We start from the raw sequence: 55,471 nt of genomic DNA on the forward strand, positions 1-55,471 counted from the left end.
AAATGTTTATCTTTAATTATCAATCACTGTAAACCTTTTTCAGGACGGGACAGAGGGCTTTCATCTTCTCGATGTGCTCGTCGTATTTCTTATTGAGCTTGTCGAGTTCTTCGCCTTGTTTTTTCAGATTCTCTTTCGCTTTTTCGGTCGACGAATTGAACCAACTAAACGCCTTGACGAGGGCATAAACGGCCGCGATTGCCGCGATAATTGCCGCGACGATAACCCCGATTGGGTTTGCAAAAAGCGCCGCCGTGAATTTCCATACTGCGGCGGTTCCGGCGTTTGTGGCAACCGTCCCGGCGGCCATCGCCGACGTCCGGGCGGTTTCCGCTTTCGTCTGTGCCCATGTTGCAACCGCTTGTGCTTTTTGCATGACGATAGACTGTTTCTGCAACATGTTCTGCACGGATTGGATGGCCACGAGTGCGCCGAGCGTCTGCGTTATAATGCCGATAGCTTTGTCGAGGTCTTTATTTTCGACCCCTAACTGCTTTGAAAGTATCGACCATTGTGCCCATAGCTGCAAAAGATTTTGCGTCCCCTTGATGAGCACGTCGAGTTGCGCCGTGTCGGATGCCCCGGCATTGATGCCAGCCTCGACGTCAGCAAGGGCGTCTTTCATATTTGCGGCGACGCCCAGCAGGTCTTGATACTCTTGCGTCGTTTCTTTGCCCTCGTATTTCATCTGCGCGAGTTGCTGACGAATTACACCTAATTGCGTTTCGAGCGGCTTGATGTCGGGATAGTTACCCACGTTCCGGTAAAACCTTTGCGTACCCTCTTCCGATTCGAGCAGCGCATCGGTTATTTCGTTGATCTGTTTTTTGAGTGCCTCGCCCTCTGCGCTTTTCTGCATGGCTGCACTCATTGAATCGTACTGTTTTGTGAGGTTCGACAGTTCGGCGCGCAGTTTTCGGTTCGACCCCTCTTCCTCGCGGGCCGCCTTGATGTTGTTCTGCACCTCCTTTTCAACCTCGCGCAACTCGCGCTTGTAGGCGGTCTGTTCGGCGCGTAGCTTCGCCAGTTCCTCGCGGTCGGCGGCGGTGGCTTCTCCCTTTTTCTTGATCGCCTCGCGCAGGGCCTTTTCCTTTGCCGTCGATTCCTCGATCTTGGCGTTGTAGTCGGCTATCAACTTGATAGCTTCCGCGTTGTCGACTTGCACCTCGACGACGCGGGTTGTTGTGTTTTCTGCCATTTGTTATGCGTTTTTCGTGGTTTGTTCTGCGATGATGTAGCTATACGTGTCGTCATATTCCGGGGTGATGGAGTTTATTTCGATTCCGCCGACTATTCGCGTAATCGTCGGGCCGATCACTTTCATTTGCCCGGCAGGAAAGATGATCGTTTGCTGTACGAGGGCAACACCGTCGTACGTGTAGGGGGTTATCACGACATCGAGGTCTGACGCAGGCGCAGCGCTGGCTGTTATGTAAATAGCGACGTCTTCCCATTGCCAGCCGATAGATACCGCCTGCGATGGGCGTTCCGGTTCTTGGACAACCGTTTCCGGCAACTGCACGGCCTTGACCTCGCAGGCTTTATTCGCTGTCGACTGGATGCTGACGATGCCGTAGAATTTCCCATATTGGCGCAGGTAGAACGGGATTGAATAGTCCAGCGATTTCAAATCGTATTCGTCCAACATGATCTGCTCCGTAATGGTTATTGCGCTGTTGAGCAGACGTGATAGGGTGGAATAGTATTTCGATAGCAAGGTCGTGAAATCGAGGTCGTCGAATGCAAGCATAGCCAGCCCGGAACCGTCGCTGATAAGGCGCATAATCCGGTCTTTGACTTGTACGGTGTCGACGGCTGTTCCGTCATCGTTCAGTTCGTAGTGCCGTATCGTCGAGCCGTCCGATGGAGCGAAAGGCAATGTTATAACGGTCTTTTCGGCGTCTAAAATCTCGCTGTCGATTTTCAGATTGCCGTCGGCATTCGTGAAAACCGTATCGTCTTCTTTGTACTTGAAATAGTTGTTGCGGCAGTAGTCGTTGATTTTGTATTCCGTGGTCTTCGGCTCGTCGTCATTGCTTCGGACGAATTTATCCGACCAATCGCACGCCTGCGCTTTGTTCTCCTGTAAGGTGTCGAGCGATACGAATTTCAGATTATTGACGTTTGTGGGGTCGGGTACGGCAAAGATGCCGAACATTCCGCAGATCGCCTTGATGAAGTCGATTTGCGAGATTTCGGGCAGGTTTTGAGGTATCGGAAATAAACTCGGATAGATGATATTTTCGAAGTCTTCCGTAATCGTAAGTTTGGTATTTCCCAATCTCGAACCGGAAATTACCGATGTCCCGTTATGTGGAAACAGGCGCAGGTAGTCATATTCTCCCCACGTGATTTCCTCTTCAATGTCGGCGAAATAATACGTTTTTTGATACGCATACGTTCCTGTTGACGACGATACCGACGATGACCCGATACTGACGGCTATTTGCGTCGTTGTTTCGTCGCGGTCGCTGTATCGTGTCGCTCGGATATATACGCGGCTGGGGAATCCGTTGGAGCTATTGGAATATAGAACCATTCCCAACTGTGCCCCCGATCGGTTTACAATGGATATAATCACCTTTGTTGCGTTGTCGACCTTACGGATTTTGGTATTATCATCCGGGTCGAAAACACCGTGTCTATCTGTCCCGTTATTGCCCGCGATAGAATATCCCCAAAAGCCGTTGCTGTACGTTATGAATGGATATATAGATACCGTGGCCTCCGCCTCATTGCTTGCGTCTGATGCGTTTCGACTCAAGCATGGAATCGCTATCGCTCGCAATGCGCTGGCGTACTTGCTCGGCATTTCGAACGTGAATCCGGCCTGCTTGGTTATCTTGTCGAGAATCCACCACGTGGTAGCGCTGGGGTGGAAATTGGCAAGACTGGCATTCGACACGCCGCAGTCGTATTTCGCAAATCCGTATCCGGTGGATTTCATTTGCGACAGGGTCGTCGCTGTGGTATTTGCATTCCACGTCAGCGCTTCGGTTCCGGTCAACTCGTTCAACTTGGCCGCTTTGTCGACCCACGTTTGAAAGTTTGCCATCACGCCCCAATAAAGCGCGATTTCGTAGGTTTCAGACGAAGATAGCAGCACGGCATATCCGACGCGGACGACCTCGATTCCATTCCGAACAAGGCGGGCCGAATATCGGTTGTATCGCTTATCGGATACATAGGCGGGCGCCCCCGGATTGTCGAATATCTTTCGGTTGCGTGTTGTCTTCGGGCATTGAATCGTCTGCGAATTCGACGACGTAATTTTCGATATGTCGCCGAGCAGGTTAGACTTGTAGTTGAGGGTCGTCGCCGCATCCGGTTTAAGGTCGACGGCCTCGCCGTTGATATATAATTCCTCCGTCATGGTTACAGCATTTGTGCGCTCAGCGCAGGCTCCTCGATTGAGAAAATAAAATCTTGGTAATGCTTCGTCGTCTTCTCGTAGCTGCCAGCAACGATATTGACGCGGTGCCACAGCGGCGCGTCGTTGGCGTCGTATCCGTCGAAAACATCCACGACGACCGACTGCGCGAGTGTGAGCAGGAAATCATACGTTTCGGAATCGACCAACTTTGCTCCCAGCGAACGGGTCTTTTTCCGGGATAGGCTTTGCCGGACTGACGTTTCGATATTCACGCCGTCTATGTAAGCGGTCGGGACATTCATATCGTCACGCTCCCATGTCGAGGATGTCGAAACGGTCGACGCGCTGCCGATCTCCTTGAACAGGTAGTAACAATAGCGCCCCTGTTGGTCTATCCAGCGCAGATAGACACCGTTTGCGCTCCGGTCTATGTCGAGTGTATAGCCAACCATGCCGACAGCCTCCTCGTCGTTTTTCAGCACGAGGCTATGCGGTACGGCGATATGCACCGAACGGGCGACGGTCGAGGGGTCGATCACTCTTGCCGGATTCAGCAGGTAGCGGTGGTATGGGGTCGCACCTTCCGCGTCCTCGTTGTGGTTGTAAAACATGATGTCGGACTGTTTACCGTCGATCAGCACGTCGAACGATGTTCCGTTCTTGGCGAAGACATCAACCGTAAACGGATAGCGGACGAACCATTTGCGACGCATGATGCCGCCGGATGATTCGCGGGCGGATATTGTGCCCCAAATAGCGTCTATCCCAAACGTGCCGAGATAGAATTGACTGCCGTTGCGATACCAGTATATCGTAGCGTAGATATTCTTTTTCAGCGGGGAATCGACGAACGCCTTGCTGTAATCAATCACTCCCTGCGCAACGTTATTGAACAACAGTTGCAGATACCGCCGTACATCGAAATATGCGGCCCCATTGAACGGCTCGCGCTCTTCGCTGTACGATTGCTGCGCTTGGCGGTCGGTTAAGACCATTTCTAATTTGTCATACGTTGTGGGAATTTTCGTGATTTTGAAAATCGCCGGGACGAATGCGAAATGCGTTGCATTGGGATATTCGACTACTGTTCCCGTGCTGCTGTGTGTAAATGTTCTGCTCATGGTCTATTGTCTTAAAATTGATTCGACGATCTGTGCATCGAAAAGCCCCGCCAGCCTATCGGCGATGCGGTCGGATAGGGCCGCTATTTCGGGCGTGAAGATGTCTTCGCGGCCGCCGTTACGGAATAGGGCCGACCCCTCCGTCATTATTTTGGTCGCTGCTCCCCACGCTGAAATATCTACACCCTTTGCTGCGGCCCAGTCCGCGATGATGTCGATAAACCATTTCGGGGCGGACGGATAGACCGACCCGTCGCGGCGTCGGCGAAAATGCTGTGACAGCCACGGTTGCGTGCCGGTTTCGAGTGCTGCAAAATATGGGCGGGCGTCCATCGTTCCCGTGGTTACGCCGCCATTGGTCGTTACGGCTATTGTGATGCTGTCGGCGGTTGTGCCCGTCGTCCGTTGTCCCGCGGCGACGTGGTGCTCGATAATTTTCTGCCGTGCCCGGTCGAGTTCTTCGGCGACGATTCGGTCGGCTTCGAGTTCTATTCTTTGTACGTCCATAGCTACAAGCCGTAATCGAAGCAGACGCCCGCCTGTTCTTGGAGTGTCAGCGACAGCGTTACGATACATAGGTTTGCGTCCATCTTGTCGAACGCGACGCGGTAATTGATTTGCCCGGCGACCGGAACGAAAAAGCCGCTTTCGTTTACGGCGACGATGAATCGCACGGCAAGACCTTTCAGCCGCTCGGCGATCTCCTGCGCCTCGGCTCCTTTGTAGTCGAGCGGCATAGCGTCGGCAAAGGAGATAAGGCAGGACGGAGCGTCGCGCACGAAGCCCTGCGACGTGAAATTCAGAAAACCCGCCACGGGTTGCACGTAGAGGCAGGCGGGCAGCGTGAGGCCGTCGGGGTGCGTAACCTCGCGGCGATCTCCTTGACGCCGGAATCGGTCGAACGCTTGATTGGCGCGGAACCACGATTCGCACAGATAGGTAAGGCCCATCGCCTCGGCGATCTCCTTGACTTTGTTTTCGACTGTCGGTTTTTCCATAGGTCTATTTGTTTTTGTTGGCCATTATTTCGCGCAGTCGCCGTTCAAAGGCGATCCGCTCGTTGTCGATTCGCATACACTCGCAGACGCGCACCCATGCCACCTTTGCGGCGTCGTCTTGGTCTTGGTAGCCCTGTCGGTGGGCGTACCAGTCGATGATGCCGAACGGCCCGAAATCAAGGTCGTTTATTCCGGCTTTGATCTCTTCGGGCGTCGGCTGGTTGCTTGTGCTTGCGAACAACGCTGCGATGCGCTCCAATTCTCGCCCGACCCAAAAGACGAAACCGAGCATTTTGTCTGCCCGTTCGTTGTAGCAGCGCCGGGGATGTACTTTCAGAATGACGGACGCGATTTGCTCTATAAGAGCGTGCACCCCGTCTGCCTGCAAGCTGAACAGGTCGCCGATAGTTAGATCGTTGAGGTTTAGAGGCGTGCGCACGCCGCATACTTTGTTTGGCTTCGGCAGGGTTTGCAATGCTGTACGCGATTCGGGCGTCAGCACTCGTTCGATAGCGAGCACCTGCCGGGTCGTCCGTTTCTTGATTGTTATTTTCATCAGTTTTCCTGTTTAATCCACTTTTGCCGCCGGGGCGGTAGTTTATTCGTCTTTCAAATTTTACCAGCAGAAACAGCCCGAAAACAGCTTTTCACGAAAGCCGCCCGACGCGGGCGCGCATACCTTTCGGCTGCGGGACGATTTCGTAGTACATGCGCATCATCAGCGGGTCGAAATAGTCGGGCGACCGACCGAGTACGGCTTTCATCTCTCGTTTGTCGATGATCCGTTTCTTGCTCGTGTCGGCGTCGACGTCGCGGGCGACAAGGCAGGCTTCCAGCTCTTCGGCAATGGTCGATTGCAGTTCTTCCGGGCAGTCGATGCAGAGCAGCCCCGCATTGATAACCTCCGCCAGTTTGAACGCGCATTGCGATTTGAGGTTGAAATACGTGTTATCTGGCGCGGGCGCTCCTCCGTGGAACGTCTTGATGCCCTCCAAATACGAATCGAGGTACTGCCCCAGTCCGTCAGAATCGGCGATGATGTTGGAGCGCCGGACGCCGTGCCGCCTCGATTCGTCGCGCAGGTCGGTTTCGATCTCCTTGCCCGTGCTGTATGGTTTGTCGATAGCGAGTTTAGCGGCCATTCCCGTCCAGTTGAACGCGACGAAGCGGTCACGGCCTTTCATGGCAAGGTCGGCACTGATACGCCGCACGCCGTCGCCCGTCTGCCGCTCGTTCGTGAAGCAGTCGAGGATGGCGTCGTAGTCGGCGAGTTGGTTTGCGTTGCTCTCGTATTCCCATTTGCCGAGCAGTAGACGTAGCCGAATCGACTTGACGCCGATTGATTCGAGCGTTCGAATGTAATCGGGCGTGATAAACGGGTTGTCGTAGACCAACGCCTGAACGAATGCGCAGTCTTTCGGTAACGTTCCGTCGATATGCGGTTTGTAGAAATGCTTATACAGCCAATTCTTTTTCGGATTGCAGGTTATGAGCATCTTCGCTTCCAGTCCGTATTCCTCGTTGAGATGCCGCCCGATTCGGGATTTCAGCACCTCGTAGGCCATATAATGAACCTCTCCGGCCTCCTCTATCCAACCACCTGTAAACTCTTTCGACCCCAGCCGCTCGAACATCGGGTCTTTCTGCGGATAGAATGTCAAGTCGAGCAGTACGATTTCCGACCCGTTCGTAAACTTGATGCCGTCGTCCGTTATCCGGTAGTCTGTGAATCCGTAGGAATCGGCGACCTTGCCGAACGTGACCAGCACGGATTCGCGGCTATCCTTGATGTTGTTTCGGCCGACGAACCAGCGCGTTTTCGGGAACGCCCAGCAGCAACGCATAAGCCAGTCGCACCCCAACCACGATTTGCCGCCGCCTGCTGCGCCGCCATAGACGACGTATCGGATTCGCGGGTCGGCCAAGTGGCGGTAGGCAAGCAACTGTTTGTAGTTGACGCGCTGCTGTTCTTCGCGCTGTTGTAGTCCGTCGGTAAACATGTGTTATTCGTCTTCTTCCGATAGTTTCCGTTCGCGCTCCTCGTCGATACGGCGGACGATTTCGTCGATGCCCGGCACGACGGGCAGCACCGACGAAAACCCCTTGAATTCCTTTCCGCCCGATGTGATGTCGACCTGTACCTTGTCGAGGCCGAGCAGTTTGTCGCGGCGTTCCTCCCATTTGCGGATTTCGGCGAGGATTCGCACGTCGCCGACGGGTTCCTCCGTGACACTCGACGTTTCCGATTCGAGCGGAACGGGGGCGTCGAGAGGCTTGCCGACGACAGGATTTCCGAACGTGTTTATATCGACGAGTGTCGTGCGAACCTTTGCCCGCTTGACAACTCGTTTCTGCTTGCTGGCTTCGTACAGCCGCCACAGTTCCGCGATGGCGCGGTCGCACTCCATCAGCGCCTCGTCGCACGCCTGCTGTGTGTTGCTCGCGGCTTCGGCTCGCCATTCGCTGACGAGCAAATCCCAATCGGTCTTGATCGTCTTCGGCGTTACCGAATACCCTAACTGCCGTTCGACCTCTGCGGCGATCTGACGAAACGGCATCCGCCGTTCGAGGCGCAGATGCGACACGAGCGGCAGACGGGCATTCCGGCGGTCTTTCGCCGATTTGTTGTTGCTTGGGTGTGATGCCATTGGTCGTTACTTTTTAACCGATTCGCGCAGTATCTTCGGCACGGCGTACCGCCATTTGATGTGATGATGCAGCCGCCGATGGGCGGTTCCCATTGCCGAAACAACCACGCATGACGGGCAATACATGACCGTGTAGAAACTCTTTACATACGTGCCCGCGTCCAAGTACAATTCCGTCATGCCGCCGCTGTTGCTCTGCGTTTCGAGTTGGTCGAGGCCGATTTGTAGGATGGACAGAAATACCCCCCCCCGCGACCCCAGCAGGACGTAGGTATTGACGTCTTCGTTGATACGGCCGACGAATTGAAACGGTCGGTCGACGGAGCAGATAAACGAATTCATGGCCTTGCGCATCGGCTGTATTCCGTCGTTGAATCTCGTCGCCTTTTCGCCGCCGATATAATCGCCGCCTTGTCCGATTGCAAGGGTCAGCATTGGGGCGGAATTGAAATAGTCGAGCAGCATGTCGAATACCGCGTCGAGGTCTTGGACGTCTGCGCCGTGCCAGCGTAGCTGGTCGTCGAACCGGAATTTGAAATACGTGTAGTCGTCGTCCAGTTCGATGAAATGTGTCGCCCCGATCTGCTGGGCCAGCTCGAAACAGGCGTTGCGGGCGTAGATGATTGCCCGGCGGTCGCCGAAATTGTCGCCCTCGTCGAATGTCTTTGCGATCTCCGATTTGGAAAAGACGAGCACGTCGCCGAAACGTTTGCGATATTCCGGCAGCGTCTTGTCTTCGTCGTCGCAGACGATGTATATTTTCCCCGTGTACCCGTGTTTGCGCAGTTTCTCGTAGGTCAACACCCGGTCGGGGCGTCCGTGCGTCAGAATGAACGCGACGAACCCGTTATGCCTCATTGCCATACTCCCGTGTGTATTCGTTTCGTATTTCGTCCGACAATCGGATGTAGCCCTTTTCGATGGCTTTGCCGAAGTCGATAATGACCAGCGCCGAATCTTCCATAAGCTCCTGCATTTCTTTCGAGGCGTGTGCGTAGTAGTCGGCAATCTTGGCGTAGTCGAACACCGTATGCCGTGCGGCAGCCTGCCGCAGGAACTCTTTTTCGTCGGGCGATACGTTCGACGCCTCGATCTTTGCCAGCAGTTCGTCGGTTCGGCCGCTGTCGGTCAGCGTCGATAAGTCCGGTTTTTCGTTCTTCGGCTCGTAGACGGGCGACGTGATTTTGTGCGTGTAGTGCTCGTCGGCTTCCCCGTCGCCGCCACAGCGTCGCCCCGTTATATCGTTAGGGTCGATGCCATTTGCCGCGGCCAACGCCTCGATGGCCGATTTCGGGAGTAGGTCGATGTCGAAACCATCGTCGATGATCGCCGCGATGTCGTACTCGTTCGCCAACATGTCAATATCGAACGTGCCGAACGATAGGTTGTCTTTGATGATGAACTGCTGCTGCTCGTCTTCGTCGAGTTCCGAGGCGTAAAGCGTCGGCACGGTCGGGTGCATCTGCCATTCGCGCCAGTAGTTCAGCAGCGCGGATTGTTTCGCCTCGTCGAAATGCCGGAACCGATACGACGCCCGCAAGATTTCTGCGAGGTCGTCGAATCCGAGTTCGTGAATGTATTTCAGCGCCCGCAAGCGCATATTTCCGGCAAGGGCGATATTCCGGTCGTCCACGACGACGGGGCGGTAATACAAGCCTTTCGGCAGCAGTAGCAGGGATTTGACCAGTTCGGCGAAATCGTCTTCGGTGATTTGTCGCGGGTTGTGCTCGCTGGTATTGAGCGCGCCGACCTGCATTTCGATAGTTTGCGGAATTTTCATAGGCCCGGTATGCGTTTACTCTGTATTGGTTACCAGCACAAAGATATGTAAAAAGCGTGTAAATAATACACGCTTCGATTAAGATTTTATCAACGGTCAGCCTTTCGAAATCCGGTCGCTGCATTTATCAATGAAGCACACGGATTCCTGATGCAGTTCGCACCAACCCTGCCCCTCGTCGTCTTCGTCAGCGAAAAGGGCGCAACTGCCGCAACCGATGGCGCGCATCTTGTCGCAATCCTCTTTGCAGGCGGCGGCACATTCCGGGCACAGAATCACGTCGTCGCGGGTAACTACAAATCCGTCGCAATCGGGGCAGCCCGTATTCTCGCAGTTTTCGCACTGCACAATTTCTTCCCCACATTTGGGGCAAGTCGCGGTCGTTTGTTTTTTGTCCATCTTTATTTTGGTTTTGAGTTATTAAGGGCGGCATTCATTTGCCGCAACATTTCTTGTATTTCAAACCACTACCGCATGGGCACGGTTCGTTGCGGCCAATCTTCTCTCCGCTTCGAACGTATGTCCTGCCACCTCCGTTGGCGCATCGTTCGCAGATGGGACGACAATAACCGTCGTATTTGTAAATCCTCGGTCGGCCGCAGATGGCACACCGTTCCTGTACGGTAGTTTCCGGGGCAATAGCTTTGTTATTCATTGTAATAAGAATTCAAGTTCGGCGATTTGCGTGTGTTTGAACTGCGCGCCTGCGCGTGTCAGATACTCTTTTTTCTGCTCTTTCAATTTGTAGCGGTCGGCAGATGCGGTGATTCGATCTACCTGCCCGCGCAGTTGGTCGAGCATCATTCGCACACCCTCTTCCGGGGTTGCCTCGACAAAGCGGATAAGGCGGCGCAAGTGGGCGATCTCGTTGTTGTGGTCGCCGATCATGCGGCGGATCTTCTTGCTGCGTTTTGCATCGGCCTCTGTTACCCCCCCCCGAACCGACCATATTTTTTCGTCTTCGCTTCGGAGCGCTTCGATAGTCGCGATTTCGTCGCGGATAAGCCTGTTAAGGTCTTCAGCTGTTTTCATGGCTACCGTAATTTTTCGATTATTGATGTAAGGTTCTGCATATAGTCTGTATTGGGATTTTCGCCGTGAGTGCCGACCAGTCGGACGTACAGCCATTCGAGGAATTCGGCGTCGTTTGAGGGCGATTCGTTGGTTGTGCGGTTTCGCTCGTCCACTCCGTAGATGTATCCGATGATCTTTTTCGCTGCATTTACCGTTTCGCGCATAGACCAATATGGGGTCAGTTTGTGCGGTTCAAATATCCCGACGAGGGATTCGAGCACGGCGAGCAGGTCGGGCGCGGCTGCCAATAGTCGGGCGTTGGCCTCGATGCGTTGTTCCGGCATCGGGCGCGGGTTATTGCGCAGTACCTCTGCGACGGGAGCGCAGCCGACAGCGTCGCCGGAAATCGAAACGATGGTATATTCTACGACGCCGTTTTTGTGTTCGTGTCCGTCAACCCGCCACGGGCCGGGCGTCCCTCTGAATTTCGGGTTGTGTGTTGTCATTGTTTCTCGGTTTTTGTTGGTTGATGATTGATTTTGTGTCGTCTGATTTTCCCAAATGCTCGCTCGATCTCTTCGACGGACGGCGGAACTATCGGGCGGGCACAGGTGATTTCGTCCCGTGGTTCGTTATTCGCCGGGCGTGCCATGTACCAGCGTATTTCCGACTGGAATTCCTCTAACGTTCGGCAGACGACGTGTCTGCTTCCGTTCGTGATTGCGAGCGAACGCCATTCGATTTGTGCGTCCGATAGGGCGGAATGTCGGTCGGTAGTTTTCATTTCGATACATAGGGCGTTGAAGCCCCCGCGTCCGAGCAACAGGATAAGGTCGGTAACGCCTGCGGTTACGCCCTCCGCTTTCATTATCGCGGCTTCCGTGCGGCTCCGTGCGCCGCCGTTCGGAACGGCGAACAGGAGTTTGCCGACGGCGGGGTATTGGAGCCGGAACCAACCGACGCACATTCGTTGCATGTGCGATTCAACGTGTCGTGTCATAATCAAAATAGGGTTAGTTGTTTGAACGCCGTTGCACGGCGCTGATCGTCGATTTGCTTGATGATGTTCCGAATGTATCGGGCCAGCGTGCTGTCTTTGATGAATCCGTCTTCGTCGTCCTCGTTGTCGAGATTCGACTGGGAGCGACCGGAACAGTTCGCCAGTTCACGTTCGGCTGATTTGCGGGCATCGAGCAGGGCGGCAAGAATCGCGGCGGCCTCCGTTGGGTATCCCTTTTGCACATCATCAACGAATCCGGCCCCGACGTGATGGCCCGAATTGTGCAAGTTGACGTCCAGCCCGTAATCCCAGCGTCCTGTCGGCGACTGCGCCGTTTTAACCTCCACGATACAATGGTGGTTGAATAATCGGACAGGTCTGTTAGGCGTTAGACATACGTCGTGAATGTTGAAATCGAAACCGTTGTACGATAACGCCACGAATTTACCGCTATCCTGTCCGGCTTTTTCGTGGTTATCAAGCCACGCGCACCACTCTTTGAACGTAAACTGTTGCCCGGTGCATCGGCAGGTATGATGAATGTCTTTCATTTCCGGTAGGGTTTTAACGATTTGAGTTCCGTCGGGAACCAGTAGCAGTCGTAGTCGAGGTAGACGCACCGGCCCGAAAGCTCCGGTTTGCAGAATCCCATTATTATGTGCGGTTCGAACCGCACGCCGTATTCATTCGTGAACGACACCTGCTGCCCGACCCGGAAATCCGTTTCGATACCCGCGTCGGCCGGGTTGTCGTAGATAGGCGGCAACCCTTTTTCGTCGCGCCATTTTCGCCATTCGGCGAAATCTTTACTGTAATCTCTCATCGTTCAGGCGGTTTCCAAGTTTGATGATAAATGTTTCGTGATCGGGTGCACCCCATTCCGGGCGACCTCGGCCAAAATCAACGCCTTTGCACTCCCATAGCATCCGGCGGCGGGTGTAGCCGTAGGAAAAACAAACTGCGTCGTAGTCTTTGAAGAATATAAATACCGGGCTTTCGGTCTCCTCGTCCCCCTCGTCGTATATTACCGTGTCGATAAGCCGCGTTTTCCAGTAACGGGTATTTTCGCGGTACTCTTCGCGCTTATCGCCCCGCTCGATCATTTCGTACCACTCCTTTTTGAGTGGCAAATACAGAATTTTCATCGTCTTGAATCTTTTGCGGGTTCGCCGTTTCGTTCGATCTCGCCGAGCGCTTCGTCGAGGTGGTAGGCCAGCTCTGCGGCCTGTGCAGCCACGCGCCGCGCCCAGTCTGAACGAAGCCTGCCGCCTCCGACGGGTGGGGTTGTTATGATGGCGTGCGCAAGGCTTGCCATTGCGACGGTGGCATACAGTTCGCGTTTCGTGATTCCTGCTGCCGAGAATGTTTCGGGCGAAACTCCCTCGGCCTCGACTGTGATCGTCTGCGGAATAGCCGCCTTACCGAGCATTTCAGCGATTCTGTCGTAGAAATTTGCCGGGGACTTGCCCCGCTTGTCGTTTTTGTTTTTCATCGTGCGTTGTGGTTTTAGATTCGCGGGGTTTGGTAGTGTAGCGTCCAGCCCGCGAAATGTTTGTCGAAAAAGTTATCCCGAAAGAACCGGACATTGGCTTCGACGGCTTCGGCCATCTGCCGCGTGCAGCGGAATGTCAGCCGCTTGCGTTCGGTGTCGATAAATATCAATTCCAGATCGTGAATGAATATCGGCGCAAGCGCCGGATTCATTTGCTTTGCGAGGCCGTAGAAACGTCGGTATTTCGCAAGGAAATCGGCATTGAAGCGTGGCGCGGCGTTTTTATCTTCCTGCGTCCATGTACGCGCAAGCGCCGGGCGGTCGGTAGCGGCTTGTCCGTTTTTACGAATCCAGCCCGACGCCTCGTAATTAGCGCAGAATCGTTCGACCTCGTAATCGGGATTTTGGAAATTCTTGAAAAAAAAGATTTCAAAAAATGTCTCTCTCTCTGCCTCTGCCGCGCGTGCGCGCGAAGAGAGAGATTCTTTTAATTCTTTATATTCTTCTTTATTCCAATCAGCAGTTGAACTGCTGTGATTTATAAGTTTAACCGAGGTCATTTAAGCCTCGGAATTAGTTGTAAATATTTGAAAATTAAGGGATGGAAATACTTGTAAAATCCTTGGAAATCAGTAACTTAAAGTAAAAAATACCCCTATTTTTTGCTTGTTATGATTCCCAAGGACAAAGAGTATAGACTAATAAAAATCTATATGTATATCTGCGATATGTACGAACAAAGCCTCAAATACCATTGCCAAAGATACAGCAATAATTCGAAACCGTTGTTCTCCGACGAGGAAATCCTCACGATTTATTTCTTTGTCGGTCATGAGCAGAAGTACACCCTCATCAAGGATATTCACAACTTCGCTAAAGAGTACTTGCGCGACTGGTTCCCGAACCTGGTGTCCTATCAGACATTCAATTACCGTCTCAACAGGATGGCCGGTGCTGTTAGGGAACTGTCCTCGCAGTTATTAAGGATGTTCAGGCCTTCTGACTGTCAGGATGATACCGTGATTGTTGACTCGATGCCGATAATCACATGCTGCGGAAGAAACCGTACAGGCAAGGTCGCCAGAGATATCGCAGACAAAGGATACTGTTCCACCAAGAACCTGTACTATCATGGACTAAAGCTTCACATGGTAGGATATCGCAGGAAAGGGCATCTTCCTCATCCGTGCCAGATAGCGCTCTCTCCTGCCTCCGAGAATGACCTGAAGGTCTTCCAGAGCGAATGCATGCCGGATCTTTTCAACAAGAAGATCTTCGCTGACAAGATATACCGAAGCAATGACTACTGGGAGCAGGAAAGACGCGATAAGGCCAATGAGTTCTACGCTCCCGTCAAGTCAATCAAAGGGGCTCCTGAAGAAGAGAAGCAGAGAAGCAAGGCCGCTGATGACATTTATTCTCAAGCCGTTTCATCTGTCAGGGAACCCATTGAAGCGCTATTCAGTTGGCTGAACGAAAAAACAAATATTCAAAGAGCTTCAAAGTGCCGCTCTACTTGCGGACTGCTAATTCATACGATGGGAAAGGTAGCCATCGCATTTTTATACCTTATTTTCAACTACTGATTCAAATTCTTTATATATTCTTATACTGTTGTCGCTTGAAAACAGTTGCGTTTGTCGCTCGTTTGTCGATTGATTGTCGTTCTGTTTGTCGTTTTGTTTGGTGTCGTCGCTATAATCATCTGTATTACTGTTAATTATATGTGTTTTCGGTTTGTCGTTTGGTTTGTCGATTTTGGCGACTTTCTTTCCCGCTACCCTCCGCAAACCCTCGTAACTGTTTGTCGGTCGTTTGTCGTTTTTATTTTCTAATGGCTGGTAAGTGTCGAATTTACAAACTGTTATAATGCTTTTGTAGTTTGTCGCACGGACGGATATTTCGCCGGACGCCTGCAAACGAGCTAAACGGGTTCTAATCTGTCGTGTCGTCTGTCCTGTTTCTGCGCACAAACTATCGACGGAGGTAACGAAAGCTCCGCGTTCAATCTCCACTCCTCGCCATCTCGTAGGCAGGTAATTCGCCTTGAGCAGACAAACGACCCACAGTTGCAGCGTGAGCGGGTCGTCGAACCACTCCCATCCGAGCGTGCTGCGATACAACCGCACCCAACCAGTATTTGTTTCGTTTGCCATTGATGCTGATTTGGCCCGTTAAATTTCGCTTTTATTCAGTTCGACGATTAAACCCTTGTCCGCGACGAAAACACGCGCAAAACGGGCTGTTTTGCGCATTTGCGCGGCAAAAGCATCGGCAAGACTGTTTGCGTTCGAAAGGTGCAACAGAACGACTGTCGAAAGTTCCGCCGTTTCGTTCGCCTTGACCATATCGCACGCTGCGTCGATTGATAGATGCGACGTTCGCACGCGCGCTGCCTGTGCCGGGTTCATTGCCCCGCGGGCGATATTATCGTCCAGCTCCTCTTGTGAATAGTTCGCCTCGATCAGAATATGATTCAGCCGCAGGGATTTGAAATTGTACCGGATAAAATGCGTGTCGGTAGCAAATAGCACTTTTCCGCATTCCTCGTGTTCGATGATATATCCGAACGGCTCTGCCGCGTCGTGCTTCACGTCGAACGCCCGGACGACGAAATCGCCGACCGTGACGGACTGCATCGGCCGCAAAGCGTGCGCCCGGTACGCTTTGTCGATATGGCACGCCGCGAGCGTTCCCCGCGAAGCGTAGACGTCGATTGCCCGGTCGGCGTATTTACCGATGTGGGCCGCGTGGTCGCCGTGCTCGTGCGTTACTACTGCACCGACGAACTTTCGGGCGTCGATACCGGTTCGGGCGAACATCGTTTCGGGCGATGCGCCGCACTCGATAACGAGCGCAGACGCTTCGCTCTCCAAAACGTAGCAGTTGCCAGCCGACGACGAGGATATAACGTGCAGCTTCATCGGGTTACACGTTGAACGGGTCGTCTTCAATGGCAGCGGGGGCTGCCTCTTCGGTTGCCTCCTCGCGTGGAACGGGCGTCGGCGTAGGGATCGGCGGCATCGTTTCGGCGGGTACGGCCGATTGTGCTGTGATTGCGGCCGGAGCAACCTCCTCGAATTTTGCTTCTTCGATATTTGCCCCGGCGGGCGCGGCCGCCGTTTCGTTCGTTACGCGGCGTTCTTTCTCGTCTTCGCTCAACAGCCATGCGTCAGACGACGAGTTGATGATGTGCTTCATGGCGGAACGCTCGACTGTTCGCCCGGCCATTTCGCTGGTGAAATTTCGGTGCGCAGGCGAGTTGCCCCGCGTCGCGCCTTGCATCCACGCCTGCCGGATTTCGGTCATCGTCTTGATCGTCGTCGAGTGCGAGCCGTCGGCCATAGTCGTTACGGCGTAGGCGGCGACGATCTTGTCTTTGTCGATTCTCGACAGGCTCGGAACGTGTTTCGTTATCTTGATTTCGCCGTCCTCCGTATACATGTATTCGAATTCGTCACCCTCGTAGACGACGACCGAACGGACTTTCTTCATGCCTTGTGCGCGGGCCAGTTTCTCATCGCCGAAATACGACCGCCAGAACGTCAGTTCGAGCTGCCCCGACGCCTTGTTTTTGATCGGGATAAAATACCCTTGCTTCTTCTGAATATCCATGCCTTGCAGCACCATGTCGAGCAGCGAATTTGCCACCGACGCTTTGGTTACGACCTCCAAAACCGGGTGTTGTACTTTGTTGGAATCCTCCCAAAGCATTTCGGAGATACGAAGCCATGCAAGGTTCATTTGGTTAGTTACGGCGTAGTCTTTCGGGACGACCAGTCCGCCGTTTGCTTGCAGCTCCTCGATGCGTCGCAGGACGCTGTTCGCAAGTTCATCTTTCATTGCGGCAATCGCTTTCGATTGCGTCGTTGGGGCGGTCTGCGCTCCGTTCTGATTGTTATTCTGTGCCATAGTTATTTGAAATAAAAGATTTGACGATACGTGTTGTAGTTGCGGTCTTCGATAGGGGCGTCCTGCGGGTGGCGGCACGCCTCGGAAAGCCAGCGTTTATAGCATTGCGGGCAGTATATCTTATTCAGTACGGCGATGTAATAGCCACCGTCGGGGGTCGCCATATCCGCCGTGCAGTAGTCGCATTTCGCGGGGCTTCCGATGGCCCACATGTCGAGCGTTTCGACGTGGATAACCTTGAATCCTTTTTCGTTGCTGACGATCTGCGCCATGTCGTTACGCTGTTTTAAGTTCGAGCGCAGCACCCTCGACCACTTGCAGGCGAATGACCTGCGAATCAAGCGCAAAATCGGTCTGCGATATGCTTTCGGCATTGTCGATGAAGACGGGCGCGGTTGCGCCGTAGTAGCGGCAGAACGTACGGATGATGTCAAGCCCGGCGAGTACCTGCCCGGCGCTGTTCAACGAGTTGAACGGCACGCCGTCGATGGTGGCGACGCATGTTTCGACGTCCGCGCCCTCGATGGTCTGTTCGTACATTCGCCAGCGCACGAGGTCGAACCGCGAATTTATCGCCGCTTCGACGGCTTCGATGTCCGCTTTCGTGTAGGCCGCCGCCGCAAATTCGAGGCGTTCGAGTTCGGCAATGCGTTCGGCGATCTTCTTTTCGGCGGCTTTGGTTTCGTCTATCAATCGTTGAATTTCCGCCGTGCGCTCCTTGTTTGCAAGGCGGCGGCGTAGGTCGGCGGTTGCGGTTGCGAGGTTCTGACGCACCATGTCGATCTGTGCGGATATATCCCGGCGGCGTGTCGTGAGCGTAGCGGCCGTGATTTTCGTGGTCGCCGAGGCTTCGAGGGCGGTTTGCGCGCGGGTAAGCTCGTCGGTGAGTTTTCGGTATTCGGGGGATAATTTCGCCTGTTCTTCCTCCGTTTCGAGGTCGATTGCGAGAACGTCTTTCGCGGTTGTGATAGCCAGCGTCGCAGCGTGATGTTCCGCGCGCAGTTGCGATAGGCGTTGATCGAGCATTGCGATTTCCTGTTCGGTGGTCGAAACCAGCTTTGTTAACTTGCTGTAAGTATCCTTTTCGAGATTGGCGTCGGCGATCAACTTGTCGAGTATTTCGCGCTGGTGCTTCTCGAAGCTCTCGCGGGCCGCGCGGCGGGCTTCTTCGATGGTTGCGGCGGGTAACGGCTGGCCGCAAGCGTAGCAGGTGGTCGCGTCGACGTATTCAAATGCCGCCTTTTTCTCGGCCTCGTATTTCGCACGCATGCTATCGAGTGCCGATTTGATATTCGCCTGCTTCTTTACGCAGGCTTCGAGGGTGTCCCGTTTCGAGTTTGCCGTCGTTTCGGTTTTCTCGATTTCGCGCAGAATTGAATCCGCTTTCGCCTGTGCGTCCATGATGGCCGCGTCGCGGTCGGAGTTATACCGACGGGCCGCGGTCAGTCGAGCGTCGATATGATCGGACAACGACTTTTTGATGTCGAGCACCTTTTTCAGTCTTCGGTCGTGGGCGGCCTGCGTTTCCTCGTCTATTTTCGATGCGTCGGCGATCTGCGTGTCGAGTGCGTCGATTTGCCGTTGGTAGGCAGCGATCTCGTTTGCGGCCACAGATTCGCGTTGCACGATTTCCTGTTCCAGCGCTGTGTAGTCTTCCGTCGGCGGCATCGTGTTTTGATATGCTTCGATCTTCGGGGCGAACGTGTCGAGTTCCTTTTTGTTCTTGCGCTTTTCGGCCGCCAGCCGTGCTTTGAAATCCGCGAGGGGTTCACCGTTCATTTCCGCGAGCAGGTCGGCAAATCGGGCCTGTATTTCCGTGCGGTCGATGTTATCCCCGACGAGGGCTAAAAGGGCAGCGCGACGGCCTTTCCAATCGACGCGAGTATTGAAATACATCGGGTCGGTCAGCATTCGGAATACGTCGTCGTTTATCCATTCCGAAATGATTTTGTCGTATGCCGCCTTGGTTCCGACCTCCACGCCATTGACGGCAAACGCACTTTCGTGTCCGACGAATCGCAGGTCGGACGATCCGCGCGGTTTGCTCCATATCTCGCGATATGTGCGTCGTAGCGTCTGTGTGGAGCCGTCCACGTCCAATGCCACCTCGACGAAATGCTCGGCGCGGTGCATCGGTTCGCCCGTGGCGTCTATTGTCTTGATGTCGATGTCGGTACTGTTGTGCGAATCCTTGCCGAACAGTACCCACGTCAAGGCGTCGAAAATGGTTGTCTTTCCCGTACCGTTGTCGCCTATGATCGTGGCGTTACGGCCGTCGAAATCGAACGATACGTCGCGCAGTCCTTTGAAATTGCGCAGGGTAATTGATTTGATCTTGATGTTCATAGCATCGTGCGTTTTGTGATGATTGGTTATTATGCGGTTTTCCTTTGTTCTCTGATTATGGCTGCGGAAAGTGTTACGAACGCGGCGAATGTTACGGCGACGGCGACCCATGAAATCGGGTCTGCATCCATCGCTCCGCCGAGCGCGACCAACGACAGCCACCACGGGATAGCTAAAATTTTGGTTTTCATGTCTACTTGTAGTAAAAGGTTATTTTCAAGCCGCGTCGCAGTTTGCATTCTACCTTGTCCGCCCTGCTTCGGAATGCTCGGTCAAGCAGGTTGTTTGCGAGTTCACTCCCCACCAATCCGACGAACCCTGTGAAGCCTTTGAGTTCGTGGATACCGAGGCCCGAAACCTTGATGCGGAAATTCCGGTTTACCTCCCTTGATGTGTATTTGAGTGCTTGCATGTTATTTTTATCGAATTTGCTGTTTTTTCGACTTTCGTGCTGTTGCCGTGTGTTCGGTCGTCCGGTACGGTAAAGGCTGCGAAACGGCTTATTTTGGCTGCTCCTGCTGTCCGTATTTGCCAATGATTTCTGCGCGTTGCAAACGTTCGGCTTCGAGCAGGGCGACGAATTCCGTGCGGCTGTATTTGATCGGTGAATTCGGGGCCGTTCCGAATCGCTTGCCCTCGATCTTCCCACGCGGGGCGATATGCTTATCGACCCAGCCCCGACCGAATTCCCGATACAGCGCGCGTTTCGTTACGAGGTCGGCGGCGGGTTGCTGGCGCTTGATGATTGCGCAAGCAACGACATCGGCGACGTGGACGAGGCAATGCTGTAATTCGTATAATTCGGGGAGCGACATATTACGAAAGGCGTTTAATTACGATGGTGGATGCGGAAGCGGTGCGGGCTTCGAATTTCGCCTTGCCGTTCTTGTTGAAACGGCTGACGGCGTTCATATACGATGCGTAGTCGCGCCCCGTCAGCGTGAATTCGTGTTCTTCTCCGACGGGAATAGCGAGCATCGTCGCCACGTAGTCGGTGCGTTTGATGATCGTGCCTTTTTTCATTTCTGTTTGGTCTTTGGGGTTAACCCCGCGCCCCGTAAAGGGCGCGGGAATGATTGAACTGTGAAACTATTTCTTGAAAGCGGAAACCGGACGCACGGCGAGCGTGTTACACTTGCCGTTGTTGCTCACGTTGCCCGTGCCACCGCTGTAGATGAACGCGTAGTAGGAATTGTACTCCGGGTCGGGGTCGGCTTCGCTCGTCCAGCCGATAGTCGTTGCGGGTTCGCCGCCGATCTTCTTGAACGCTTCGTCGAGGCCACGGAACCGGGCGTCGTACATTTCAATTGCTTCATGCCGGGTCGGGCAGCGGAAGCCCTTGCGGTATTCGGCGGCAGCTTTCTGTGCGCCCTCGAAATTGAATCCGCCCGGTAGGTCTTCTTTGGCGATTTCGAGCATTCCGAAATCGGTTACAAGTACAACGGTCTGCGCTGTGGTCGGATCTTCGCGCTTCACCCATTCGTCGACGGGGATAAGGTTGCGCTGTTCCTCGGGGATGTAAATCCCATTTTCGATGTTGTTTTTCATAGTGCGTTGTGCGTTAGTTGTTTAATAATATGTAAAATAGCTATGCCGAAAGGCCGTTGGATAACCGACAGAATGGTCGAAAAATCGTCGACGTCTGCCGATGTGAAATTCAATACCTGTTCGCCGCGGTCAGTAAGTCGAAATGCCGTTCCTTTGTTCGATGATTCGCTCGTTATCAGTCCTGCGGCGCATAGGTGGCCGATAAGAGTGCGCATTTTACCGTGGCTTATTCCGATAAGTTCGGCAAGTCCGAGCACGCTGCCCGTCGCGCTGTTAAGGCTCGTTGTGTTCATCGTGCGTTGTGCTTTATGCGATAATAATGTATTGCATTAAACAATTTTTGTTATATTTGTGCGTAATTCATGCGTAATCCCTGTGAATTATGATGCAAATATAAAGCAAAGCATCATATTATGCAAACTTTGTAAAGCATTTTGTGAAATTTTTGTGAAATTTTTTTATATATGACTATAAAAGAAAGGCTTGTCAAGTTCGCTAAATCGAAAGAGCGTTCTGTGCGTGCTTTTGAGCGCGAAGCAGGGCTGACGATTGGTTATGTGAACACAATCCGCGTATCTGTTCAGCCGGATAAACTACAACGCATTGCATCACGTTATCCTGACCTTAATACAGAATGGTTGATGACGGGCGTTGGGCCTATGACCCGCGGCGGCTCTGTGAAGACCTCGACGGCGACAAACAAAGCCGAAACGCCGAATGTATTTACTGCTCCGCTGTTGCCTCTCGCAGCGCAAGGTGGGACACTCAACGACTTTGTTGTGTCAATTAAAGTTGCCGAGTGTGAGCGCGTTGTCACGCCGATTCGTGACGTTGATTTCGTTATGACGGTAACGGGCGATAGTATGGCCCCGGACTATCCGAACGGGGCGCAGGTGCTTATTAAAAAAGTCGACGAAAAGGCGTTCATCGAATGGGGACGGGTTTATGTCCTCGATACCTGTAACGGTAGTGTTATAAAGGAGGTGCGAAAGGGGGACGATGACGATTCCGTACAGTGCTATTCTTTGAATCCCGACCCGAAATATCAGCCTTTTGCCGTGCGATTCGCCGATATTTACGGAATGTATCGCGTATTGATGTGCATGTCCTTAAAATAGTTAATATAAACACTTTAACCCTTATATTTTATGAAAAAACTTGCTTCGGGCTTCGCCTCTGTCGGGGCTTGCGTTTTACGACGCGTAGGGATTATAAAATTCCCCCCCCCCCTCGAAGATTCTGAAAGGGCCGATACTCCATCTTGGGATTGGTAGAATTGTCGCACTTTGCGCCGTTTGGTGTTTGACGTGTTGCACATACCAAGCCTATACGGTAAGGTATTCTGTTGACTATGCAGATTACATCAACAGCGGTTTTTGGATTTTTCCGTCAGAGGCTCAACCTACATATAAATACCTCCCTATTGCCTCGATTGCGATGGAGTACGGAGAGGAGTTCGGCCCCGGCGCAGCGGATGATATAACCCCTAATAAAATACTTGATATGCTTGTCGAAAGAGCTAAAACGCGAGGGGCGAACGGCTTGATCGGTGTAAGAATCTACCGGGAACTGGATGCAAACAAACGCCCTGTGTGGCAAGCGTCCGGGGTTGCCGTTAAGTTTGAAGATGTACCCCTCGAATCGGGTTTCCAATCTGCCAATAACCAGTAAAAACATATCAAAATGGATTTCAAAGATCAAATCAAGCTGTTGAGTGAACGGGTTATCAAACTTAAAGAGAATACCCAAACCGAAGAGGCGACCAAAACGGCGTTCATTATGCCGTTTCTTCAAACCCTCGGATACGATGTATTTGACCCGACGGAAGTTGTCCCCGAATACACTTGCGATTTAGGGATTAAAAAAGGGGAAAAGATCGACTATGCCATTCATAAAGACGGCCAGCCGATTATTCTGATTGAGTGCAAACATTGGAAAGAAGACCTTACATCGCATAACGGGCAACTGTTTCGTTATTTCCATGTATCCAACGCCCGCTTCGGCATTCTGACCAACGGCATTATCTATCGTTTTTATACCGACTTGGTAGAGAAAAACAAGATGGATGAAAAACCGTTCTTCGAATTCAATATGGAGAAATACCGGGAATCGCAGGTCGATAAATTGCGTGAGTTCCACAAGAGTTATTTCGATGTAGACACGATTCTCAACACCGCCAGTGAATTGAAGTTTACAAATGAAATTCGAAATGCCATTGACCGGGAAATCAACAATCCCAGCGACGAGTTCGTCAAATACTTTGCCCGGCCGATTTATCCCGGCCGTTTCAACGACGTTGTAATGGGGCAATTCCGCGCGATTGTGAAACAGGCATTTGTACAATACACCAACGATTACATAAATGAACGCCTTAAATCGGCGATCTCTGCCGATACGGTAGTAGAAAACAAGGTCGATAAGACCGAACAGGGGGCGGATGTGGCCGCAACTTCGGATGAGGCAGAAAAAATAGAGGATAACCGAATCGTAACTACGGAAGAGGAATTGCAGGGATTTTATATCGTTCGGTCAATTCTTTATCCGGAGGTCGACGATATTAACCGCGTGCAGTACCGTGATACGATGTCGTATTTCGGAATCCTGCTTGACGACAATAACCGAAAACCGATCTGTCGCCTGTATTTCAATAGTTCAAATAAGTATCTCGAAACTTGCAACGTGGAGAAATGGGGGCAGAAACACCTGCTTGAATCATTGGACGATATTTACAAGTATAAGGATGAAATCATAGCTGCTTGCAAAATGTATTGATCTATGCAAACCGTTGCGGACAGATTTTTCGAGGCGTTCGATGCCTTGCTTGCGATGGGCGAAACGAAGATACAGACGTTTTGCCGCGAGGGTGGCATCGACAAGCGCAATTTTTACAAAAAGCGCGATAACACGGATAGCCGCCGGGAGATTCCGACGGCGTGGCTGACGTTTATCGTCGAGCATTACGGCGTTTCGCCTCGTTGGCTGTTGACAGGCCGCGGGCAGATGTTTACAAAATAGCCCGAAAATATGTAAAAAATTATGTACGCAGGGGTTAATTTTCCCCGTGAAAATATGTACAGAAAACGCCCCGACCGTTTGGCCGGGGCGTCGCGTTTCGCTTCTGCGAGATTGTCAATAAAGCAAAGGCTATGAAACGCGAATTTCTGCAAGTTTTTCCGAAAGGTCTTTCAACGCATAATCGAGCGTGCGTAGCTCCTCCTGCGAGAATTTGGCCTGCATTCCGTTAACCGTGTTGCCGTTAATACGCTGATTCAGCCAACTGCGGCTTTTATTGAAATAAGTCTTGGCAATGTAGGACAACGAAATTGCCGGAAGCACAGATTTAAGGCGATTGCGCACTAATTCGTCCTGTGCGCGCTCGTTCGTTTCCTTGATCTGCGAAAGGGTGATCGCGGCGACCTCCTCGGCGTTTTGTTCGATTGCTGCGGAAATCTCTTTGCCGATTTCGTTACGTTCTTCTTCCGTTTCTGCGCTTATAAAACGACGTTTCAAATCGTCCATTTCTTTCTTGGTTGCCATAGTCTATTTTGTTTATGCTCCCCGCCCCGCAAGGCGGGGAGCTGTGTTTTACAATTCTTTGAGGATTTCGACCAGCTTGTTGATTTCCTCCTCAATGGAAGCGAGGATTTTTGCGGCTCCCTCTCTTCCTTTTAGTTCGCTGTAAAGCCTTAAATAGTAAATTAGCTCTGCTTCGAACTCCTTTTGTTCCTTGCTTGGTTTTTTCATATCCTTTTGGCTTTATTGACAATGCAAATATAATAAACATTTGTTTATTATGCAAAATTCCCGCCGATTATTTCCGATTTTCTTCTCTTTTTTTGAGTTCCGACCAATCGAGCAGGCCAAGTACTTTTGCATTTGCCTGCCAAATGACCGACCAATCGCGGTCGATATATCGGTCGGTTATTTTCATATCTGCGTCGACGTGGTTCAGTGCCTCGTGTACGGTGTATTTGTCGATTTTGAGCGCGGCCGAACGGGCTATCGTTGCCCAGCTGTGCCGGGCGGCATAGAATGTGATATGTTCCGGCAGGGGGCGATCTTCGCCTGTGGCGTCGTTCTGACGTTGGTCGGCGTCGCGGATCGCCCGCAGGGCCGCGTCTATTCGCTTCAAACCTTGATTCAGCGCGCAGTTGAACGTGTTTCCCGTGCTGTAATGCAAATGGAACCGGAACAACCGCTTTCCCATGGGGTCTTTGTATTTCTCGACGAGTGGCGCGATCTGCGGTTCGATGCGGATGTGCATTTCGGCCTCGTCCTCGCGGCGGCTCGCGGTCTTCTGCCGATTGTAGATAATAACGTCGCCGTCGAGCGGCTGCGCCGGACACGACAGCAGGTCGGCTGCGTTCATGCCTGCAAGGCCGAACGATAGGAGGAAACAATCACGGGCAAGATCGCGGCGCGTGAAATCAGAGATCGACCCAGCGCGGCGTGGTTCATCGCCGAGGTTGATTATTTGTTGGAGTATATCGGGGCTGACGGCTCGTTTTTTGACCTTTGGCGGTTGCTTGACCTTGTAGGTTTTGAACGGTGATTGCGGTATGCGGATGACGCCCAATTCTTCGTCGTTAAACTCTTGTTTTGCGAGATTATGGATGTGGCGGACACAGGCAAGATAGGATGATATGGCGCGGCCGCCTTTCTTGGTCTTGTGTAGTTGGCGGATTGCGCCCTTTCTGCTGTGCGTCAGAACGGGTTCGGCCTCGATGAACTGTTCGAAGCCCGTAAGGAATCGGGCATTTATCCGGCTGATGTCAAGTGTTTCCGTGCCGATATACCGCACCAACGCATTTAAGGCGATCTGATACCCGATGCCCGTTCCGGGGCGCATCGTTTCGGCCTTTTTGCGTCCGTAGGCGATAAAATCGAGTTCGAAAGCCATGTTGTTCTGCTCCGTCTGCTTGATGTAGTCGACTACCTGCCGGACGGTCATAACGTCGGCCGCAGCTCCGAGCCGTCCGACGATGGCGCGCCAGTTGTCGATGATTCGTTTCGCCTCGTCGATTATGCTTTGGTCTTTGAGTTTAAGCGCGCGCGTCATTTGGTGTGCGGCGACGTACATATTCGTCGACAGCTTCAATGTCTGCCGTCGATGGGTCACTCGTATCTTTACGTTGTAGGTTCCGTCCTGCCGTTTATTGTCGGCGTAGACAACAGGTTTGAATGTGGTCGGCATGGTGCAGGTTTTTGACAACTATTTGACAACATTTGCGAGCAAATATACAAACGAAGCGTGCAAAAATGAACGAAGCGACGGAAAATTCCGTCGCTTCTTGTACCCTCGCCGGGAATCGAACCCGGATTTGCGGTTTAGGAAACCGCCGTTCTATCCGTTGAACTACAAGGGCTTACGTCTGTTATAGATAATCCGGCGAAAAAGTTGTGTGTAATTTCGCTCGGATGTCGTGTTCCGCTCTGCCCCAATGTTTAGGAAACCCTCGTTCTATCCCTTGAACTATGGAGCCGTTAAAAACAATGCGGCGCGTCTATTGCCAAACGCACCGCAAAGATAGTAAATTTTTCTGTTTTTAGAAACTGAACCCCACGCCGATGGAGAACGTGTGGGCGCGTGCGGTGTAATTGCCTGAAAAGTCGGTGATCGCGCTGGTCGTCGGATACTCGGGGGCAACGTTCTTGATCTGCTCGTTGGCCAGCGCCAGCACGGAGTTGACGTAGGGATAGGAACCCGTGCGCTCCGGATCGGCCGAATTCACATAGCCGTAGGCCAGGTCGACGTGCATCCATTTGCAAGGACGGAACGTGACGCCGGCGGTGTAGGCGAGTTTGGTCATCGAAGGCGTTTCGGGATTGAGGTAGTCGCTGCTTACGGGGCTTTCGTCGACATACATACCCATGCGGGCCGTCAGCCAGTCGAGTGCGTGGTATTCGCCGCCGAAGCGGAATGCCAGCGTGTTGGAGTAGTTTTTGTCGCTGGCGGGGATCGTCAGGACCGGAAGATTCGTCGACGGATTGAGGATCTGGACATCGAGTTGGTCGTATGCGCTCCACAGCACGTATTGCAGATCGACGGCAAACTCCCATTTCGGCACGGGGCGGAAGCTGACGCCCCAGGTCAGCGATGCCGGGAGCGGAAGTTCGGTTTTCACGATTGCCGAGGAGATTGCCGAGGGATTGATGTCGAATTTCGGAAGAAGCTGTCCCAGGACGGCCTGAATCGTCGGATCGTCGATGGTCGACATGTCGATCGAGCCGGAATTCACCTTCATCTTGAGTTTCGAACGATAGGTCATGCCGAGCGACCATTGTTCGTTGATGTCCCACATGATGCCGAGATTCACCCCGACGGCCATTTTGGCCTTGCCTTCGAGATCCAGCGACATGATGTTGCGGTCGCCTGCCAGCTCGAAGATGTTCGGAGTGCCCGGAGCTACGATCTGTATGATGTTGTTCAGCGCGACGTTTTGGGCATTCGCCGCTCCGACGGGCAGCATCGAACGCGAAAGGTCGAATTTACCCCACGTCATCATCAGGCCGGCGCCGACGGAGAGGTGTTCGCAGATTTTGAACGACACCGTAGGCTGGAGATTGTAGGCCTTGAGGTTGATGGACTGCACGAGCTGCGCTCCGGCCCAATTGTCGCCCCAGTTCATCGAAGAGCCGAAGGGGGTGTTGAAAGCCAGGCCGACCGACATCCAGTCCAGCGGCTTGTAGTTGAAATAGGCGTAGAGCGGGGTTGCGATCTTGTTGTCCGACGTGAAGTGCCGGGACTGGGTCTTGCCCGTGTAGTCGGGCAGGGTGGTATAAGTGGCTTTCGAGTCTATTCCCGTGACGCCGACCGAAAAGTCGAACTGCGTGCTTTGGAATGATGCGGCTGCGGGGTTGAACCAAATGGACTCCGAGTTGAGTTTCATGGCCGTACCTACGTGGCCCATACCGTTCTGTTTCGAGGAGAGGTTGTTTACCTGATAGCCCTCGGCGTAAGCGCCGGAGGCGATGGCTGCGGCGGCCAGAACGAGGAAAAGTTTTTTCATAACGAATTGGTTTGGTTTATACTCGGCATGCCTCCCGGCATGCAAAATCGGGGCAAAAGTAGGAAAACTATCCCCTCGGCCCAAATTTTTTGGTCTAAAATTCCCGAAAATTGTACTAAATGGTATAGGATTGGCCGAATTGGCGGGTTCCGCTCCGAGGTCTCTCCGGGAATGGATACCGATTTATAATAAGCGCCGCCGGGGGAGGCGGGGTGTGACTGCCGGAGAGGCGGGGATTGCCGGGGTTGAGGGGCCGGGGATTGCCGGGTTGTCAGGCCGGCCGGGGTTGTCGGGGGCGGCAGGATGTTCGGGGACAGCAGGGTATTCGAGGCTACACCGCAGCGGGCCGTGGACTTCCGCGGCCGAGACTTCCGCGGCCGGGGGCCGGAGATTGCCGGGGCGGCAGGATGTGGTTGCCGGGCCTCCCGTCGGGTCGTCAGGGTCTCCGGGGTTGTCGGGTCGTCGGGTCTCCGGAAATGAGCAAGACCCGCTCGCTGGCGGGTCTTGTCTTTATTTTCTGGCGTTGTAGGCTTCGAGCGCCTTGCCCAGGATCAGCAAGGCCCGTTCGAGGTCCTCCTTCTTGAGGACGTAGGCGATGCGGACCTCGTTGCGGCCGCATTCGGGATCGGAGTAGAAGCCCGACGCAGGCGCCATCATAACGGTTTCGCCTTCGTATTCGAAATCCGAGAGACACCAGGCGCAGAACTTGTCGCTGTCGTCGACCGGGAGCCGTGCCACCGTGTAGAAAGCCCCCATCGGGATCGGCGAGTAGACGCCCGGGATGCGGTTCAGTCCGTCGATCAGGCATTTGCGGCGTTCGATGTACTCCTCGTAGACCTCGGTGCTGTACGACCGCGGCGCGTCGATCGACGCTTCGGCGATGATCTGCCCGATGAGCGGCGGCGAGAGGCGCGCCTGGCAGAATTTCATCACCGCATTGCGCAGCGTCTTGTTCTTGGTGATCAGCGCGCCGATGCGGATGCCGCACTCGGAGTAGCGTTTCGACACCGAGTCGATCAGCACGACGTTCTGCTCGATGCCTTCGAGGTGGCAGGCCGAAATGTAGGGCGAACCGGTGTAGATGAATTCGCGGTAGACCTCGTCCGAAAAGAGGAACAGGTCGTATTTCTTCACCATGTCGCGGATGCGGTTCATCTCGCGGCGGGTGTAGAGGTAACCCGTGGGGTTGTTGGGGTTGCAGATCAGGATGCCGCGCGTGCGGTCGTTGATCAGCTTCTCGAACTCCTCGATCGGGGGCAGCGCGAATCCGTTCTCGATGGAGGCCACCACCGGGCGGATCACGGCGCCCGCCGAAATGGCGAAGGCCATGTAGTTGGCGTAGGCCGGTTCGGGAACGATGATTTCGTCGCCCGGGTTGAGGCACGACATGAAGGCGAAGAGCACGGCCTCGGAGCCGCCCGTGGTGACGATGATCTCCTCGGGCGAGAGCTTGATCTGATACTGCTCGTAATAGGTCACCAGCTTTTCGCGCAGCGAGCGGTAGCCGTCGCTGGGGCTGTATTCCAGCACCTTGCGGTCGATGTGTTTGAGGGATTCGAGACCCTCCTTGGGCGAGGGGAGGTCGGGCTGGCCGATGTTCAGGTGGTAGATCTTCGTTCCCCGGGCGCGGGCCGCGTCGGCCAGCGGGACGAGTTTGCGTATCGGGGAGGCCGGCATCTGCTCGGCGCGGAGTGAAATTTCGGGCATGTTACGGTGTTTTTGCGGACGGGGTGTTATTCCACCTCGGCCGTAGGACGGAACTTGATGACCTTGCGGGGCGGGATCTTCACGGCGGCGCCCGTGCGGGGATTGCGGCCCACGCGTTCGGATTTCTGCTGCACGCTGAACGTACCCAGCCCCGTCAGGGTCAGCCGTTCGCCCTCGCGGAGCGACTGCACCGTGACCCGGATCATGGCGTCGACGGCCTTGCGGGCGTCTATCTTCGAGATGTTCGCGTCGAGGGCGATGGCCTCGACAAACTGCGCTTTGTTCATGGTGTCGTGCGTGAAGAAACTAACCTCTCGGTCCTAACTTACTGACAAAGATATGCAATTTTCGGATAAAGAAGAAAATTATCGTCTGATTTTGATTTTCGGACCGCCGTTGCGGACGATAAATCGCGGTAAAGATTTGGCGGAATGGAAAAACGGTGCTACTTTTGTCCCCGGAAAGTTGGCGGAGTGGTCGATCGCGGCGGTCTTGAAAACCGTTGAACCGCAAGGTTCCGGGGGTTCGAATCCCTCACTTTCCGCCAAGAAAAAGAAACGGGTTGCAAATCGAATTTGCAACCCGTTTTGTATTTGGGCCGGGCTGAATATATTCGGGACCGGATCGAATACAAAACGAAATGCGGCAGGGCCGCCGTTTCTTGGGCTTGCAGGGACGCCCCCGGCAGGGCAGGGAAAGACGAGCGGCACGAAGCCGTCGGGCGGAGTGCAGCGAAGTCAATTCCTCAATCAAGGAATCCCGGGGATCACGGAGCGACGGCGACGTAATTCCGCGATTCTCAATTCCCGCTCGTGGCCCCGCAGCCTGCCGCATTGGGGCGCAAGAGCGTTCGTTTGAGGCCGATTGGCGGGCCAATTCAAAAATAAGTGTTATATTTGTCCGAATTTTTAAACTGAATTACGATGTCATACAATTTATTGAAAGGAAAGAAAGGTCTGATTTTCGGAGCGCTCAACGAGCAGTCGATTGCCTGGAAAGTGGCGGAACGCGCCGTGGAGGAGGGCGCCGAAATCGTCCTCACCAATACCGCCGTATCAATCCGCATGGGAACCATCTCGAAGCTGGCCGAGAAGTGCAATACGATCGTCGTTCCGGCCGACGCCACGAGCGTCGGGGATCTGGAGAACCTGATCGACAAGACGATGGAGCACTTCGGGGGCAAATTCGATTTCATGCTCCACTCGATCGGCATGTCGCCCAACGTCCGCAAGGGACGCACCTATGACGATCTGGATTACGATTTCCTCTCGAAGACGCTCGACATCTCGGCCATTTCGTTCCACAAGGCCATTCAGGTGGCCCGCAAGAAGGACGCCATCAACGACTGGGGTTCGATCGTCGCCCTTTCGTACATCGCCGCGCAGCGCACGCTCTACGGTTACAACGACATGGCCGACGCCAAGGCGCTGCTGGAGTCCATAGCCCGCAGCTTCGGTTACATCTACGGCCGCGAGAAGCATGTGCGCATCAACACCGTGTCGCAGTCGCCGACGCCGACCACGGCAGGGAGCGGCGTGCTGGGGTTGGGCGACCTGATGGGTTTCGCCGAGAACATGTCGCCGCTGGGCAACGCTTCGGCCGAAGATTGCGCGGACTACGTGCTGACGCTTTTCTCGGACCTCACGCGCAAGGTCACGATGCAGAACCTCTACCACGACGGCGGATTCTCGTCGATGGGCATGTCGCGCCGCGCCATGAAGACCTACGAGAAGGGCATGCGGTTCGAGGACGTGCACGAGAACCAGTATCCTTTCGGCAAGTAGTTTCCGATTCTCACGGGCATATTTCGCCCTGCCTTGTTCGCCCCGAATGGGAAATACTTCGGTATATCCCATCCGGGGCTTACTGCATTATGTCGAAATCTGCTCCGCGATAATCAAAAACCCATCCGCGCCCATGAGTGGTCGTATGGTTGTAATTGACAGATATTCAGAATGATCTGACGGGGCGTGCTTGTGATGCAAGTCCGGCAGCCCGAAGCTGCCAGTTGCAATGCAAACCCCGGTTCTTAACCGGGCGAACACACGAACATGCGAACAGGGGGTGTTCGCCTATGTTCGCATGTTCGCATGTTCGCGCAGCCCCTCCCCGGCATAGCCCGCAAGCGGTCCGCGCCCTCGCTCAACCGTAAGGTTCGCCTTAATACTGGTGGTCGTCGCCGCGGATCTCCTCGCGGGTGATCGGACGGCGGTTCATCGCACGCCAGGCGTACCAGATGTAGGCTGCCACGAACGGCACGAACAGCGACACCCACGCCATCGTGCGGAGCGTGAAGAGGCTCGACGAGGAGTTGCGGATCGTCAGCGACGACTGCATGTCCGCGAGCGAAGGGTAGTAGGCCGTGTCGTTCCACCCCGCGAGCAGCAGCAGCGACAGCACCGTGAGCACCGTGCCGACGCCCCCGAACCACACCGCACGGCGGCTGCCGCGCCACCCCAGCCAGACGCTCCACAGCACCGAAGCCACGCCGATCAGCAGCGCGGCGGCCACGTAGGGCATTTCCACGAGGTTGTGCAGGTATTTATAGGGTTCGATGGAGACCGTGCCCGCGGCGTCGACGGCCCATCCGTCGGCGAGGACGAGGGCCAGGAGCCATGCCACGAAGCAGGCGACGAACAGCACGGCGAACGTGCGCATGCGGCGTGCGGCGCGGCGGAAGATCGCCTCGTCGTCGATGTTGTTCATAAAGTACTGGCAGGCCAGCGTCATGGCCAGCAGCGTCACCGACAGGCCCAGCAGCACGTTGCGCCACTCGGCGACGGCCTCCAGCCCGTGCCACGGCGTCGCCCACTGCGAGATCACCGCCGCGCCGCCCTGGTTGGCCAGGTTGAGGCGGTCGACGGTGAATTCCGCCCCCGTGAAGAAGGTTCCCACGGCCGTGCCGATGAGCAGCGGGCCTAACACGCCGTTGACGAGCAGGAAGGCGTTGAAGGTCCGTTCGCCGAAGACGTTGCCCGGTTTGCGGCGGTATTCGTAGGCCACGGCCTGAATGACGAAGCACAGCAGAATGGCCATCCAGACGTAGAACGCCCCGCCGAACGACGTGGAGTAGAACAACGGGAACGAGGCGAAGAACGCCCCGCCGAACGTCACGAGCGTCGTGAAGGTGAACTCCCACTTGCGGCCCAGCGAGTTGACCAGCATGTTGCGCTCCTCTTCGGTGCGGCCGATCGTGTAGAGCAGCGCCTGACCGCCCTGCACGAACATCAGGAAGACCAGCAAGGCCCCCAAAAGCGAAATGACCAGCCACCAATAGTGTTGAAGTAGGGTGATAGTATCCATAGTTGTCGTTGTTGTCGTTGTTGTCGTTGTTGTCGTTGTTGTCGTTGTTTTGCCGCTCTTGTCCGTCGGCGATTCACGGCGTACCGCCGTGTTTATAGATTTGACCCACCCCTAAATCCCCGCCCTGGCGGGGACTTGTGTCCGCTTGCGCGGAAGCCACCCTGCCGGTAAATTTGCGGTAGTCGGGATGTCAGTCGTCTTTAGGTCCTGTTTTGATCTGCCGGAACATAATGCTCAACTCGGCGGCGAGCAGCGCCGTGAACAGCGCCAGAAAGAGGAAGAAGGTCACCGAGACCGATCCGCTGGGGATTTTCGACGCCGCGACGCCCACGGGCATCAGGTCCTGGATGGCCCACGGCTGGCGTCCGACCTCGGCGACGACCCAGCCGGCCTGCGAGGCGAGGTAGGCCAGCGGGACGCTCCACACGGCCGTCCGCAGCAGCCAGCGTTTCGAGGCGAGGCGGTCGCGGCGGTTGAGCCACCAGACGAGGCCTAGCAGCAGGATGAAGAAGCAGCCCGCGCCGACCATCACGCGGAACGAGTAAAACAGCAGCGGCACGTCGGGCACGATCTGCTCCGGCGACGAGAGGTAACCGTAGCCGAAGTAGGCGAAATGTTCGCGCAGGAACTCCGCGCCCTGGGGCGTCGAGCGGTCGAACTTGGCCTCGATCTCGGTGATGGCCGCCGTGTCGCCCTTCTCGCGCGCCGTGCAGTAGCGGCCCAGCTCCTCGACGGCCACGCGCCCCCGTTCGATCTTCTCCGAGGCCGGCATCACGCCGTACTCCTCGTTGCCGTAGACCAGGTCGTTGATGCCCGGAACGAACGCGTCGGCCGAGCGGAAACTCATCAGCGAGAGCATCTTCGGAATGTCGATCCTGAAGTAGAAGGCGTCGCCGCCGGTCCGCTGCGCCTCGGGACGCAGGATGCCGACGGCCGTGAGCGGCGCGCCCTGCTGCCCGTCGTAGAGCGCCTCCATGGCCGCCAGCTTCATGGGCTGCACGCGGGCCACGATGGCGCCCGAACGGTCGCCCGTGAAGGCCGTGACGAGCGCGAAGACGAACCCGAAGGCCGAGGCGATGGCGATGCTCCGGCGGGCCATCAGCTGTTCGCGCCGGCGCAGCAGATACCACGCGCTGACCCCCACGACGAACAGCGCGGCGAGGACGAACGACGAGGTGACGGTGTGGAAGAACTTGTTGACCGCCACGGGCGACAGCGCCACGGCCGAGAACGAGGTCATCTCGTTGCGCACGGTTTCGAGGTTGAAGTCGCACCCCACGGGGTATTGCATCCACGAGTTGGCGACCAGAATCCACCACGCCGAGAGGTTGGCGCCGAAGGCCGTGAGCCACGTGGCCGTGAGGTGGAAACCCCGGCTGACCTTGCGCCAGCCGAAGAACATCACGGCGATGAAGGTCGATTCGAGGAAGAACGCCAGAATGCCCTCGATGGCCAGCGGCGCGCCGAAAATGTCGCCCACGAAGTGGGAGTAGTTGGACCAGTTGGTCCCGAATTCGAATTCGAGGATCAGGCCCGTGGCCACGCCGATGGCGAAGTTGATGCCGAACAGGCGCATCCAGAATTTGGTCGTGCGGAGCCAGAACGGGTCCTTCGTGCGGACGTAAAGGGTCTCCATGATGGCGATGAGGAAGCCCAGCCCGAGCGTCAGCGGGACGAACAGCCAGTGGTAGATGGCCGTCATGGCGAACTGCGCGCGCGACCAGTCGACGGTGGATAGGTAGTCGGAAAGCATAGCGTATTGGGTTACTGGTTGGTTGTCTGCGTCGCTCCGGGACGCCGGAGCCTTCTTGTTTGCGGCTTTCGGCCGCGTTTGCGGGCCCGCACCGCGCCGGCGACCCTGCCCCGGAGGGGGATTGACGCCGCGAGCGGCGGCCGGAACTGCATGATGACGGGTGCATTCATGGTTGCGGAATTTCGGGTGTCAGGTTTTCCAGCACGCAGCCGGCCTTTTCCGAGGGGCTTTTGCCCGCGAGCAGGTCGGGGAAGAAGAAGACTTTCAGCACGGCGAACAGGATGAAGAGTTTGATGAGGATGATGGCCCACAGGGTGCGTCCCACGGTCATTTCGCGGAATCCCTCGACGTAAAACCGGATCACTTTGCGGAGTGTCTCCATTTCGTTGCGTGTTGGATGTTCTACCAAAGTTAGGCAGAAAAAAGGAAATAAAAAAATTCCGGCCCCGAAAAAACACGGCCGGTGTACGATAAGGCCGGAAATGCTTACCCCCCCCCGCGTAAGACGCCGGTTTCAGGGGGCTGGCAGCTTCGGCCCGCTCTCCGTCCGGTTCTGCGCCCGGTTCTCCGCGAACATGCGAACATGGGCGAACACCTCCTGTTCGCATGTTCGCGTGTTCGCCCGTCGCGGTTTCTTCAGGGCGAAGACCGCAGGTCGGGCGTCCCGATGGCGCAAGTACGAAAATTCTTCGTACTTTTGCCTCTCGTAAGAAGAGAATATGAAGACGAATGCTGAAAAACTGCCGTCGCCCTGGGTGTCGGCCATTCCGCTGGCGGTGCTGACGGGACTCCTCTATGTCGTGATCCGCGCCTTCGGCGGCGAGGCCATCAACGGCGGAAGCCAGATCGCCCTGCTGTCGGCCACGTCGGTCTGCGTGATGCTCTCGATCGGCATCTACCGCTGCCGCTGGGCCGTGCTCGAAGAGGCCATCATCGACAACATCCGCGCCTCGGCGTCGGCCATCGTCATCCTGCTGCTGATCGGCGCCATCGCCGGCACGTGGATGATCTCGGGCGTGGTCCCGACGATGATTTATTACGGACTGCAAATCCTCCACCCGTCGTTCTTCCTCGTGGCTTCGTGCGCGATCTGCGCCGTGGTGTCGCTGATGACCGGATCGTCGTGGACCACCATCGCCACCATCGGCGTGGCGCTCATGGGCATCGGCCAGGCGATGGGCTTTTCAGAAGGATGGGTCGCCGGAGCCATCATCTCGGGAGCCTATTTCGGCGACAAGCTCTCGCTGCTCTCCGACACCACGGTGCTGGCCTCGTCGACGGCCGGCGTCGAGGTCTTCACCCACATCCGCTACATGCTCTACACCACCGTTCCGTCGATGCTCATCGCCCTCGGGGTCTTCACCGTCGCGGGCCTGGCGCTCGACCACGGAGTTTCGACCCATGCCGAAATGTATGCCGCGACGCTCGCCGCGACGTTTCGCATCACGCCGTGGCTCCTCGCGGTGCCGCTGGCCACGGGAATGCTCATCGCGCGAAAACTCCCGGCCATCGTGACGCTGTTCTCGTCCGTGGTCTTCGCCTGTGCGGCGATGCTCCTGGCGCAGCCCGAACTGGTGGCCCGGGTGGCGGGCGTCGGGGAGCTGGACTTCATGTCGGGGTTCAAGGGGGTGCTGATGACCTGCTTCGGCCCGACGGCCATCCCCACGGGCGCGCCGCAGCTCGACGAACTGGTCGCCACGCGCGGCATGGCCGGGATGCTGAACACCGTGTGGCTGATCATCTGCGCCATGTGCTTCGGCGGGGTGATGACCGGCAGCGGCATGCTGCGGTCGCTGACGTCGATCTTCCTGCGCTGGGTGCGCCGCGCCTTTTCGGCCGTGGCCTCGACCGTGGGCGCGGGCCTCTTCTTCAACCTCTGCACCGCCGACCAGTATATCTCGATCATCCTCTCGGGGCGGCTTTTCCGCGACCTCTATGCCGACCGGGGGCTGGAGCCGAGGCTGTTGAGCCGCTCGGTGGAGGATTCCGCCACGGTCTGCTCGGTCCTGATCCCGTGGAACTCGTGCGGCATGACGCAGGCCACGGTGCTCGGCGTCTCGACCTTCGTCTACGCGCCCTACTGCATCTTCAACATCGTCTCGCCGCTGATGTCGCTGCTCGTGGCGGCTGTCGGCTGGAACATAAAACGGAAAAAATGAAAACTTCGCTCGTCATCTTCGACCTCGACGGCACGCTGCTCGACACGATCGGCGATCTGGCCGTGGCGTGCAACGCCGTGCTGGGTGTGCGGGGACTGCCGCAACACACCTATGAGGAATACTGTCATTTCGTCGGCAACGGCATCCTGCGGCTCGTGGAACGCGCCCTGCCCGAGCCGCTGCGCACGCCCGAAACCGTCGCCGCGGTGCGCGCCGACTTCGTGAAATACTACACCGAACACATCGACGCCCATACGCGGCCCTACGACGGAATTCCGGAGCTGATCGCCGAACTGGCGCGGCGGGGCGTCGCGCTGGCCGTGGCGTCGAACAAGTTCCAGGCCGGGACCGAGAAGCTCGTCGGGCTGTTCTTCCCCGGGGTGACGTTCGCCGCGGTGCTGGGCCAGCGTCCCGGCGTGCCGCTGAAACCTTCGCCGGCAGTCGTCGAGGAGATTCTCGCACGGACGGGCACGGCGCGTGAGGAGGTGTTGTATGTCGGCGATTCGGGGGTGGACATCGAGACCGCGACGGCTGCCGGGGTGCGCTCGGCGGGTGTGACGTGGGGTTTCCGCGACCGTGCGGAGCTGATCGCCGCCGGGGCGCGGCATCTGGTCGACCGGCCCGGCGAGTTGCTGGAGCTGCTGTGACGCCCGTTTCTTGCCACTTTTAGCCGGGCCTTCGTTTCACGGCTCCGGCATCGGGCCGGGATCGTTCGCCGCGAAACGCGGCGGGGAGGAGGTGCAACCTCCGCATTCTCGCTTATGGCGGAACAAGGATAACCGCGGCCTTTGCCCGCGGAAGGTGATGTACTTTTTGGCCGCAAAAAGTACCAAAAACTCCCCGGCAGATGCCTCCGCCTACTTCGTCCCGTCTAACGTTCGAAACGGGCGCCTATTCGCGGGTTTGCAAGCAAACCGGCCCCGTTTCTTGCCACTTTTAGCCGGGACTTCGTTTCGCGGCTCCGGCATCGGGCCGGGATCTTTCGCCGCGGAACGCGGCGTGGAGGAGGTGCAAAATGGTCCCTTTCGCAACCTGAAACCCCGGTTCTTAACCGGGCGCAGAACCGGACGGAGAGCGGGCCGAAGCTGCCAGCCGCAATGCGAACCCCGGTTCTTAACCGGGCGCGGGTCAGCAGTACTCCTTCACGTCGCGTGCCGTGATGCGGTCGCCGGAGAGGATGATCAGACGCTCGATGACGTTGCGCAGTTCGCGGATGTTGCCGCTCCACGGCATCCGTTGCAGCTCGGCCAGCGCGTCGGCGTCGATGGGTTTGGGGGCGGAGCCGTATTCCGAGGCGATCGTGCGGATGAAATGCTCGACCAGCGCAGGAATGTCCCCGGCATGCTCGCGCAGCGGCGGAACCCGCACCACGATCACCGCCAGACGGTGGTAGAGGTCTTCGCGGAAATTCCCTTTCTGAATCTCCTCGCGCAGGTTCTTGTTCGTGGCGGCCACCACGCGCACGTTGACCTCGATGTCCCGGTCGCTTCCCACGCGGCTGATGCGGCTCTCCTGCAGGGCGCGCAGCACCTTGGCCTGCGCCGCGAGCGACATGTCGCCGATCTCGTCCATGAAGAGCGTGCCTCCGTCGGCCTGCTCGAACTTGCCCTTGCGCTGCTTGACGGCCGAGGTGAAGGCCCCGCGCTCGTGGCCGAACAGTTCGCTCTCGATCAGTTCGGAGGGGATGGCCGCGCAGTTGACCTCGACGAACGGGGCCGCCGCGCGGACGCTCTTGGCGTGCAGCCAGCGGGCCACAAGCTCCTTTCCCGTGCCGTTTTCGCCCGTGATCAGCACCCGGGCCTCGCACGGGGCCACCTTGTCGATCAGCTGGCGGACGTGTTCGATCTCGGGCGAGACGCCGATGATCCGCTCGGCCTGGGCGGAGTGCGCCCGGCGGCGGCGCACGGGCGGGGCGGCCGGGGGCGCCTGCGCGGGCGCGGGATTGTCGATGGTGCGGTGCAGCGATTGCAGCAGCCGGTTCATGTCGATGGGTTTTGTGAGGAAATCCTGCGCTCCGTTGCGCACGGCCTTGACCGCCGTGTCGATCGACGTGTCGGCCGAGAGGGCTATGAACGGGATGCCTGCATCCGGAACCTTGCACTCCGTGTCGGACAGAATCACGTCGAACGGAATCCTCTCGCACAATGCCGAGGCCGCAGCCTCGTTCTCGACGGCTTCGGCCGAGAACCCTTCATACTCCAACCGCTCGCGCAGAATGTTTCGCACGCTTTTTGATTGGTCCAGAATTAAAACCTTTGTCATAGCTTTGTTTTTCCGAAATTTTACCTACTTTTGTCCCAAAGTTATGATTTTCCGCCGTGTAAAACGAATCCCGGAGGTCTCGCTCCGGGGTGCGGAGAGTGAGAAAAACGATCTTTAAACGGTCTATCGCAAAGGTCCGGCCGGAGGCTCCGGCGGACGAATCGCACTAATGTGCCGGACCGCAAATACAATATGAAAAAGAATTACAATTACACACGACGCAAGTTGTACCTGCCCGAGTACGGGCGCCATATCCAGGAGATGATCGACTCGCTGCTGGAGATCGAGGACCGCCGCGAGCGCAACCGGCAGGCGCGGGCCGTGATTGCCGTGATGGGCAATCTGAACCCCCTGCTGCGCGACACGGCCGATTTCACCCACAAACTCTGGGACCACCTTTTCATCATGTCTGATTTCCAGCTCGATGTGGACTCTCCCTACCCGCAGCCCTCGCGTCAGGAGCTGACCGCATCGCCCCGCCGGATGACCTATTCCCAGGGGCGGATCACCTATAAGCACTACGGCAAATACGTCGAGCGTATGATCCGCGGCCTGGCCGACGAGCGCAACCCGCGGACGGTCTCGCGCACGGTGGACAATCTGGCCCGCTACATGCGCACGAAGAGCTACGAATACAACCAGGAGCACCCCAACAACGAAGTGATCGTAAAAGACATCAAGCGCATGTCCGGGGGAGCGATCCAAATCGACGAAGTTGCCTTGAACAATCTCCGAAGCGACTATAAACAGCCCTTTTCGGCGCGTCTCCAAAAGGGGGCGCAGCAGCACCGGCAGCCCCACCAGCAGCAGCGGCAGCAGAAAAACCGCAGCCAGCAGCCCTACCGCAATTTCACGAAAAACAACGGGCCGCACCGCAATTCGTCGAAATAAAGGGCGCCTATTTGCGGAAAATTTATATCTTTGTTCTCCATTAACCGCGAAAAAGATCGTAAATGAACAAGCAAACGCTTTTCGTAACGCTCACGACGGCCGCCCTGATGTGTGGCTGCCAGTCGTCGAAAGTGAAGATTTCAGGCCGCTTCGTCGGCGGCGACGCGAAAAATATCTATCTGGAGCAGGTTCTTCCGCTGACGCAGTCGGTCGTGGATTCGGCGGCGCTGGCCCCCGACGGCAGCTACCGCATGGAACTCACGGGCGTGGCGAAGACCCCGTCCTTATACAATGTGATCTACGACGGCGAGCGCATTCCGCTGCTTCTGGCCGGCGGCGACAGGCTGACGCTCGGTTCCGTGGGCAGCGTCATCCGCAACTATACGGTGGAGGGTTCCTCCGAGTCGGAGCTGCTGCGGCAGTTCTACCAGGCCTTCGTCACGGGGGCGCAGCAGCTGGAGAACATGGGCACGGAATTCGCGCGCAAACTCACGGACGAGGAGCGCAAGTCGCTGATCAAGGAGTATACGGCCGAATACTACCGCATCCGCCGCGAGCAGCTGCGGTTCATCATCGAGCACAAGGCGTCGCTGGCGGCGGTCTACGCCCTCTACCAGCGGCTTCCGGGCGACACGTACCTGTTCAACGGCGACAGCGACGTGGTCTACTACCGCACGGTTGCCGAGGCGTTGCAGGAGAGCTACCCCGAATCGCCCTACCTGCAATCGTTGCAGGCCGAGATCGCCCGCATGGACGCCCGCATCAGCCTCACGTCGCAGATCACCGAGGCGCGCCATCCGGACCTCGAACTGACGGACATCTACGGCAAGAAGATCCGTCTCTCGTCGCTGGCCGGAAAGGTCGTGCTGCTGGATTTCTGGTCGGCGGAACTGGGGTCGAGCAACGCGCTGAACGCCGATCTGAAGGAACTCTATCGGAAATATGCCGACGCACCCGTCGGGTTTGAGGTCTACCAGGTGGCCGTCGATACGTCGAAACCGCTGTGGATCACCGCCGTGCAGGAGCAGCAGCTGCCGTGGATCTCGGTCAGCGACCTGCGCGGGCGTTCGTCCGTGGCCCTCGGGCTTTACAACGTGCAGCGGCTTCCGGCCAACTTCCTGATCGACAAGGAGGGGACGATCGTGGCCAAGAACATCTACGGCAAGAGCCTCGAAGCGAAACTGGACGAGCTGACAAAATAGAATCATGTATTATTTCGCATCCGACATCCACCTGGGAGCCGGCGATGCCGCGACGGCACGGGCGGTCGAAAGACGCTTCGTGGCGTGGCTCGACGACGCGGCCCGGGATGCGGAGGCGATCTTTCTGGTCGGGGACATCTTCGATTTCTGGTTCGAATACCGCCGTGTGGTCCCCAAGGGCTTCGTGCGGACGCTGGGCAAGCTGGCCGAATTGACCGACCGGGGCGTGCGGGTGGTCTTCTTCACGGGCAACCACGACATGTGGGTCGGCGACTATCTGGCGCGCGAGTGCGGGCTGGAGATCCACACCTCGCCCGAGGTGATGACCCTCTCGGGCAAAAAGGTCTTCATCGCCCACGGCGACAACATGAAGATCGACGGGCAGCCGATGCTCAAGTTTCTGAACCGCATTTTCCGTTCGCGGACGTTGAGATGGCTCTTTTCGTGGGGCGTGCATCCCGACTGGGCGCTGCGCTTCGGCCATTGGTGGAGCGGCAGGTCGCGCAAGGGGCACGGCGAGGAGGCGGCCCGCGGGGCGTCGCTGACCGAACCCTACACGGGGTCTTCCGAGCCGCACACCGAGCCGCTGGTCGAGTATGCCCGCGAGTATTCCCGGACGCATGCAGTCGATCTCTTCGTTTTCGGACACATGCACTTCCCGCGCGACTGCCGCGAAGGGCGGCTGCACGTGGTGAACCTCGGCTGCTGGGCCGAAAATCCCTCCTACGCCGTGCTGGACGCGGCGGGGGAGCTGACGCTGAAAATGCCGGGCAAGACCTCGGTTTAGCGATAAAACGATTAAATGACGATTCTGTGAAACAATACCTCGATCTGTTGCGCCGGATCAAGACGGAAGGCGTCGTGCGGGGCGACCGCACGGGAACCGGGACCAAGGGGGTCTTCGGCCACCAGATGCGTTTCGACCTGTCGGAGGGCTTTCCGCTGCTGACGACCAAAAAGGTGTTCCTCAAGGGGGTTATCCACGAACTGCTGTGGTTTCTGCGGGGCGACACCAACATCAAATATCTGGTGGACAACGGCGTCCATATCTGGGACAACGACGCCTACCGCCACTACAACGAACTGTGCGTGCGCCACGGGGTGCTGCCCGTCGGCCGGGAGACGTTCCTCGCCTCGGCGGGCGTCGAGTCGCCGATCGAAGGCTACCGCTTCGGCGACCTGAACCATGTCTACGGCTACCAGTGGCGTTCGTGGCCCCGGCCCGACGGGGGCGTCGTCGACCAGATCGCGCAGGCCGCCGGGCTGATCCGCACCAATCCCGAATCGCGGCGCATCGTGGTCTCGGCGTGGAACGTCGCCGAGATCGACGCGATGGCCCTGCCGCCGTGCCATGTGCTGTTCCAGTTCTACGTGGCCGGGGGGCGTCTCTCGTGCCAGCTGTACCAGCGCAGCGCCGACACGTTCCTCGGCGTGCCGTTCAACATCGCCTCCTACGCCCTGCTGACCTGCATGATGGCGCAGGTGTGCGGCTTGCAGCCCGGCGAGTTCATCCATACGCTGGGCGACACGCACCTCTACCTAAACCATCTGGAGCAGGTCGACGAGCAGCTTTCGCGCGAGCCGCGTCCGCTGCCGAAACTGCGGCTGAACCCCGCCGTGAAGTCGGTCTTCGACTTCCGTTACGAAGATTTCACGCTCGAAGGCTACGACCCGTGGCCCGCGATCAAGGCCCCGATGTCGTTTTAAACCCGCAGCAGATGAATATCCTGATTCCGACCGTTTCGTCCGAAAGCGTCGAGGCCCTTGTTTTCGATCTGGGAGGCGTCCTGCTCGACGTGCAGCTGCAACGCACGCTCCGGGCTTTCGAGGCGCTGGACATCCGCGGACTGGGAGCCGCCGAGGTCATCGACGGGAACAGGGCGTGTTTCCGCGACCTCGAACTGGGACTTATCACGCAGGAGGAGTTCGCGGAGGCTGTGCGGCGGACGTTTCCCGCCGTCGCCGCCATCCCCGACGAGCAGCTGCTGGAGGCGTGGAACGCCATGCTGATGCCGTTCGACGTGCAGCGCGTGGAGTTGCTCCGGGAACTGGGGAAGCGTTGCCCGGTCTACCTGTTGAGCAACACCAACCTGCCCCACCGCATCCGCTTCCGGGAGTCGTTCCGCGAGCGTTTCGGCGGGAGCTTCGACGAACTGTTCGTGCGGTGTTTCTACTCCGACGAACTGCATCTGCGCAAACCCGACCCGGAAATTTACCGGAGCGTCGCCCGGCAGATCGGGACCCCGCCCGGAAAACTGCTGTTCATCGACGACAACGCCGCCAACGTCTCCGCGGCCCGCGGCGAGGGATGGCAGGCCTGTCACCTGACGGGCGGAATAACCGTAACAGACCTTTTCGAATTATGATAAGTTTGATCGTAGCCGTCGCCGAAAACGGCGTTATCGGCGACAGGAACGCCCTGCTGTGGCACATTTCCGAGGACCTCCGGCATTTCAAGGCCGTGACCACGGGCCATCCGGTCGTCATGGGCCGCAAAACCTGGGAGTCGCTCGGGCGTCCGCTTCCCAACCGGACGAACGTCGTCATCACGCGTCAGAATATCGAGATCCCCGGCTGCACGGTGGTCCATTCGCTCGAAGAGGCCGTCGCGCTGTTTCCCGCGGACGAGGAGGTGTTCGTCATCGGCGGGGCGCAGATCTACGCCGCGGCGCTGCCGCTGGCCCGGAAGTTCTACCTCACACGGGTCTTCCGCGCCTACGAGGGCGACACGCGTTTCCCGGCGTGGGACGAGCGCGAATGGCGGCTGGTGTCGTCGGAGTCGTTCTCCGGCGGGAAAGATTACCCCTGGCCGTTTGCCTTCGAGCTTTACGAACGGCGCTAAATTACGCATTTATACCACCGCCCGTCCGCCCCGGATTCCCTACCTTTGCAGTGCAAAGGTTTTTTTTGTATATTAGGTATGGGGAAGTATTTCGATATGCTCATGGAGGATGTGCGGATGAAGGAGGGTCTTCACTCGTGCATGAACTGCGGGGTCTGCACGGGCGTCTGCCCGGCGGCCGAGTTCTATAACTACGACCCCCGTCAGATCGTCTCCATCGTGCAGACGCGCGACGACGAGGCCATCGAGCGGCTTTTGAAGAGCGACACCATCTGGTATTGCGGCGAGTGCATGTCGTGCCGTCCGCGCTGTCCGCGGGGCAATACGCCGGGCTATGTGATCCAGGCGCTGCGCACGCTGTCGCAGAAACTGGGCTTCTTCGTCGAGAGCGAGAAGGGCCGCCAGCAGCTGGCCCTGAAACGCATCATCGGCGAGAACATCCTCCGCACGGGCTACTGCATCGTCCCGCGGCTGGTGAAACCCGACCTGCATCCCGAGCAGGGGACCGTCTGGAAATGGATCTACGACAACGACCGGGAGATTTACGGCCAGTTCACGCCCGTCTACATGCGCCACGGCGCCGGGGCCTTGCGCCGTCTGGACGAGGAGTCGCTCGCCGAGATCAACGAGATATTCAAGGTCAGCGGCGGCAGCGAGATGTTCGACACCATCGAGCGGCATTCCGACCGCAAGGCCCGCGAAATGGGCTACGAGGAGGGCGCCGACCAGCAGTACATGATGGATGTCTTCCTTTCGAACAGCAACGAACATTATTGACGATGACGATGAAGCGAAAGAGTTGGCAGGACTACCAGAAGGAGATCGCCGACGACCACTATTATTACGCGCGCAGCTGCATCCGGCAGAATTTCTTCCCGGGCAGCGAGAAGCTGTTTATCGACATGCTGCGCAACGACCTGGGCAAGGACCTCTCGGACGACCCCAAGCACTCGTCGTGCACGGGGATCGGCTACCATTCGGACATCGTGCCGCTGGAGACGATTATGACCGTCGTGGCGCGGCAGTTCGCGCTGATGGGCGAGGCGGGGTATGAGAACCTCGTGACCTCGTGCATCACCTCGTTCGGCGTTTACACGGAGATTCTGGCCACGTGGCACGAGTTCCCCGAGACGGAGGAGAAGACGCGCGAGAATCTCTGGAAGGCGACCCGGCGCGAGTTCAAGAAGCCCGCGAGCCTGGCCCACACGTCGGATGTCGTGTTCCATTTCCGCGAAGAGATCGCCGCGCGGGCCAAAAAACGGCTCGTCAACGCCGCGACGGGCGAACCGCTGAAGGTCGTCGAGCACATCGGCTGCCACTACGCCAAGATATTTCCGAAATCCGGGATCGGAGGATCGGAGTTCCCCTATGTGCTGGCCGGCATGGTCGAGTCGTGGGGTGGCGAGTGCGTCGACTATCCCGAACGCCGCCATTGCTGCGGATTCGGGTTCCGCAACTACCTCGTGCAGGCCAACCGCGGCTATTCGATCGCCAACTCGCACAAGAAACTGGAGAGCATGGCGCCCTACAAGCCCGATTTCATCGTGGCCAACTGTCCGGGCTGCGCGATGTTCCTCGACAAGTGGCAGTACGCCATCGCCGAGATGGAGGGCACGACCTACGGCCAGAACGGCCACGGAATCCCGGTGCTGACCTACGAGGAGATGGCCGGGCTGGTGCTGGGCTACGACCCCTGGGAGCTGGGCATGCAGATGCACCAGGTCGACGTGGAACCCCTGCTGGACAAGATGGGCGTCGAGTACGATCCCGCGGCCAAGTATCTGGGCCGCAACGGGAAATATATCGGAAAACCCGAGTCGGCGGTGGTCAACTGCTGCCCGACGGATACGATTTACGACATCAGAGAATAATGAAAAAACGAGTTATCATTATAGGCGGCGGCGTTGCGGGCATGCAGACGGCCCTGCGTCTGGCGGAACAGGGCGTCAGCCCGGTCATCATCGAGAAAGAGGCCGAACTGGGCGGCAAGCTCCGGGGCTGGCACGTGCTGTTTCCGTCGTTCACCCCGGCGCAGGAGGTGCTGACCGAGTTGCGCCGCAGGGTCAACGAGAGCGGCATCGAGGTGATGACCTCCACGGAGGTCGCGGGCTTCACGAAGGAGAGCGTCACGCTCGCCGACGGGCGGACGCTGCCGTGCGATTCGGTGGTCGTGGCCAGCGGCTTCACGCTCTTCGACGCCTCGATCAAGGAGGAGTACGGCTACGGCATCTACGACAACGTCTTCACGACGGCCGACATCGAGCGCATGTTGAACGAGGGGCGCGTGGCCAAGGCCGACGGATCGCGCCCCAGGCGCATCGCCTTCCTGCACTGCGTGGGTTCGCGCGACGAGAAGGTCTGCCAGCAGCACTGCTCGAAGGTGTGCTGCATCACGGGCGTCAAGCAGGCCATGGAGATGAAACAGCTCTTCCCCGAGGCCGACGTTTTCAATTTTTACATGGACATCCGCATGTTCGGTCCCGGTTACGAGGAGATGTACCGCGAGGCGCAGCAGAGATACAACATCCACTTCCTGCGCGGACGCATTTCGGAGGCCAGCCCGACGATCGACGGACGGGTGCAGATCAAGGCCGAGGACACGCTGACGGGCCGCCCCCTGCGCATGAGCGTCGACATGCTGGTGCTGATCGTGGGCATGCGGGCCAACGACGACAACGAAGCGTTTGCCGCAGGCACCGGGCTGAACCGCGCTCCGAGCGGCTTTCTGGCTCCGCGCGACATGTTTCTCGGCAATGTGAAGAGCAACGTCGACGGCATTTTCTACGCCGGGACCATTACGGCGCCCAAGAACATCGGCGAGTCGTTGAACGAGGGCATCGCCGCAGCCGACGCCGCGGCCAAATACGTGGAGGCATAGCAATGGCGGCGATCAATTTCGGATACACCATTTCGAAGCCCCGGGCCATCGACATCGACCGCAACAACCTGCGCAAGAGCGACGAGATCCTGCGCGAGATGCCCGAGTTGCAGACCTGCATCGGCTGCGGGGCCTGCACGGCGGTCTGCACGGCGGGCAACCTCACGGAGTTCAATTTCCGCAAGGTCCACACGCTGGTGCGCCGCGGCGAATACCAGGGGGCCTACGAGGAGATGAACAAGTGCATGCTGTGCGGCAAATGCCGGCTGGTGTGCCCGCGCGGCATCAATACGCGCGGCGTGGTGATGCTTATCAAACGTAAACTGGGGGATTTCTGACGATGACTTTCTACGCGCCATTCTGTCTGCCGTTCATCATCGGCGCTGCGGTGATGTTCGCCGTCCTGGCCTGGAAGTGGGGGACGTGGCTCTACCGCCTGCCCCGCGCCGACAAGAAACGGATTCTGTTCGGACTGCCGACGCGCCGCACCTTCGGGGCGGCGTGGGAGGTGGTGAGCGAGTCGCTGCTCCACCGCCGCATCTTCCGGGTCAACCCCCTGCTGGGGTACATGCACATGTCGCTGGCTTTCGGCTGGTTCCTGCTGATCGCCGTGGGGTGGGCCGAGACGATCGCCTATCTGGGCTTCCGCTACGTGCCGTTGCAGGGACACGTCTTTTTCAAGTATTTCGCCACGGGGCTGGAGCACAAGCCGTTCTTCGATTTCACGATGGACCTCCTGCTGCTGTTCGTCCTCTCGGGCGTGGCGCTGGCCTGGGGCAAGCGTCTCTACTCCCGGGCGATGGGCATGCGGCGCACGACGAAGCACGTCCCGGGCGACCGGGTGGCCTTGTCGGCGCTGTGGTTCGTGTTCCCGGCGCGTCTGGTGGCCGAAAGCGCCACGTGCGCGCTTTACGGCGGCGGGGGATTCCTCACCGGGAGCCTCGGGGAGTGGATGTCCGGGCATATCGGCGTGATGCCGCTGATGAATCTCGAAACCGCGGCGTGGTGGTTCTACTCCTCGTGCCTCGGCGTGTTCTTCGTGGCGTTGCCGTTCTCGCGTTACATGCATATTTTCACGGAGATACCCCTCATCTTCCTGCGCCGTTACAACCTGCGCTCGGGCGAAAAGGAGTCTTCCTACGATAATTTCCAGGTCGAGGCCTGCTCGCGCTGCGGCATCTGCATCGACCCCTGCCAGTTGCAGAGCGTGCTGGGCGTCGACGACGTGCAGTCGGTCTACTTCCTGCGCGACCGCCGTTACAACATGCTGCGCCTCCAGACGGCCGACAACTGCCTGATGTGCGGCCGCTGTGCCGAGAAATGCCCCGTCGGCATTGATCTCAACACGCTCCGCGTCAACTCGCGCGACAAGATGCACAACGTGCCCGACGAACGCCGCTACGGCTATTTCAAGGGTCTCGACCGCTCCGAAGGTGCGGGCAAGGTGGGCTATTTTGCGGGCTGCATGACCCTGCTGACGCCGCGCACGATGTCGGCGATGTCGGCGATCTTCGAGGCCGCGGGCGAGGAGGTCTGGTGGGCCGACCGCGAAGGCGGCGTCTGCTGCGGCCGGCCGCTCAAACTGGCCGGCGAGACCGATTCGGCGCGCAAGATGATGAAATACAATGCAGACCTGTTCCGTAAGCACGGCATCACGACGCTCGTCACGTCGTGCCCGATCTGCCTCAAGGTCTTCCGCGAGGATTACGACCTGCCGGGTATCGAGATCCTGCACCATTCGGAATATATCCTGCGGCTGATTCGTGCGGGCCGCCTTTCGCTGGAGCATGGCGCGATGCGCTTCACCTACCACGACCCCTGCGAACTGGGGCGCGGCAGCGGCATCTACGACGAGCCGCGTGCGGTGATCGAAGCCGTGGGCGAATTGCTCGAACCCGCCTCGACGCGCGAGAACGCCCTCTGCTGCGGCTCTTCGGTGGCCAATACGGCCATCTCCGACGGCCAGCAGGTGCAGATCGCCCGGTCGGTCGCCGCGCAGCTCGACGCCACGGGGGCCGAGGTGATCGTCACCGCCTGCCCGCTCTGCAAAAAGGCCATCGGCCGCGGCACGAAGAGCGAGGTGCGCGATCTGGCGGAGATCGTGGTTGCAGCCATAAAATAATTCGGTCCTCTAACCGGTTGACAAACAGTGTGCAGCGTGTGTGAAGGAGTTTTTTAGCTGAAATTAATTTGCCGGAATGGAAAATTTGTCTTATCTTTGCACACGCAAAAGCGATAGATCATCGGTCTAAAGATATATCGCGGGATGGAGCAGTTGGCAGCTCGTCGGGCTCATAACCCGAAGGTCGGAGGTTCGAGTCCTCCTCCCGCTACCAAAGGGGCTAAACAGCAATGTTTGGCCCCTAATTTTATGCCCTGTAAAATGTTTAAGTATCTTATAATCAGCAAATAAACAAAATTGTTATATTTTAAGATATTTTAATAATTATCCAAAATCGGGGCATTTTGGGGGTTCTTTGGAATACCGGGCAAAATCTGAAAATATCGGTATTCCAGACTTGTAATGAAAAGTATTCCAGCAGGTTATAAAACGATCTGCTGACTATGGTTGAAATATTACGAATCACTTACTATCTCTATGAATTTAAGCGTACAAAGCAAGGAGAGGTCCCTATCTATTGCAAGCTGACTACTGACGGGATTAACCGTCAGCAATTCTCTACCCGGCTGTATATCAGACCTGAAATTTGGGACAAAGACGCTCAATGTGTCCGTGGAACCTCGGAAGATGCCGTGCTGATTAACCGTCGCTTGCAAGACATCACCATCGAACTCAAAGGTATAGAGCGTAAATTGTACGAAGCGGACGGGAATGTCTCGCTGGCTGAAATCTACTCGATCTACAAGCACAAGACGGTGGAGGAACATACGTTGTGCGGGATTTTCCGGGAGCGTCTGAACAAGATGGAGCAACTCGTAGGCAAAGAGTATTCACCTACCACATTGCAAAAATTCCGGGAGGTTTTCGCCCATGTAGAGCGGTATATCCGCACCTCGTATAATACGCAGGACATTCCCATCCGAAGCGTGGACTACCGCTTTGTAAAACAGTTCGAAGAAGCACTCATAGTGCAAGGTCTGAAAGCCATCACCATCAATAAAATCATGCAGCGGGTGCGTCAGATGGTCACTTACGCTTTCAAGTGCAACTATATCCAGCAGGACCCTTTCGTTGAATACAGGCCCTTAAAAGAGCGTAAACGGCTGGTATTTCTCACGCAGGAGGAACTGCATAAGCTGGAGCATCACCATTTTGCCCAGAAACGGCTGGAAACGGTGAAGAACATCTACCTCTTCTCGGTCTATACGGGGCTTGCCTACCATGAAGCGCAGGCGTTGCAACCGAAGCATATCACGAAAGGATTTGACGGCAGGAATTGGATAACGCTTGTCCGTCAAAAGACGGACCGGGAGGTTTCCGTTCCATTGCTCCCGCAGGCTGAGAAACTGATAGCCTGGTTCCGTGAACTCAATAGTACGGACGATTATATCCAGCCGCGGATTTCCAATCAAAAGGTCAATTCCTATCTGCGGGAAATTGCGGATGTGGTGGGTATCGACAAGAAATTGACGCATCACACGGCCCGGAAAACCTTTGCCACGACTATCCTGCTCTATAACGATGTGCCTATCGAGGTGGTGAGCAAACTGCTCGGACACTCCGATATTTCGGTTACCCAGCGCTCCTATGCGCAAGTTTTGAATAAGAACATCAGCAATCATATCGGGCGGCTGGAAAAGGTGTTAGGGGAATAAATGATTAGTGAATAGGGACTTGATAATCTCAATAACATCTCGTATCTTTACATGACTGCCTATGGTGAGAGCGTAGGCAGATTTTAAAAATATTTCATGTATGAATGACGATAAAATTGATCCCAAACTACGGGCTATTCTATCTAAAATCCCAGCTAATACCGTAAAGATAGAGGACCCTCGCTATGAAATCTTCTATCCGAATATCAGCGGTTACTGCGATGGTATAGGCTATTACCGGAACTACATGTACAACGGAGCTTCCATAGACACATTTAACGACAAGAAAAATCCAGTCCGGTATGAAATCGTCTATCACGACGATACGCAAAAGCGCATAAACTGTGTGCGGCTGATATTTCATGAAAGAAAGAAATTGGGAGATATTTTCAATCATTTACCTTATGGAGTGATTAAAAAGAATATTCCTGGTATTGGAGCTACTACACTTGCATTACAACAACTTAGTCATACGATAATAGTTGTTCCGACAAGAGCATTGGCGTATGCAAAATATGTAACGGGCTACAATAATGACAAGACTAAGAATAGGTATCTCTATGTCGGGAGCGATATAAATGAATGTCGCAAACCGACGGATGAACAGATATACGAGTATCTTACCCAAAAAGTAGACCCAGGCACTTATAAGAAGATTATAGTTGTTGCAGATAGTCTGGGGCGGGTAATGAAGCAGTTTAAATCTGCTCCGTTAAAACTTGCAAAGATTATCGAAACACATTGGGAAGAAACTCATACGCCTATGAAGATAACGCCAGAAGATATATATTCTCATAATAGTCTTTGTTGGTATCTTATGGTGGATGAAATCGACTCATACCAATCTGATGGGGCATTTCGTCCTGCAATGGAAAATGTCATCGACTATTATCTCGAATTTCCACCGATCAAACGATGTCTTGTGTCTGCGACGATTCGCCCATTCTCCAATCCGCAATTACAGGAAGAACCTGTCTTAGAATTAAATTATGAAGAAAAGGATAGGCGAGATGTTGAATTGATTAATACGACCAATATTCATATAGAGGTCTGCAATGCCATAAGGCATTTGCGAGAAAACTTTTTTACAGATAAAATTGTAGTAGCCTATAATTCGATTACGTCTATTCAGAAAATTATTGCTCAATTACCCAAAGAATTGCAGAAAGAATGCCATATTGCTTGCAGTCCTGACAGTAAAGAAAAAGCGGGCGAATTCTTCACAGTTCTTCAACGTAATCTTGCGAAACCAATTACTTTTATCACATGCTCTTATTTTGTAGGAGTAGATATAAAGGAACGCTTTCACTTAATATCGGTTTCAGATGTACGGCAAATATACACGATTCTGTCGATAGACAAATTATATCAGATTTCGGGCAGATGTCGCCATGAGGCTGGTTTATTGAGTGAAGCCATTATTTATAATTCAGCAAATAAAGATGCAAAGGATTATGGTGAATTTTTGGTTCAAAGAGCTCTTGATTTGAGCCAAGATATTTGTAGCCTTTCTAATGTTGTCAATAAATTGCATGAAAAGCATCCGGAATTATTATCTGAGAATTTTCTTCGTCTGAAAGATGATATTGTAGATCGTACCAAACAAAGTTATTATGGTAGCAGTCCGATAGAGATCGTTCGCGTTAATAAAGATCAAGAGATTGTTCCAGCCTATTTCAATGTAGATGCTATTGCGGAATATGCATTTTTAAGAGGCCATTTGTATAGCAACCCTAAAATACTTCATAATGAATTGTTGAAGTCATGTAATATTACTTTCTATGATGAGAGAGACCCTGCTTTTACAGATATACAAAAGGAGATAGAGGACGCCATAGACGATCAATTCGAAAACAAACGTCTTGCATCAATATCTGAGGTTATAGAGAAATTGAAAGAACTCCGGTTGCAGAATAAATTAACAGATGCATCAATCGCACATTTACGCCGGAATCGCCATCGTGAGGACTATAAGTTTATTGACCGATTCTCAGAACTTTATAAGTATGTGCCTTTCGATATCTTGGTGGCAAAACTGCAAGAGGGGAATGCTAAGACATACAGAGGGTTTATGCGGAGTGCTAAATATCTTGCATTATCTGAAAAGCATGCTTTCAAACAACTTATCAAGGGCAGTTTTGAGATTAATAAGAGATATACTCAAACGGAAATATTGGAACGGCTCAATGTTATTTTTGAAAGAGAAGATATTCCCAAATTGGGAGGAACTTATCAGGCTGTTCAGGAACTCCATTATTTTTGTACTACAACACGACCTCAAAATTCTTATTATGTGATTCAGTCACATAAACCGGCATTAGATTTCGAACCATTATCGGAAGTGTCAGATGTGGGAATGTCTTTAAGGAAATACTTTGACTACTAATACTCATTTACTTGTAATATATACTATAAAGTAAATGAGTATGCGAGTAAAAGGCTTGTCATTTCTGACAAGCCTTTTTGTTTATTAAAATGATTTATTCTGATGAAAAAAAGATGTAAATTGCATAAAAATAGCTTTCTCATTATATGAATATTTACTTGATAATAGCCATTGGTTATCTGATAATATGTGTGTTATGCTTATTCTTGACAAAACCATTTCGGGATTTAATCCGAAATGATATGATATTATCCAGTTGGCAAGAATTTGATGGATGGAAAAAATTGGGTCTAATAATTCTATACCCAACTTACGCTGTAATAATTTTACTATTTCTTCCTTTCTTGCCATATTATTATATTAGAGATAAATTCATGCCTCCCTCTCAACCCGAATTAGAGAAGCAACGCTTGAATGAATATGATAACTATAGGAAGACACACTATTGTGAAAAAATATGTTTTCTAGATAAAAAGTATGATAATGATTTTCTGCTTGATGAAATTATATACATTGAACCCGTATATAATGCTTCGGTAAATCAATATATAATATCTCATTATGAGACTTTGCAGCGTGGATTTAGGTCTGTAAATTATAATTTTATTTACCTGCCTAAAAAAGATATAACTAGCGATGTTGTAAAACAAATATCCTTTTATAATTATGCAATAAAAGCCGGTAGTTCTTCTGATTATACTAAAAAACTATATGAACATCTTATATCAATTATCGGTACAAGCCAAGTTAATGGCCCTGCAACAATTCTAAAAGCGCGTGGGAAATATGATGATTGCGTAAAACTATATATTGTTCCTGTTGATCTTGAGAATATAGAATTATCATTTCGATGGCATATTCAAGGATGCTATCTTCCCAGAACAAGATATCGTAAACAAGGTTTTAATATTGAAAATATCGGGAATGATGATTACGCTGATGAATGTTTTAATGTAGAAGCTCAACGGTTGATGGATGAGATTGTAGAACGCATTAATAGATTACAATTATTGGGGTATAAGAAACTTGTATTGGATTCTATCATTCCTAAACATATATTGGCATCTCCTCAAGTAAGTCGATTACATATTACAAAGGATTTTCGCATCTTTTTGACAGAGTATGATAATACGGAAATAACAATGACTCCGTTGCCTAAGGCTGTATTCATACTTTTCCTCAAACATCCGGAGGGTATTTTATTTAAAGAACTCCCGCAATATCGTGGAGAATTGCTTGAGATATATAAACGGATAACTAATCGGGAAAATATGCAGGATATTGTTGAAAGCATAGAGCAGGTTACTAATCCGCAACGGAATTCCATTAACGAGAAATGTTCGCGTATCCGAGAAGCATTTATTACGCACTTTGATGAATCGCTGATGAAACCCTATTTCATTACAGGAGAACGGGGGCAGACCAAGAAGATTGCATTGGACCGGGCTTTTGTAACTTGGGAATTAGAATAACTGCAAGGCTTGCAGAAATCGCTGTGGGAACAGCCGTTTGACTACATTTGTAACGGCAACAACTTTTTTAAGAACGGAGTAGTATTCTGCATAAAATGACTATATTTGTAAGGTCTACGCGTATAGACATACATACGACTTTCTTAAAAGAAAGTGTCTGACTGATTCTTTATAACGAAATCTGGTAAATTTCAAGCAGGAGAATGAGCCGACATCTTTCACGCTATCTAATGGCGTGGGTTGTTGCTTATTTTACTGCAAGGTTTACCAGAGCCCGTTATATAAAATAAGTCGGCAACTCCACGCTTTCTTTATTTAGTAATCCCCGTAGAGGAGTTGGGCGGGAACCAATAAAAGGTAAATTATGGGATTATTTAACTTTCGTTCTACTCCGAAAGATCGGGTTATCGGTATTCTCAATACAAGTTCAGAGATCATATTTGATAATGGATTCAAAGATGTTGTATCTGGTGCTAAGTTAAATGTACAAACTATTAATTTACATGCACAATACTATTTTGAATGTCAAATCGTAGCTTTGACACTAATAGCTTTACATTATCAGCAACAATTTAATATCTCAACCGGGTTAGATGA

Annotated in this window: 62 protein-coding genes, 3 tRNA genes and 1 pseudogene (1 of these 66 cut by a window edge); 24 read left to right on the plus strand and 42 right to left on the minus strand. The window is 54.9% G+C overall.

Annotation, left to right across the window (positions count from 1 at the left end):
- Window positions 1-19: 19 nt before the first annotated feature.
- The 20 genes from DWW03_RS13355 to DWW03_RS13450 all read right to left on the minus strand — a co-directional run bounded on the left by DWW03_RS13355 (window position 20) and on the right by DWW03_RS13450 (window position 13,986).
- Window positions 20-1,198, minus strand: coding sequence for a hypothetical protein (locus DWW03_RS13355; RefSeq protein ID WP_118406861.1), 1,179 nt, complete (start codon window positions 1,196-1,198; stop codon window positions 20-22).
- A gap of 3 nt (window positions 1,199-1,201) precedes the next feature.
- Complete coding sequence (locus DWW03_RS13360) at window positions 1,202-3,373, minus strand: hypothetical protein (protein ID WP_118406862.1); 2,172 nt, start codon at window positions 3,371-3,373, stop codon at window positions 1,202-1,204.
- Between the two features lie 2 nt (window positions 3,374-3,375).
- Window positions 3,376-4,494, minus strand: a complete 1,119-nt coding sequence (locus tag DWW03_RS13365) for a hypothetical protein (protein WP_130064798.1) — start codon at window positions 4,492-4,494, stop codon at window positions 3,376-3,378.
- A gap of 3 nt (window positions 4,495-4,497) precedes the next feature.
- Entirely contained in the window at window positions 4,498-5,001 is a 504-nt protein-coding gene (locus DWW03_RS13370) for a hypothetical protein (protein WP_118406864.1), read from the minus strand.
- Between the two features lie 2 nt (window positions 5,002-5,003).
- Window positions 5,004-5,492 carry a hypothetical protein gene (locus tag DWW03_RS13375; RefSeq protein WP_118406865.1) on the minus strand — a complete coding sequence of 163 codons (489 nt, stop codon included), beginning with the start codon at window positions 5,490-5,492 and terminating at the stop codon, window positions 5,004-5,006.
- Window positions 5,493-5,496: 4 nt separating this feature from the next.
- On the minus strand, window positions 5,497-6,048 hold the full coding sequence (locus DWW03_RS13380; RefSeq protein ID WP_118406866.1) for a hypothetical protein: 552 nt from the start codon (window positions 6,046-6,048) through the stop codon (window positions 5,497-5,499).
- Window positions 6,049-6,139: 91 nt separating this feature from the next.
- Window positions 6,140-7,492, minus strand: a complete 1,353-nt coding sequence (locus tag DWW03_RS13385; protein ID WP_118406867.1) for a phage terminase large subunit — start codon at window positions 7,490-7,492, stop codon at window positions 6,140-6,142.
- Between the two features lie 3 nt (window positions 7,493-7,495).
- Window positions 7,496-8,140, minus strand: a complete 645-nt coding sequence (locus tag DWW03_RS13390; protein WP_118406868.1) for a hypothetical protein — start codon at window positions 8,138-8,140, stop codon at window positions 7,496-7,498.
- A 6-nt stretch (window positions 8,141-8,146) separates the two neighbouring features.
- Window positions 8,147-9,004: a hypothetical protein gene (locus DWW03_RS13395; RefSeq protein WP_118406869.1), complete on the minus strand. Its 858-nt coding sequence runs from the start codon at window positions 9,002-9,004 to the stop codon at window positions 8,147-8,149.
- On the minus strand, window positions 8,988-9,920 hold the full coding sequence (locus DWW03_RS13400) for a hypothetical protein (RefSeq protein WP_130064797.1): 933 nt from the start codon (window positions 9,918-9,920) through the stop codon (window positions 8,988-8,990). Before DWW03_RS13400 ends, DWW03_RS13395 begins: the two co-directional genes overlap by 17 nt.
- A gap of 96 nt (window positions 9,921-10,016) precedes the next feature.
- Complete coding sequence (locus DWW03_RS13405) at window positions 10,017-10,319, minus strand: hypothetical protein (protein ID WP_118406871.1); 303 nt, start codon at window positions 10,317-10,319, stop codon at window positions 10,017-10,019.
- Window positions 10,320-10,353: 34 nt separating this feature from the next.
- Window positions 10,354-10,575 (minus strand): SEC-C metal-binding domain-containing protein, encoded by a 222-nt coding sequence (locus DWW03_RS17095; protein WP_238614308.1) that lies wholly within the window; start codon window positions 10,573-10,575, stop codon window positions 10,354-10,356.
- Window positions 10,572-10,952, minus strand: a complete 381-nt coding sequence (locus DWW03_RS13415) for a hypothetical protein (RefSeq protein WP_118406872.1) — start codon at window positions 10,950-10,952, stop codon at window positions 10,572-10,574. Before DWW03_RS13415 ends, DWW03_RS17095 begins: the two co-directional genes overlap by 4 nt.
- 2 nt (window positions 10,953-10,954) lie before the next feature.
- Complete coding sequence (locus DWW03_RS13420) at window positions 10,955-11,440, minus strand: hypothetical protein (protein WP_118406873.1); 486 nt, start codon at window positions 11,438-11,440, stop codon at window positions 10,955-10,957.
- Complete coding sequence (locus DWW03_RS13425) at window positions 11,437-11,934, minus strand: VRR-NUC domain-containing protein (RefSeq protein ID WP_118406874.1); 498 nt, start codon at window positions 11,932-11,934, stop codon at window positions 11,437-11,439. The genes DWW03_RS13420 and DWW03_RS13425 overlap by 4 nt, the downstream gene beginning before the upstream one ends.
- A gap of 2 nt (window positions 11,935-11,936) precedes the next feature.
- Entirely contained in the window at window positions 11,937-12,485 is a 549-nt protein-coding gene (locus DWW03_RS13430; RefSeq protein ID WP_118406875.1) for a hypothetical protein, read from the minus strand.
- Entirely contained in the window at window positions 12,482-12,757 is a 276-nt protein-coding gene (locus DWW03_RS13435; protein WP_130064795.1) for a hypothetical protein, read from the minus strand. The genes DWW03_RS13430 and DWW03_RS13435 overlap by 4 nt, the downstream gene beginning before the upstream one ends.
- The gene (locus DWW03_RS13440) at window positions 12,741-13,079 is read right to left on the minus strand and encodes a hypothetical protein (RefSeq protein ID WP_118406877.1); all 339 of its coding nucleotides are present in this window, start codon (window positions 13,077-13,079) and stop codon (window positions 12,741-12,743) included. Before DWW03_RS13440 ends, DWW03_RS13435 begins: the two co-directional genes overlap by 17 nt.
- Complete coding sequence (locus tag DWW03_RS13445) at window positions 13,076-13,426, minus strand: hypothetical protein (protein ID WP_118406878.1); 351 nt, start codon at window positions 13,424-13,426, stop codon at window positions 13,076-13,078. The genes DWW03_RS13440 and DWW03_RS13445 overlap by 4 nt, the downstream gene beginning before the upstream one ends.
- Window positions 13,427-13,440: 14 nt before the next feature.
- Window positions 13,441-13,986, minus strand: coding sequence for a hypothetical protein (locus tag DWW03_RS13450; protein ID WP_118406879.1), 546 nt, complete (start codon window positions 13,984-13,986; stop codon window positions 13,441-13,443).
- A gap of 111 nt (window positions 13,987-14,097) precedes the next feature.
- Between DWW03_RS13450 and DWW03_RS13455 the strand changes: the two genes are divergently transcribed.
- Window positions 14,098-15,012, plus strand: a complete 915-nt coding sequence (locus DWW03_RS13455; protein ID WP_204822912.1) for a transposase — start codon at window positions 14,098-14,100, stop codon at window positions 15,010-15,012.
- Here the strand turns inward: DWW03_RS13455 and DWW03_RS13460 are convergent.
- The 11 genes from DWW03_RS13460 to DWW03_RS13505 form a co-directional block, all read right to left on the minus strand.
- On the minus strand, window positions 14,989-15,582 hold the full coding sequence (locus DWW03_RS13460) for a hypothetical protein (RefSeq protein ID WP_118406880.1): 594 nt from the start codon (window positions 15,580-15,582) through the stop codon (window positions 14,989-14,991). The two genes, DWW03_RS13455 and DWW03_RS13460, sit on opposite strands and share 24 nt — an antisense overlap.
- An 18-nt stretch (window positions 15,583-15,600) precedes the next feature.
- Entirely contained in the window at window positions 15,601-16,350 is a 750-nt protein-coding gene (locus DWW03_RS13465; RefSeq protein ID WP_118406881.1) for an MBL fold metallo-hydrolase, read from the minus strand.
- Window positions 16,351-16,354: 4 nt separating this feature from the next.
- A complete protein-coding gene (locus DWW03_RS13470) occupies window positions 16,355-17,269 on the minus strand; it encodes a RecT family recombinase (protein WP_161988203.1) in 915 nt (304 codons plus the stop codon).
- A 71-nt stretch (window positions 17,270-17,340) separates the two neighbouring features.
- The gene (locus DWW03_RS13475) at window positions 17,341-17,610 is read right to left on the minus strand and encodes a demethylase (RefSeq protein ID WP_118406883.1); all 270 of its coding nucleotides are present in this window, start codon (window positions 17,608-17,610) and stop codon (window positions 17,341-17,343) included.
- Window positions 17,611-17,614: 4 nt separating this feature from the next.
- Window positions 17,615-19,684 (minus strand): AAA family ATPase, encoded by a 2,070-nt coding sequence (locus DWW03_RS13480; RefSeq protein ID WP_161988204.1) that lies wholly within the window; start codon window positions 19,682-19,684, stop codon window positions 17,615-17,617.
- 29 nt (window positions 19,685-19,713) lie between these two features.
- On the minus strand, window positions 19,714-19,875 hold the full coding sequence (locus tag DWW03_RS16660; RefSeq protein WP_161988205.1) for a hypothetical protein: 162 nt from the start codon (window positions 19,873-19,875) through the stop codon (window positions 19,714-19,716).
- A gap of 2 nt (window positions 19,876-19,877) precedes the next feature.
- Window positions 19,878-20,096 (minus strand): ribosomal large subunit pseudouridine synthase B, encoded by a 219-nt coding sequence (locus tag DWW03_RS13485; RefSeq protein ID WP_118406885.1) that lies wholly within the window; start codon window positions 20,094-20,096, stop codon window positions 19,878-19,880.
- Window positions 20,097-20,184: 88 nt separating this feature from the next.
- A complete protein-coding gene (locus DWW03_RS13490; protein WP_118406886.1) occupies window positions 20,185-20,499 on the minus strand; it encodes a hypothetical protein in 315 nt (104 codons plus the stop codon).
- 1 nt (window position 20,500) lies between these two features.
- Window positions 20,501-20,707 carry a hypothetical protein gene (locus tag DWW03_RS13495; protein WP_118406887.1) on the minus strand — a complete coding sequence of 69 codons (207 nt, stop codon included), beginning with the start codon at window positions 20,705-20,707 and terminating at the stop codon, window positions 20,501-20,503.
- A 66-nt stretch (window positions 20,708-20,773) separates the two neighbouring features.
- Window positions 20,774-21,232, minus strand: a complete 459-nt coding sequence (locus DWW03_RS13500) for a hypothetical protein (RefSeq protein ID WP_118406888.1) — start codon at window positions 21,230-21,232, stop codon at window positions 20,774-20,776.
- A complete protein-coding gene (locus DWW03_RS13505; RefSeq protein WP_118406889.1) occupies window positions 21,229-21,525 on the minus strand; it encodes a hypothetical protein in 297 nt (98 codons plus the stop codon). The genes DWW03_RS13500 and DWW03_RS13505 overlap by 4 nt, the downstream gene beginning before the upstream one ends.
- Window positions 21,526-21,696: 171 nt before the next feature.
- On the opposite strand from DWW03_RS13505, the gene DWW03_RS13510 reads away from it, so the two are divergent.
- From DWW03_RS13510 to DWW03_RS13525, 3 genes are all read left to right on the plus strand, one after another.
- Window positions 21,697-22,350 carry a helix-turn-helix transcriptional regulator gene (locus tag DWW03_RS13510; protein WP_118406890.1) on the plus strand — a complete coding sequence of 218 codons (654 nt, stop codon included), beginning with the start codon at window positions 21,697-21,699 and terminating at the stop codon, window positions 22,348-22,350.
- 565 nt (window positions 22,351-22,915) lie between these two features.
- Window positions 22,916-24,004 (plus strand): type I restriction endonuclease, encoded by a 1,089-nt coding sequence (locus DWW03_RS13520; RefSeq protein WP_118406892.1) that lies wholly within the window; start codon window positions 22,916-22,918, stop codon window positions 24,002-24,004.
- 3 nt (window positions 24,005-24,007) lie between these two features.
- Window positions 24,008-24,247, plus strand: coding sequence for a hypothetical protein (locus DWW03_RS13525; RefSeq protein WP_118406893.1), 240 nt, complete (start codon window positions 24,008-24,010; stop codon window positions 24,245-24,247).
- A 129-nt stretch (window positions 24,248-24,376) separates the two neighbouring features.
- Here DWW03_RS13525 and DWW03_RS13530 read toward each other — a convergent pair whose 3' ends face one another.
- From DWW03_RS13530 to DWW03_RS13555, 7 genes and pseudogenes are all read right to left on the minus strand, one after another.
- Window positions 24,377-24,769: a DUF5053 domain-containing protein gene (locus DWW03_RS13530; RefSeq protein WP_118406894.1), complete on the minus strand. Its 393-nt coding sequence runs from the start codon at window positions 24,767-24,769 to the stop codon at window positions 24,377-24,379.
- A gap of 48 nt (window positions 24,770-24,817) precedes the next feature.
- Window positions 24,818-24,976: a hypothetical protein gene (locus DWW03_RS16665; RefSeq protein ID WP_153811580.1), complete on the minus strand. Its 159-nt coding sequence runs from the start codon at window positions 24,974-24,976 to the stop codon at window positions 24,818-24,820.
- A gap of 67 nt (window positions 24,977-25,043) precedes the next feature.
- Window positions 25,044-26,426 carry a phage integrase SAM-like domain-containing protein gene (locus DWW03_RS13535; RefSeq protein WP_118406895.1) on the minus strand — a complete coding sequence of 461 codons (1,383 nt, stop codon included), beginning with the start codon at window positions 26,424-26,426 and terminating at the stop codon, window positions 25,044-25,046.
- Window positions 26,427-26,526: 100 nt separating this feature from the next.
- Window positions 26,527-26,598 (minus strand) — tRNA-Arg (locus DWW03_RS13540).
- A 180-nt stretch (window positions 26,599-26,778) separates the two neighbouring features.
- Window positions 26,779-28,242 (minus strand): OmpP1/FadL family transporter, encoded by a 1,464-nt coding sequence (locus DWW03_RS13545; protein WP_022061365.1) that lies wholly within the window; start codon window positions 28,240-28,242, stop codon window positions 26,779-26,781.
- A gap of 510 nt (window positions 28,243-28,752) precedes the next feature.
- A complete protein-coding gene (locus DWW03_RS13550) occupies window positions 28,753-29,949 on the minus strand; it encodes a pyridoxal phosphate-dependent aminotransferase (RefSeq protein ID WP_015547664.1) in 1,197 nt (398 codons plus the stop codon).
- A gap of 26 nt (window positions 29,950-29,975) precedes the next feature.
- Window positions 29,976-30,242, minus strand: a pseudogene (locus tag DWW03_RS13555) (HU family DNA-binding protein); the annotation flags it as partial.
- A 166-nt stretch (window positions 30,243-30,408) separates the two neighbouring features.
- Here DWW03_RS13555 and DWW03_RS13560 point away from each other — a divergent pair.
- Both DWW03_RS13560 and DWW03_RS13565 read left to right on the plus strand, forming a co-directional pair.
- A tRNA-Ser gene (locus tag DWW03_RS13560) sits at window positions 30,409-30,496 on the plus strand.
- Window positions 30,497-30,872: 376 nt separating this feature from the next.
- A complete protein-coding gene (locus tag DWW03_RS13565; RefSeq protein ID WP_022062555.1) occupies window positions 30,873-31,733 on the plus strand; it encodes an enoyl-ACP reductase in 861 nt (286 codons plus the stop codon).
- Window positions 31,734-32,109: 376 nt separating this feature from the next.
- Here the strand turns inward: DWW03_RS13565 and DWW03_RS13570 are convergent, their stop codons facing one another.
- From DWW03_RS13570 to DWW03_RS13580, 3 genes are all read right to left on the minus strand, one after another.
- Window positions 32,110-33,252 (minus strand): cytochrome d ubiquinol oxidase subunit II, encoded by a 1,143-nt coding sequence (locus DWW03_RS13570; RefSeq protein WP_044054542.1) that lies wholly within the window; start codon window positions 33,250-33,252, stop codon window positions 32,110-32,112.
- Window positions 33,253-33,442: 190 nt separating this feature from the next.
- Entirely contained in the window at window positions 33,443-35,005 is a 1,563-nt protein-coding gene (locus DWW03_RS13575) for a cytochrome ubiquinol oxidase subunit I (protein WP_022062557.1), read from the minus strand.
- Window positions 35,006-35,171: 166 nt separating this feature from the next.
- Entirely contained in the window at window positions 35,172-35,387 is a 216-nt protein-coding gene (locus DWW03_RS13580; protein WP_015547662.1) for a DUF4492 domain-containing protein, read from the minus strand.
- Window positions 35,388-35,724: 337 nt separating this feature from the next.
- Between DWW03_RS13580 and DWW03_RS13585 the strand changes: the two genes are divergently transcribed.
- Window positions 35,725-37,164 carry a Na+/H+ antiporter NhaC family protein gene (locus DWW03_RS13585; RefSeq protein WP_118406896.1) on the plus strand — a complete coding sequence of 480 codons (1,440 nt, stop codon included), beginning with the start codon at window positions 35,725-35,727 and terminating at the stop codon, window positions 37,162-37,164.
- On the plus strand, window positions 37,161-37,811 hold the full coding sequence (locus DWW03_RS13590; RefSeq protein ID WP_118406897.1) for an HAD family hydrolase: 651 nt from the start codon (window positions 37,161-37,163) through the stop codon (window positions 37,809-37,811). Before DWW03_RS13585 ends, DWW03_RS13590 begins: the two co-directional genes overlap by 4 nt.
- Window positions 37,812-38,292: 481 nt before the next feature.
- Here the strand turns inward: DWW03_RS13590 and DWW03_RS13595 are convergent, their stop codons facing one another.
- On the minus strand, window positions 38,293-39,426 hold the full coding sequence (locus tag DWW03_RS13595) for a sigma-54-dependent transcriptional regulator (RefSeq protein ID WP_118406898.1): 1,134 nt from the start codon (window positions 39,424-39,426) through the stop codon (window positions 38,293-38,295).
- Between the two features lie 192 nt (window positions 39,427-39,618).
- Between DWW03_RS13595 and DWW03_RS13600 the strand changes: the two genes are divergently transcribed.
- The 16 genes from DWW03_RS13600 to DWW03_RS16480 all read left to right on the plus strand — a co-directional run.
- A complete protein-coding gene (locus DWW03_RS13600; RefSeq protein ID WP_022061407.1) occupies window positions 39,619-40,317 on the plus strand; it encodes a DUF4290 domain-containing protein in 699 nt (232 codons plus the stop codon).
- Between the two features lie 62 nt (window positions 40,318-40,379).
- On the plus strand, window positions 40,380-41,519 hold the full coding sequence (locus tag DWW03_RS13605; RefSeq protein WP_015547659.1) for a TlpA disulfide reductase family protein: 1,140 nt from the start codon (window positions 40,380-40,382) through the stop codon (window positions 41,517-41,519).
- A gap of 4 nt (window positions 41,520-41,523) precedes the next feature.
- On the plus strand, window positions 41,524-42,306 hold the full coding sequence (locus tag DWW03_RS13610) for a UDP-2,3-diacylglucosamine diphosphatase (protein WP_015547658.1): 783 nt from the start codon (window positions 41,524-41,526) through the stop codon (window positions 42,304-42,306).
- 26 nt (window positions 42,307-42,332) lie between these two features.
- Entirely contained in the window at window positions 42,333-43,226 is an 894-nt protein-coding gene (thyA, locus tag DWW03_RS13615) for a thymidylate synthase (RefSeq protein WP_044054539.1), read from the plus strand.
- A gap of 11 nt (window positions 43,227-43,237) precedes the next feature.
- Complete coding sequence (locus DWW03_RS13620) at window positions 43,238-43,885, plus strand: HAD family hydrolase (protein ID WP_022061405.1); 648 nt, start codon at window positions 43,238-43,240, stop codon at window positions 43,883-43,885.
- A complete protein-coding gene (locus DWW03_RS13625) occupies window positions 43,882-44,361 on the plus strand; it encodes a dihydrofolate reductase (protein WP_022061404.1) in 480 nt (159 codons plus the stop codon). Before DWW03_RS13620 ends, DWW03_RS13625 begins: the two co-directional genes overlap by 4 nt.
- A gap of 78 nt (window positions 44,362-44,439) precedes the next feature.
- The gene (locus tag DWW03_RS13630; RefSeq protein WP_015547656.1) at window positions 44,440-45,138 is read left to right on the plus strand and encodes a 4Fe-4S dicluster domain-containing protein; all 699 of its coding nucleotides are present in this window, start codon (window positions 44,440-44,442) and stop codon (window positions 45,136-45,138) included.
- A gap of 2 nt (window positions 45,139-45,140) precedes the next feature.
- Window positions 45,141-46,232 (plus strand): CoB--CoM heterodisulfide reductase iron-sulfur subunit B family protein, encoded by a 1,092-nt coding sequence (locus tag DWW03_RS13635; protein ID WP_044054538.1) that lies wholly within the window; start codon window positions 45,141-45,143, stop codon window positions 46,230-46,232.
- Window positions 46,232-47,239, plus strand: coding sequence for an FAD-dependent oxidoreductase (locus tag DWW03_RS13640; RefSeq protein WP_022061401.1), 1,008 nt, complete (start codon window positions 46,232-46,234; stop codon window positions 47,237-47,239). The genes DWW03_RS13635 and DWW03_RS13640 overlap by 1 nt, the downstream gene beginning before the upstream one ends.
- 2 nt (window positions 47,240-47,241) lie before the next feature.
- Complete coding sequence (locus tag DWW03_RS13645; protein ID WP_015547654.1) at window positions 47,242-47,577, plus strand: 4Fe-4S dicluster domain-containing protein; 336 nt, start codon at window positions 47,242-47,244, stop codon at window positions 47,575-47,577.
- A 2-nt stretch (window positions 47,578-47,579) separates the two neighbouring features.
- A complete protein-coding gene (locus DWW03_RS13650) occupies window positions 47,580-49,361 on the plus strand; it encodes a (Fe-S)-binding protein (RefSeq protein ID WP_118406899.1) in 1,782 nt (593 codons plus the stop codon).
- Window positions 49,362-49,499: 138 nt separating this feature from the next.
- Window positions 49,500-49,575: transfer RNA gene (locus tag DWW03_RS13655), tRNA-Met, on the plus strand.
- Window positions 49,576-49,804: 229 nt separating this feature from the next.
- A complete protein-coding gene (locus DWW03_RS13660) occupies window positions 49,805-51,016 on the plus strand; it encodes a site-specific integrase (protein ID WP_118406900.1) in 1,212 nt (403 codons plus the stop codon).
- 100 nt (window positions 51,017-51,116) lie between these two features.
- Window positions 51,117-53,402: a hypothetical protein gene (locus DWW03_RS13665; RefSeq protein ID WP_118406901.1), complete on the plus strand. Its 2,286-nt coding sequence runs from the start codon at window positions 51,117-51,119 to the stop codon at window positions 53,400-53,402.
- Window positions 53,403-53,548: 146 nt separating this feature from the next.
- Entirely contained in the window at window positions 53,549-54,874 is a 1,326-nt protein-coding gene (locus tag DWW03_RS13670) for a hypothetical protein (protein WP_118406902.1), read from the plus strand.
- Between the two features lie 364 nt (window positions 54,875-55,238).
- On the plus strand, window positions 55,239-55,471 hold the 5' end (the start) of the coding sequence (locus tag DWW03_RS16480) for a hypothetical protein (RefSeq protein ID WP_147344320.1). It continues 406 nt past the right edge of the window; only the first 233 of its 639 coding nucleotides appear in the window; the start codon lies at window positions 55,239-55,241; the stop codon falls past the right edge of the window.

It is taken from the genome of Alistipes sp. AF14-19, from assembly GCF_003461645.1.
In the GTDB taxonomy this organism is placed as follows: Bacteria; Bacteroidota; Bacteroidia; order Bacteroidales; family Rikenellaceae; genus Alistipes; species Alistipes shahii.

Coding starts and splice junctions, on each gene's coding strand:
- DWW03_RS13355 (WP_118406861.1), bottom strand. CDS start 1,198: ATGGCAGAAAACACAACAACCCGCGTCGTCGAGGTGCAAGTCGACAAC.
- DWW03_RS13360 (WP_118406862.1), bottom strand. CDS start 3,373: ATGACGGAGGAATTATATATCAACGGCGAGGCCGTCGACCTTAAACCG.
- DWW03_RS13365 (WP_130064798.1), bottom strand. CDS start 4,494: ATGAGCAGAACATTTACACACAGCAGCACGGGAACAGTAGTCGAATAT.
- DWW03_RS13370 (WP_118406864.1), bottom strand. CDS start 5,001: ATGGACGTACAAAGAATAGAACTCGAAGCCGACCGAATCGTCGCCGAA.
- DWW03_RS13375 (WP_118406865.1), bottom strand. CDS start 5,492: ATGGAAAAACCGACAGTCGAAAACAAAGTCAAGGAGATCGCCGAGGCG.
- DWW03_RS13380 (WP_118406866.1), bottom strand. CDS start 6,048: ATGAAAATAACAATCAAGAAACGGACGACCCGGCAGGTGCTCGCTATC.
- DWW03_RS13385 (WP_118406867.1), bottom strand. CDS start 7,492: ATGTTTACCGACGGACTACAACAGCGCGAAGAACAGCAGCGCGTCAAC.
- DWW03_RS13390 (WP_118406868.1), bottom strand. CDS start 8,140: ATGGCATCACACCCAAGCAACAACAAATCGGCGAAAGACCGCCGGAAT.
- DWW03_RS13395 (WP_118406869.1), bottom strand. CDS start 9,004: ATGGCAATGAGGCATAACGGGTTCGTCGCGTTCATTCTGACGCACGGA.
- DWW03_RS13400 (WP_130064797.1), bottom strand. CDS start 9,920: ATGAAAATTCCGCAAACTATCGAAATGCAGGTCGGCGCGCTCAATACC.
- DWW03_RS13405 (WP_118406871.1), bottom strand. CDS start 10,319: ATGGACAAAAAACAAACGACCGCGACTTGCCCCAAATGTGGGGAAGAA.
- DWW03_RS17095 (WP_238614308.1), bottom strand. CDS start 10,575: ATGAATAACAAAGCTATTGCCCCGGAAACTACCGTACAGGAACGGTGT.
- DWW03_RS13415 (WP_118406872.1), bottom strand. CDS start 10,952: ATGAAAACAGCTGAAGACCTTAACAGGCTTATCCGCGACGAAATCGCG.
- DWW03_RS13420 (WP_118406873.1), bottom strand. CDS start 11,440: ATGACAACACACAACCCGAAATTCAGAGGGACGCCCGGCCCGTGGCGG.
- DWW03_RS13425 (WP_118406874.1), bottom strand. CDS start 11,934: ATGACACGACACGTTGAATCGCACATGCAACGAATGTGCGTCGGTTGG.
- DWW03_RS13430 (WP_118406875.1), bottom strand. CDS start 12,485: ATGAAAGACATTCATCATACCTGCCGATGCACCGGGCAACAGTTTACG.
- DWW03_RS13435 (WP_130064795.1), bottom strand. CDS start 12,757: ATGAGAGATTACAGTAAAGATTTCGCCGAATGGCGAAAATGGCGCGAC.
- DWW03_RS13440 (WP_118406877.1), bottom strand. CDS start 13,079: ATGAAAATTCTGTATTTGCCACTCAAAAAGGAGTGGTACGAAATGATC.
- DWW03_RS13445 (WP_118406878.1), bottom strand. CDS start 13,426: ATGAAAAACAAAAACGACAAGCGGGGCAAGTCCCCGGCAAATTTCTAC.
- DWW03_RS13450 (WP_118406879.1), bottom strand. CDS start 13,986: ATGACCTCGGTTAAACTTATAAATCACAGCAGTTCAACTGCTGATTGG.
- DWW03_RS13455 (WP_204822912.1), top strand. CDS start 14,098: ATGATTCCCAAGGACAAAGAGTATAGACTAATAAAAATCTATATGTAT.
- DWW03_RS13460 (WP_118406880.1), bottom strand. CDS start 15,582: ATGGCAAACGAAACAAATACTGGTTGGGTGCGGTTGTATCGCAGCACG.
- DWW03_RS13465 (WP_118406881.1), bottom strand. CDS start 16,350: ATGAAGCTGCACGTTATATCCTCGTCGTCGGCTGGCAACTGCTACGTT.
- DWW03_RS13470 (WP_161988203.1), bottom strand. CDS start 17,269: ATGAAAGATGAACTTGCGAACAGCGTCCTGCGACGCATCGAGGAGCTG.
- DWW03_RS13475 (WP_118406883.1), bottom strand. CDS start 17,610: ATGGCGCAGATCGTCAGCAACGAAAAAGGATTCAAGGTTATCCACGTC.
- DWW03_RS13480 (WP_161988204.1), bottom strand. CDS start 19,684: ATGAACATCAAGATCAAATCAATTACCCTGCGCAATTTCAAAGGACTG.
- DWW03_RS16660 (WP_161988205.1), bottom strand. CDS start 19,875: ATGAAAACCAAAATTTTAGCTATCCCGTGGTGGCTGTCGTTGGTCGCG.
- DWW03_RS13485 (WP_118406885.1), bottom strand. CDS start 20,096: ATGCAAGCACTCAAATACACATCAAGGGAGGTAAACCGGAATTTCCGC.
- DWW03_RS13490 (WP_118406886.1), bottom strand. CDS start 20,499: ATGTCGCTCCCCGAATTATACGAATTACAGCATTGCCTCGTCCACGTC.
- DWW03_RS13495 (WP_118406887.1), bottom strand. CDS start 20,707: ATGAAAAAAGGCACGATCATCAAACGCACCGACTACGTGGCGACGATG.
- DWW03_RS13500 (WP_118406888.1), bottom strand. CDS start 21,232: ATGAAAAACAACATCGAAAATGGGATTTACATCCCCGAGGAACAGCGC.
- DWW03_RS13505 (WP_118406889.1), bottom strand. CDS start 21,525: ATGAACACAACGAGCCTTAACAGCGCGACGGGCAGCGTGCTCGGACTT.
- DWW03_RS13510 (WP_118406890.1), top strand. CDS start 21,697: ATGACTATAAAAGAAAGGCTTGTCAAGTTCGCTAAATCGAAAGAGCGT.
- DWW03_RS13520 (WP_118406892.1), top strand. CDS start 22,916: ATGGATTTCAAAGATCAAATCAAGCTGTTGAGTGAACGGGTTATCAAA.
- DWW03_RS13525 (WP_118406893.1), top strand. CDS start 24,008: ATGCAAACCGTTGCGGACAGATTTTTCGAGGCGTTCGATGCCTTGCTT.
- DWW03_RS13530 (WP_118406894.1), bottom strand. CDS start 24,769: ATGGCAACCAAGAAAGAAATGGACGATTTGAAACGTCGTTTTATAAGC.
- DWW03_RS16665 (WP_153811580.1), bottom strand. CDS start 24,976: ATGAAAAAACCAAGCAAGGAACAAAAGGAGTTCGAAGCAGAGCTAATT.
- DWW03_RS13535 (WP_118406895.1), bottom strand. CDS start 26,426: ATGCCGACCACATTCAAACCTGTTGTCTACGCCGACAATAAACGGCAG.
- DWW03_RS13545 (WP_022061365.1), bottom strand. CDS start 28,242: ATGAAAAAACTTTTCCTCGTTCTGGCCGCCGCAGCCATCGCCTCCGGC.
- DWW03_RS13550 (WP_015547664.1), bottom strand. CDS start 29,949: ATGCCCGAAATTTCACTCCGCGCCGAGCAGATGCCGGCCTCCCCGATA.
- DWW03_RS13565 (WP_022062555.1), top strand. CDS start 30,873: ATGTCATACAATTTATTGAAAGGAAAGAAAGGTCTGATTTTCGGAGCG.
- DWW03_RS13570 (WP_044054542.1), bottom strand. CDS start 33,252: ATGGATACTATCACCCTACTTCAACACTATTGGTGGCTGGTCATTTCG.
- DWW03_RS13575 (WP_022062557.1), bottom strand. CDS start 35,005: ATGCTTTCCGACTACCTATCCACCGTCGACTGGTCGCGCGCGCAGTTC.
- DWW03_RS13580 (WP_015547662.1), bottom strand. CDS start 35,387: ATGGAGACACTCCGCAAAGTGATCCGGTTTTACGTCGAGGGATTCCGC.
- DWW03_RS13585 (WP_118406896.1), top strand. CDS start 35,725: ATGAAGACGAATGCTGAAAAACTGCCGTCGCCCTGGGTGTCGGCCATT.
- DWW03_RS13590 (WP_118406897.1), top strand. CDS start 37,161: ATGAAAACTTCGCTCGTCATCTTCGACCTCGACGGCACGCTGCTCGAC.
- DWW03_RS13595 (WP_118406898.1), bottom strand. CDS start 39,426: ATGACAAAGGTTTTAATTCTGGACCAATCAAAAAGCGTGCGAAACATT.
- DWW03_RS13600 (WP_022061407.1), top strand. CDS start 39,619: ATGAAAAAGAATTACAATTACACACGACGCAAGTTGTACCTGCCCGAG.
- DWW03_RS13605 (WP_015547659.1), top strand. CDS start 40,380: ATGAACAAGCAAACGCTTTTCGTAACGCTCACGACGGCCGCCCTGATG.
- DWW03_RS13610 (WP_015547658.1), top strand. CDS start 41,524: ATGTATTATTTCGCATCCGACATCCACCTGGGAGCCGGCGATGCCGCG.
- DWW03_RS13620 (WP_022061405.1), top strand. CDS start 43,238: ATGAATATCCTGATTCCGACCGTTTCGTCCGAAAGCGTCGAGGCCCTT.
- DWW03_RS13625 (WP_022061404.1), top strand. CDS start 43,882: ATGATAAGTTTGATCGTAGCCGTCGCCGAAAACGGCGTTATCGGCGAC.
- DWW03_RS13630 (WP_015547656.1), top strand. CDS start 44,440: ATGGGGAAGTATTTCGATATGCTCATGGAGGATGTGCGGATGAAGGAG.
- DWW03_RS13635 (WP_044054538.1), top strand. CDS start 45,141: ATGACGATGAAGCGAAAGAGTTGGCAGGACTACCAGAAGGAGATCGCC.
- DWW03_RS13640 (WP_022061401.1), top strand. CDS start 46,232: ATGAAAAAACGAGTTATCATTATAGGCGGCGGCGTTGCGGGCATGCAG.
- DWW03_RS13645 (WP_015547654.1), top strand. CDS start 47,242: ATGGCGGCGATCAATTTCGGATACACCATTTCGAAGCCCCGGGCCATC.
- DWW03_RS13650 (WP_118406899.1), top strand. CDS start 47,580: ATGACTTTCTACGCGCCATTCTGTCTGCCGTTCATCATCGGCGCTGCG.
- DWW03_RS13660 (WP_118406900.1), top strand. CDS start 49,805: ATGGTTGAAATATTACGAATCACTTACTATCTCTATGAATTTAAGCGT.
- DWW03_RS13665 (WP_118406901.1), top strand. CDS start 51,117: ATGAATGACGATAAAATTGATCCCAAACTACGGGCTATTCTATCTAAA.
- DWW03_RS13670 (WP_118406902.1), top strand. CDS start 53,549: ATGAATATTTACTTGATAATAGCCATTGGTTATCTGATAATATGTGTG.